Below are 49108 nucleotides of genomic sequence, written 5' to 3' on the forward strand. Positions count from 1 at the left end.
GGGAAGCTGACGTTCTACCTCTGAACTACGGCCGCGCCGGACCGCTGAGGCGGCCATCGGGCGCGGAACATAGCGGCGCGGCGCCGCCGGGCCAAGCCGCCGCGTTGACCTCGCCCGCGCCGGGCCGCACCATGGGGCCCACGGATGATCAAGGGAGGCCGCCATGGCCGACGGCGAAGTTATCGACCGCGCGCGCTTCAAGACGATGACGGAGAGCACGGCGGAGGATTGGGCGGCCATCGGCCGGGCCGCCGCGCCGCACCGGGGCGAACTCCCCGACCGGATCCTGGCCCACCTGAACCTGCTCAAGGGCGACCACGGCGGCTTCGCGGTGGACCGGCTGGAGCACTCCTTGCAGACCGCCACCCGCGCCCACAAGGACGACCGTGACGAGGAGTATGTGGTCTGCGCCCTGATTCATGACATCGGCGACGTGCTGGGCCCGGCCAATCACGCCGAGGTGGGCGCGGTGATCCTGAAGCCCTACGTCTCCGACGCCAACCACTGGATGATGGACAAGCACGGCATCTTCCAGGGCTACTATTTCTTCCACCACCTGGGCCTGGACCGCGACATGCGCGACCAGCACCGGGGCCATCCGCACTTCGAGTACTGCGCCCAGTTCTGCCACCTCTACGACCAGAACTCCTTCGATCCGGACTACCAGTCCATGCCGCTTGCGGACTTCGAGCCGATGCTGCGCCGGGTGCTGGCCGCGCCCAAGCACAGCATCTACCGCAAGGACGACGCTTAGGCGTCCGCCCGGATCGGCATCTCGAACAGGCCCGCTTTTACTCCCCCCACGCCCGGAAGTGCTTGGAGAGCTTGAGACCCTGGCGCTGGTAATGCGACCCGAGATCGCCATAGAGCCGGGTGGGACGCTCCGTGAGCGGTTCATAGACCAGCCGCGCCACCGTCTGGCCGTCCTCCAGGATGAACGGGGTCTCGTGGCTGCGGACTTCCAGCACGCCCTTGGAACCCTTGCCGTGCGCCTCGTCGGTGCCGAAGCCGGGGTCGAAGAAGCCCGCGTAATGCACCCGGAACTCACCCACCGAGGGATCGATGGGGGTCATCTCGGCGGCCTCCATCACCGGAATTTCCACCGGCTCCTTGGAGGCCAGGATGTAGAATTCGCCGGGATCGAGCAGGAGCTGGCCGTTCTGGGGCCGCAGCGGCTCCCAGAAATCGCGCGGGTCGTGGCCGTCTTCCTTGTCGAGATCGACGACACCCGCGTGGCGGCGCCCGCGGAACCCGGCGATGCCGTCGGAAAGATCGACGCCGACGTTCTTCACCGATAGCCGCTCGGGCACCCCGCGCTTCAAGCGCAACTGGTTGAGCCGGGTGCCCGTGCGAACCAGCACCGAGAAGGTCTGCGGCGCGATCTCCATGAAGGCGGGGCCGCGGTAGCCCTCGACCACGTCGTCGAAAGCCACGCCACCATCGGAAAGCAGGCGCACGAACACGTCGACCCGGCCGGTGGAGCTCTTCGGATTGGCGCGAGCCGAAACCCCGGCCGGGAGCGCCAGGCTCTCCTGCAACTCGGCGATATAGACGCAGCCCCGCTCCAGCACCGCGCCCTTGGTGAGGTCCAGTTCGTGCATGGCGACTTCGGCGATGCGGTCGCGCACGGTGCGGCCGCGGCCCGGGAGGAAGGAGGCCCGCACCCGCCAGCAGCGGCCGCCGAGCCGAAGGTCCAGGCTGGCCGGCTGCACCTGGTCATGCTCGAACGGGCTCTCGGCCATGATGGCGCCTTGCGCGATCAGGGCGTCGATGGATTGGCAGGGCAGGATGCCCGGGCGTGCGATATCGCTCATGGGCCGGCCACCCTTACCGCCGAACCCGAGTCTTGCAAGGTTTCTGGCGCCACTGACTGGAAAGCGGCGCTTGACGCTCCTTGGCCACTGCCGTTGATGCGGCAGGACGAGAGACGGCAGGAGCCCCGCCATGGCTGAAGATCCGCGCGACTGGGAAGTCGAGACCCGGGCTGTGCGCGGCGGCATGGCGCGCACCGGGCATGGGGAGATCTCCGAGGCCCTCTTTCTCACCCAGAGCTTCGCCTACGACAGCGCCCAGGCCGCCGACGCGCGGTTCGCCGGCGATGCGCCGGGATTCATCTACCAGCGCTTCGGCAACCCCACGACGCAGATCTTCGAGGACCGCCTGGCGCTCATGGAGGGCGCCGAGATGTGCCGGGCCACGGCGTCGGGCATGGCGGCGGTGCAGGTGGCGCTGTCGGGCCTGCTGCGCGCCGGCGACCACTTGGTGGCGGGGCGCGCCCTGTTCGGCTCCTGCCGCTGGATTGTCTCCGAGTGGCTGCCCCGGTTCGGGGTGGAGACAACCTACGTGGACGCCACCGACCTGGAGGCCTGGCAGGCCGCCGTGCGGCCCAACACCCGCGCCTTCCTGGTGGAAAGCCCCGCCAATCCGCTGCTGGAGGTCACCGCCATCGGCGCGGTGGCCGAGATCGCGCACGCGGCCGGCGCCAAGCTGGTGGTGGACAATGTCTTCGCCACGCCGGTCTTCCAGCAACCGCTGGCGCTAGGCTGCGACATCGTCGTCTATTCGGCGACCAAGCACATCGACGGCCAGGGCCGGGTGCTGGGTGGGGCCATCCTGGGCGCCGCGGAGCTGATGACCGAGGCTTACAAGGACATCCTGCGCCATACCGGCCCGGCGCTCTCACCGTTCAATTCCTGGGTGCTGCTGAAGGGCCTGGAGACCCTGGACCTGCGGGTACGCCGCCAGACCGAGAATGCCGGCAGGGTGGCCGACCTGATCGCCGACCATCGAAAGGTTCGCCGGACCATCTTCTGCGGCCGGCCGGACCATCCCCAGGCCGCCATGATCGCCAAACAGATGAGCGGCGGCGGCAACGTCATCGCCTTCGACCTGGGGAGCCGCGAGGCCGCCTGGAGATTTCTCGACGGCCTGCAGATCGTCGATATCTCCAACAACCTGGGCGACGCCAAGTCCATGGCCACCCATCCGTCAACCACCACCCACCGCTCCATGCCCGAAGCCGAGCGCCTGCAGATCGGCCTCACCGAAGGCTGGGTGCGGATGAGCGTGGGTCTGGAAGGTCCCGGCGACCTCAGCCGAGACGTGGCGCGAGCGCTGGACGGGGCGTAGGAGCGCTACTCGACCGCTTCCAGTTCTTCGGGCGCCACGGCGTAGACCTTGGAGCAGTATTCGCAGGTGACGTGGATTTTTCCGTCGGCCTCGAGCATGTCGGCGCGCTCTTCCTGGCCGAAAGACTTCAGCACCGTCTCGATGCGGCCCTGGTTGCAACGGCAGAAGGCCCGCAGCGGCTGGGAGCCGAACACCCGCACGCCGTCCTCGTGGAACAGCCGAAACAGCAGTTGGTCGCTGGAGAGCCGGCTGTCGATCAGCTCGTCCTCGCCCAGGGTCTCGAAGAACGCCTGGGTGCGCCTCCAGGCCTCGGCCGTGGGCCCACGAGCGTCATCCTCGGCCACGTTCTGGATAAGCATGCCGCCGGCCCGCCAGCGGAGGCCTTGGCCGTCGTCGGCCTGGCCCACCGCCAGGCGCACCCGCGTGGGCGTCTGTTCGGACTGGGCGAAGTACTGCTCGGCGCAGAGCGCCAGGGTTTCGCCCTCGATGGCGGTGACGCCCTGATAGCGCTCCATGTCGGCGCCCGGGTCCACGGTCATGATGAAAACCCCGTCGCCCAGCAGCGTGCGGGCGCCGGGACGCTGGAACCCGGCCGAGGCCTTCGCCACCGCTTCGGCGTCGAACCGGCAATAGCCACGCAGCCCGCCGGAGGTGTCGTAGTCGGCGACCACGTAGCGCACCGGGCCGGAACCCTGCGCCTGGACGATCAGCCGGCCGTCGAACTTCAGGTTTGAGCCCACCAGGGCGGCTAGGGCGCAGGCCTCGCCCAGCAGGTTGGCGACGCATTCGGGATAGTCGTGGGCGCGCAGGATCTCATCGACCGCGGGGCCCAGGCGGGCGATGCGGCCGCGCACCGGCTCGCCCTCGATCTGGAAGACGCCGACTAGGTCGTCGGGTACGGAAGTTTCGGGCATCGGCGGCATATAGGAGGCGGTTCCGGAATTACGAGCTTTGCGGGCCGCCGTCAGATCTTGCCAAAGCACCAGGCGAGGATGGATTTCTGCGCGTGGATGCGGTTTTCCGCCTCGTCCCAGATCAGGCTCCGGGGCCCGTCGATGACCGCGTCGGTGACCTCCTCGCCGCGGTGTGCAGGCAGGCAGTGCAGGAACACGGCCTCCGGATCGGCCAGGTCCATCAGGGCCTCGTCGACCTGGTAGGGTTCCAGCGCGTCGAGCCGCTCGTCATGGTCGGTGTCGCCCATGGACACCCAGGTGTCGGTGATCACGCAGTGGGCGCCGCTCACCGCCTCGCGCGGGTCGTGGCTGGTGGAGACCTGGCCCTGCTGCTCGGCGGAGCGGGCCAGGTCCACCAGGTCCGGATGGTAGATCGCCGGGCTGGCGATGTTCAGCTTGAACCCCAGCTTGGGGGCGGCGTGGATGAAGCTGGCGCAGACGTTGTTGCCGTCACCCACCCAGGCGATGGTCTTGCCCGCCACCGGCCCGCGATGCTCCTCGAAGGTCAGCAGATCGGCCAGGATCTGGCAGGGGTGTCCCTTGTCCGACAGGCCGTTGATCACCGGGATGGTTGCCGACATGGCCAGGCGCTCCACGTCCTCGTGGACGTTGGCGCGGATCATGATTGCGTCGACCATGCGCGATAGCACCCGCGCGGTATCCTCGATCGGCTCGCCGCGGCCCAGCTGCATCTCGCTGGCGTTGGAAATGATCACGTCGCCGCCCAGTTGGCGCATGGCTGCGTCGAAGGAGAAGCGCGTGCGGGTGGAATGCTTCTCGAAGATCATCGCCAGGGTGCGGCCCTCTGCCGGCCGGTCGGCGTCGGACTGGCCCTTCGGCCAGCCCAGGCGGGCGGCCTTGCGCTGGCGCGCGTCGTCGAGGATGGCGCGCAGGTCCGCGCCCTCCATCTTCCACAAGTCGAGGAAGTGCCGGGGCTGGTAGCTCATGCCGCGGCCTTGGCCCTGGCGCGGGCCGCCTCGCAGGCGCCTTCGAGCTTTTCGATGGCCTCGCGCGCTTCCGCCAGCGTCAGGGTTAGCGGCGGCAGGAGGCGCACGCAGTTGTCCCCACCGCCGGCGATCAGCAGGTGCTGGTCACGGGCGTGCTGCATGAACTCGCGGTTGGGGGTGGCCAGCTTGATGCCGATCAGCAGGCCCTTGCCGCGGACGTCAACCACCACGTCCGGGAAGCGGTCGCGCAGCCCCGACAGCTGCTGGGTGAAATAGCCGGCCACCTCGCGGACGTGGGCCATAAGTTCAGGTTTGGTGAGCTCCTCCATGGCCGCCAGGCCCACGGCCATAGCCAGGGGGTTGCCGCCATATGTGGAGCCGTGCGAGCCCACCGTCATGCCCTTGGCCGCCTCGGCGGTGGCCAGGCACGCGCCCACCGGGAAACCCCCGCCCAGGGCCTTGGCCAGGGCCATGATGTCAGGCTCGGCCCCCTCCACCCACTCGTGGGCGAACAGCTTTCCGGTGCGGGCGAGGCCGCACTGGATCTCGTCGTAGATCAACAGTGTCCCGGTTTCGTCGCAGAGCTGGCGCATGGCCTTCAGGGTGGCCTCAGGGACGGAGCGAGCGCCGCCCTCCCCCTGTACCGGTTCGATGATGATCGCCGCCGTGGTCGGCCCGACCGCCTCGCGAAGCGCGTCCATGTCGCCGAACGGCAGCTGGATGAATCCCGGCAGCTTGGGGCCGAAACCTTCCAGGTAACTGGGGTTGCCCGAGGCGTTTACGGCCGCGATCGAGCGGCCGTGGAACGAGCCGTCGAAGCCGATGATGTCGAGCCGCTCGGGATGGCCGTTCGCCCAGTGGTGCTTGCGCGCGGTCTTGATGGCGCACTCGATGGCCTCGGTCCCCGAGTTGGTGAAGAACACCACGTCGGCGAAGCTTACCTGGGTCAGCCGGTCGGCCAGCTTCTGCTGGTCTGGGATCATGAAGATGTTGGAGACGTGCCAGAGCTTCTCGGCCTGGTCCTTCACCGCCTGCACCAGCTTGGGGTTGGTGTGGCCCAGGGCGGTCACCGCGATGCCCGCCAGGCAGTCGAGATAGGCCTCGCCATCGGCCGTATAGAGACGCGCGCCCTCGCCTCGCTCGAACGCCAGCGGAGCGCGCGAATAGACGCCCATGATATGGTCGCTGGGGACGGTCGCGGCGGCGTGGCTCGCGGTCTTCTCGGTCACGGAGAAGGCCCTCCAAAACGGAAGCGTCCCCGCCGCATTGCGACGGGGACCGGAAGGCTTGGCGTTTTCGACCCCGGAGGCCGGTGTGTCAACGTTGAGCTTATCCGTCAGGTCTTGATCTTGTAGCCGGTCCTGAACATCCACAGGCAGATCCAGCCGGTCACCACGACCAGGGTGCTGGTCAGGGCCACCCCCACCGCCAGGGAGCCCTCCGCGTGGCCGGTGAAGCCGTAGCGGAAGCCGTCAATCAGATAGAAGAACGGGTTGAAGTGGCTGAACGTGCGGAACGGCTCGGGCAGCCGCTCAACCAGATAAAAGGTGCCCGACAGGAAGGTCATCGGCATGATCACGAAGTTGGTCATCACCGCCATCTGGTCGAACTTCTCAGCCCACAGCCCGACCATGATGCCCAGGAAGCCCAGGATCAGGGCCGCGCCGACGCCGTAGAACAGCACGGCGGCGATGTTGGCGAGGCCCAACTTGGCGAACGGCATCACCGCCAGCAGGGTCACCGCCCCCACCAGGATGCCCCGGGTGGCCGCGCCGAGACCGAAGGCCGCCACGTGCTCGGCAGCGGTCAGTGGTGGGGTCAGGAAGTCGCCCATCAAGCCGTTCATCTTTGCCTGCAGGAGGCTCGACGACGAGTTGGCGAAGGCGTTGTTGAGGATCTGCATCATCACCAAGCCAGGCGCCACGAAGGTCCCGTAGGGCAGGCCGTGGATCGGCCGCGAGCCCTGGGCCGCCACTACAAACACCAGCATGTAGAGCAGCGCCGTGACCACGGGGGCGGCGAGCGTCTGGGTGCCCACCTTCCAGAACCGCATGATCTCACGCAGGTAGAGGGTCTTCAGGCCCTCCCAGTTGACGCCGGCATAGTCGCGCGGGGCCGGCGGCAGGACAGTTTCTGACGGCATGTCTTTCATCGCGCCCTGATGTGCGCCTGCCGCGCGCCAGCCGCAAGAGTGCGGCGGGCTGACGCAACATCTAGTTCCTGTGGACGAACGGTGGGGCGCCTATTGTGGCTCTTAAGGAGTTGTTTACTACTGATGGTGGTTGGTGGGCGCTGAGGCTTCTCAACGCCACAAGATGTTGATCCCGACGCGCTTGGCGGCGTGTCGGGTCACCTGGGGAGGCGAGACATGGGCTGGACGGACGAGCGTGTCGAACTCTTGAAAAAGCTCTGGCAGGACGGCCTCTCGGCCAGCCAGATCGCCAAGCAGCTTGGCGGCGTCACCCGCAATGCGGTCATCGGCAAGGTGCACCGGTTGGGCCTGTCGGGCCGCGCCACCCCCTCCAAGCCCGCGCGCACGGTGTTCAAAGCGCCGCGTCCCGCCCGGCCGGTCTCCGCCGCCCCGTCGGCCCCGCGCCGTCTGGCCGAGCCGGTCTCCATGCTGCCCGCCCCGACCCCGATGCGCTATGTGGACGAGGCCCCCGGCACGGCGACCGTGCTGACCCTGGGCGCCCACATGTGCAAGTGGCCGATCGGGGACCCGTCGCTGGAGACCTTCACATTCTGCGGCCGCCGCTCGGGCGAGGGCCCCTACTGCCACGAACACAGCCAGGTGGCCTATCAGCCGGCCCAGACCAAGAAGCGTTCCGGCGCCGCGGAGCTCGCCCGGAGCCTGCGCCGCTACATCTGATCCGCGCCTCGCGCGGCCATAGATCCGTTGGGGATGGGGGCGCGTCTGCGCCGGTGGCGGAGTACCGCTATCGGGCGCGGGCGCGCCCTTTCCAATTGCCCGGCATGATCGCTACCCTCTCCCCATGATCGACACCGCGCCCGAGACCGAGACCGACGCCGCCGGCAACGCCCAGCCCTACTCCGTCTCGGAGTTGGCTTTCGCCCTGAAGCGGACGCTGGAGGACGCCTACGGTTTCGTGCGCTTGCGCGGCGAGCTCTCCAAGGTCACCAACCATTCCAACGGCCATGTCTATCTGACCCTGAAGGACGAGCGTGCCGCCATCGACGGGGTGGTCTGGAAGGGTCAGGTGCGCGGGCTCTCCGTCCGGCCGGAGCAGGGGCTGGAGGTGATCGTCACCGGCAAGATCACCGCCTATCCGCAGGGCTCTCGCTACCAGATTGTCATCGAGACCATGGAGGTGGCGGGCGTGGGCGCGCTGCTGGCCCAGCTCGAGCGGCTGAAGGCCAAGCTGGCCGACGAGGGCCTGTTCGAGGCGTCGCGCAAGCGGCCGCTTCCCGCCATGCCCGGCGTGGTGGGCGTGATCACCAGCCCGACAGGGGCGGTGATCCGCGACATCCTGCACCGCATCCGCGACCGCTGGCCCTGCCGCGTGGTGGTCTGGCCGGTGGTGGTGCAGGGCGACGCCGCCGCGGCCCAGGTCTGCGCGGCCATCGAGGGCTTCAACGCCCAGGACGGCTCTGGCCCGATCCCGCGCCCCGACGTGATCATCGTGGCCCGCGGCGGCGGGTCGGTGGAAGACCTGTGGCCGTTCAACGACGAGCAGCTGGCCCGCACGGCGGCAGCCTCCGTCATCCCGCTGATCAGCGCCGTGGGCCACGAGACCGATACCACCCTGATCGACTTCGTCTCCGACCGCCGCGCGCCAACACCCACCGCAGCGGCGGAGATGGCCACGCCGGTGCTGGCGGAGCTCAGGGCGCTGGTTTCTGACCTCTCGGCCAGGATGCACCGCTGTGGCGGTCGCGCGGTGGCCGACCGCCGGGGCCGGGTCGAGGCCGCCGAGCGGGCCCTCACCCGGGTGCGCGACCTGGTCGAGCTGGCTGCCCAGCGGTTTGGCATCGTCTCCGGTCGCCTGGCCGCGGGCCTGGCCCGGAACGCCGCCGCCCACGAGCGCGACCTGGTGCGGGTGTCTTCGCGCCTCTCACCCCTGCTCTTGCAGCGTCCGCAGGCGGTGCAGCGCCAGCGCCTCGACGGCGTCGCCGCCCGGCTGAAGCCCGCCACCACCCGCCGCCTCGACCGCCTGGGCGAGCGGCTGGAGGCGCTGGCGAAACTTCACGTCTCCGTCGATCCCGAACGGCCCCTGCGGCGCGGCTTCGCCCGGGTCAGCCGCAAGGATGGCTCCCTGGTCCGCGAGGGGGCGTCCCTGCAGAGCGGCGAGCTTGTCAGCATCAAGTTCGGGGACCGGGTGGAGCGCAAGGCGGTGGTCGACGGCGACGCTGGGGCTCAGCCGACGCCTCGGCCAACAACCCGAGCGAAGCCGAAACCGGCAGGCTCACCACAGGGCGATCTGTTCTGAAGGCTCTCGGCGCGCTACATAGGCGGCCATGAACGCCCACGACCGCGATCTGGCCGGCCCGGATATCGCCAAGCTGCACTACGGCGACGGCGACTTCGCTGTGCTGAAGCCCGGCCGTTATGTGCTCTGCGCGGTGAGCGGCGTGCGTGTACCGCTGGAGCAGTTGCGCTACTGGAGCGCGGTGCTGCAGGAAGCCTACGCCAGCCCCACCGAGGCGCTAAAGCGCTGGCAGGAAACCAACTCCTAGCGACGCTCCCGCCGGTAGTGCTCGTTGGGCCAGCGGCGGTGGACCCAGAACCACTCCTCCGGCCGCTGGCGCACCCGCTCTTCGATGAAGGCGTTGACCCGGCGCACGCCGGTCTCGATGTCGGCGGTACGGTCGCCGGTGTCCTCCAGGCGGATCGGCTCGTGGACCACCACGCGGAACCTTGCCTTGTCCTTGCGCTGGACGCTCATCGGCAGCAGCGGGACGCCGAAACGCAGGGCGAAGCTCGAGGGTCCCGGCGCGGTGTGAGCCATCAAACCGAACAGCGGCGCGGCCACCCCGCCATTGAACTTCTGATCGTTCATCAGGGCGACGGATTCGCCCCTGGTCAGGGCGCGCAGCAACTCGCGCGCGCCGTCCGAGCCCTTAGGTGCGAATAGCCGGACGCCATAGCGCCAGCGGCTGGCGCGAATGCGGTCGTCCACATGCGGATTGTTGGTCGCCCGGTAGGTGATCTGGCAGGTGATCCCCGCGTGGACGATCACCGCCGGCATGATCTCGAACGAGGAGAAGTGGCCGGAGATGAACACCACCGGGCCCCCGCCCGCTGCGATCGCCGCCAGCCGCTCGGCGCCCACTACCTCCACCCGGCTCGGGTCGCCCACGATCCGGTCGAGGATCGGGAATTCGGCAAACCAGCGGCCGACCTGGTCCCACTGGGCGGCCAGCAGGCGGGCGACCTCCGCATCGTCGGCGTCAGGAAAAGCGATCCGCAAGTTGCGCTCCACAACTCGGTGGGCGCTGGTCAACGGGCCTAGCCGCTTGAACAGCCAGGCGCCGCAGTCGGACACCGCGTCGATGGGGAAGATCCGCGCGAGCCCCGCGGCCACATCGTAGGCGAACGCCTCCAGCCTCCAGACGAGGTCTTGCGCGAGGGATGGCTTAGCCTGGGCCATGGCTTCCAATAGGCGGCGTCGGCGCCCTTTCGCAACGTGGCGGCTTAAAGCGCCGGCCGGGACGGGCTAGCCTGAGGCCATGCCAGCCCTTACCCCAGACCGCATCGCCGAGCTCGACGCCTTCCTGATCGAGCTCAACCGCGCCGCTGCCGCGGCGATCCTGCCGCTGTTTCGGGCCGACCACGGCCTGGTGGACAAGGGCGGCGCCAAGGGCTTCGACCCGGTAACCGAGGCCGACAAGGGCGCCGAGCGGGCCATCAGGGCGCTGATCACCGAGCACTATCCGGACCACGGGGTGATCGGCGAGGAGTATGGCGAGGATCGGCCGGACGCCGAATTCGTGTGGGTGCTGGATCCCGTCGATGGGACCCGAGCCTTCATCGCCGGCCTGCCCTTGTGGTGCACCCTGATCGGGCTGCGGCATGAGGCCCGCCCCGTGCTGGGCTCCATCGGCCAGTCCTACATCGGGGAGCTTTACATCGGCCATGCGGGGGGCTCGCGCCTGATGAGCCGCGGGCAGTCGCGCCCCCTGAAGGTTCGTCCCTGCGCAAAGCTGACCGATGCGATCATCGCCACCACGGACCCGGAGGCCTGCTTCCGCGGTGCGGAGCTGGGCGCCTGGACCCAGGTGCGCGCCGCCGCCCGGCTCGCCCGGCTGGGCTGCGACGCCTACGCCTACGCCATGGTAGCGGCGGGCACGATGGATCTGGTGATCGAGTCGGGGCTGCAGGCCTGGGACATCGAGGCCGCCATCCCGGTGGTCGAAGGCGCCGGCGGCCTGACCACCAACTGGCGCGGCGAGCCGGTGGGCCAGCGCGGCGGCCAGATCGTCATCGCCGGCGACCGCGCATGCCTCGACGAGGCGCTGGTGGCGCTCAAACGCTCCGCCAGGTGACCGCTCCTCCCCCGAGCGTCGGCTCAGGGGAGACAGCAAGACCCTAGGCCGGCTTCCTGGTGGCTGGCTTCTTCGCGGCGGGCTTTTTCGCGGCGACCTTTTTCGCCGGAGCCTTCTTGGCCGCTGCGGGCGCCTGGGCGGCGGCGGGCTTGGCGGCCAGAGACTTCCTGGCCGCGGGCTTTTTGGCGGGCGCAGGCTTCTTCGCCTTGGCCGGCTTCGCCGCGGCGGCCTTGGCGGCCGTCGGCGCCTTGGCGGTGGGCTTCTTCACCGCCGCAGGCTTCCTGGCTGCCGCCTTGGCCGGCTTGCGGGCCGCGGGCTTCTTGGCCGCAGCAGGCTTGGGTTTCGGCGCCACGGCCATCGGCGCAGCCGGGGGCGTCGGGGCGAGGGGCTTGGGGGCCGGCGAAGGCTTCGGCGCGACCTTGCCGGTAAGGGCGTCCAGCGCCCGCATGAAGATGTTACGCATGTGGTCCGTCTCCATCAGAATTTCGTGGTAGGCGCCGGGGACGCTTATGAAGCGTCCTTGCGGCAAGTTGCGGGTGGCGGCCTGCTGGGCCGCGTTGTCGACGAGCTTGTCCTGTTCGGCCGAGACGATGACCACCGGAATGGTCACGCCGCGCAGCCGTTCGGGCTTGGCCAGGAAGGCCGTGGCGCGCAGGGCGAAATCCAGCCAGCCCCAGGTGGGATTGCCCAGGGCCAGCTCAGGGTTGGCGGCGATCTGCGCCCGGTGGCGCGCAAAGCGGGCGGCGTCGTGGGTCAGCACATTGCCGTCGAAGGTGTCGTCGAAAGGCTTGCCGGCCTGGCCCAGGGTGTAGCGGCCGCCGCGGCCGGTGATCACGTTCAGGCCGGCCAAGGTGCGGGCCACCGGGCGGGCGACCTTGCCCGTGCGCACCCCCAGCATGGGCGCTGACAGTATCGCACCGGCGAAGCGGCTCTCGCCGTGGGCCAGGGCCAGCAGCGTGAGGCAACCGCCCATGGAATGTCCGACCGCCACCCAGGGCTTCGGCAGGCGCGCCTGGTAGGCGCTCAGAAGACAGCGGAAGTCCTCAAGAAAGGCCAGATGACCGCGGGCGTGGCCCTTCAGCCGGTCGGGCAGGTCGCGCGCCGAGAGCCCCTGGCCGCGCCAGTCGTGGGCCAGCACCACGAACCCCTGCTCAAGGCAATCGCCAATGAATTCGAAGTACTTCTCGATCGGCTCGGTGCGCCCGCCGGAGACCACCATCGAGCCCCGGGGCTTGCCCAATGGCGTGAACAGGGCGGCGCGCAGCTTGGCCCCGCCGGCGCCGCGGAACCACTCTGCCTCGCCGCCGGCCGGGACCGGGGCGGACGGGATGTCCGTAAGAGGCGCAAGCTCTGCCATAGGTCCCCTTTAGACGGCTTTAGAGAACAGGGATTGAATCTTCGGCTGCAGGCTGAAGGCCAGCCCCATGTCGGAAAGCTTCATCCGCCCCGTCATCATGGCCCGCGTCGGATCGAGTTCGCCCTTGCCCAGCGCCACCAGGTCGGCGCGGCTGATGGTGACGGTGAGGTCGGCGGGCCGGTCCTCATTGGTCACCGAGGCCCCGTCCAGATGGATAAAGCCTTCACCCTTCAGGTCGAGCTTGACGGTCTTGCCGAGGCCGGCGTCCGACGCCGCCGCACGGCGGATGCGGTCCGTCAGTTCCTCCAGCGTCGCCATGCCTGCGCGTTCTCCCGAATCCCAACCCGCAAGCTTTGCCATAGGCGCGGATGAAGTAAACCGCAGGCGGCCTGTTACGCCGGTTTGACGAACCGCAGCGTCATTCGGTCGCTCTCTCCGATGGCGTCGTATTTGGTCCGGTCGAAGGCCGGATCGACCGCCTCGCCGCGCGGCGATGACCGTCGTACCGGCGGTAGGGTCCAGACCCCGAACGGGTGGTCCTTGGTGTCCTTTGGATTGGCGTTGATCTCGCTGGTCGCCGCCAACTGGAAACCGGCCTCCTGGGCCAGCCGGATGACGTAGGCCTGCTCAACATAGCCGCTCTCGGCCATCACGTCGGGGACGCCGCCCGCATCGGCGCGGTGTTCCTCCACCCCAAGCGCGCCGCCGGGCTTCAGAGCCAGGAAGGCGTCGCGGAACGCCTTCTCGGCGACGCCTGCGGCCATCCAGTTGTGCAGGTTGCGCAGGAACAGCACCAGGTCTGCGGCGCCGGCGGGCGCCACAGGTCCGCTGGTGGGGCCGAAGGCGGTGATCTCCACCGCGCCATAGAGCTTGGGCGCTTCGGCGAGCTTGCGGCGGTGGGCTTCCACCACATCGCGGGTGGCGGCGGCCGCGGGGTCAGTGAGCTGCAGGTTAGCGGCATAGAGCTTGCCGCCGGTGGCCGCCAGGAAGGGTGCGATGATGTCGGTGTACCAGCCGGCGCCGGGCCAGAACTCGACCACCGTCTGGGCGGGCTTCAGGCCCCAGAACGCCAGGCTCCGCACGGGATGGCGGTCCGCGTCGCGGGCGCGGTCGGCGGGGAGGCGCCAGGCGCCGGCCACCGCCGACTCTAGGGTGACCGGCCCCTCGGCAGGCCCGGGTGGGGCATCGGCAGGCGACGTGCGTCCGCAGGCGGCCAGCGCCGTGGCGCCAAGGATCAAGGCGCGTCGGGAGAAGACGATCATGGGGCGCGACGAACCGATCTTGTCATGCCCCCCAGCATGGCCCTGGCGCCCGCAGTAGCGGCATCCAGGGCCACGGTCAAAGCGTCAGCTCAGCGCGGCTTGACGAAGCGCAGCGTCATGCGGTCGCTCTCGCCGATGGCCTCGTACTTGGTGCGGTCGAAGGCGGCGTTGGCTGGCTGGCCGGCCGGGGCGGAGCGACGCACCGGCGGCAGGGTCCAGACGCCGAACGGATGGTCTTTGGTGTCCTTGGGATTGGCGTTGGCTTCGGACCTGGCGGCGAGTTTGAACCCTGCCTTCTCAGCGGCCGCCACTACGGTGGCCACGCCCACATAGCCGTCGGTGACGCCGGCCACTTGCGCCCTGGGATCGGCGCGGTGTTCCTCGACGCCCAGCACGCCGCCCGGCTTCAGGACGGCGTAGAAGTCCTTCATCGACTTCTCCAGCATGCCTTCCTGGTACATGAAGTTGTGAATGTTGCGCGCGGTGATCACCAGGTCCGCGGAGGCGGGCGCCCCCAGGGGCTTGGCGACGGGGCCGAAGTTCGTATAGGCCACCGGTCCGAACCTGCCGTCAGCGTACTTCGCCTCGAAATCGGCCCGGCCTTTCTTCGCGCCGGCCGACAGCTTGGGATTGTCGAGGTCGGCGACCCCAGCCACGTAGCGACCGCCGGTGGCCTTGGCGTAGGGGCTGAGGATTTCGGTCCAGTAGCCCGCCCCCGGCGACACCTCGATCACCGTCTGCTTCGGCTTCAGGCCCCAGAAGGTGAGGGTCTCGGTGGGGTGCCGGTGCGCGTCGCGCGCCCGGTGCTCGGCGCCGCGTGTGGGGTCGGCCACGGCGGCCTTCAGCCTGGCGTCGGCGGCGAAGGCCGGCGTGGCGGCGGTCATGACAAGGGCGGCGATCGGGGCGGTGAGCGCGAGACGGAACATGCGGGCTGTCTTTCCTGGAGCGGCTTGACTTTGGCGGCGCAGCCTACGTGTCCCCGCGGCGCTGGCAAGGGCGCGTTTGGCGAACCTCCGGCGTCCGCGGGCGCCGCTTTTCCGTGACGGCGTCAGGCGACCGCGAGAGTGCTGCGGGCCTTGGCCAGGTCGCAGCCGCGCAGGTCGCAACCCTCGAGGTTGGCGCCGGTGAGGTCTGCGCCGGTTACCTTGGCGAAGCGCAGCTTGGCGCCGGTAAGGTTGGTGGGCGTGGCGCGGTCGCCGCCCAGGGGCAGGGCGCAGAGCCGCGCGTCGGCAAGGTTGGCGCGGGTCAGGTTGGCCTTGGCCAGGCGTGCGCCGCGAAGGTCGGCCTTGGCCAGGTTCGCGCCGCGCAGGTCGGCGCCTTCCAGGTTGGCGCCCTGCAGTTCCGCGCCGCTGAGATCGAGGCCCACAAGGCAGGCGCCCTTGGCGCTGACCGCTGTGAGTTTAAGACCCATGAGGCCGGCGCCCAGCGGGCGCAGGTCCTCGCCGTCCAGCACCACCGCGCGTCCCTGGCGGCCGCTGGAGCGGACCCAGGCGTCGTGCTGCTGGGCCTGTTCGAGCAGGTGTTCGGCGCGGGCGATGACGCTGCGGCTGGGCGCTTCCATGGCCTGGCCCAGCTTAGCGTCCACAGTACGCGTGGCGGACAGGGACACACCGGTCAGGACAGCCCCGTCGAGGTCAGCGCCCTCCAGGTTGGCGCCCCCCAGGTCGGCCTCGGTGAGCACCGCGCCGGCCAGGTTCGCGCCCTTGAAATTGGCGTCCAGCAGCTTAGCGCCGTGGAACGAGCAGTCGGAGAAATCGGCTGCCGCTGCGTAGAGCCCGTCCAGCCGGGAATGGTCCAGGGTCGCGCCGGCCAGGATGGCGCCGTCGACGGAGCCGCCGCGCACCTCCTCGATCACCGCCGGGAAGCCTCGCGAGGGATGCGGCAGGGCGATCTTGCCGGGCCGGAAGTCGGCGCCTGTGAGGTCGGCGCCGGCTAGGTTGGCGCCCTGCAGGCAGGCTCCCCGCAGGTCGGCCTGGCGCAGGTCCGCGCCGCGCAGGTCGGCGTAGCGCAGGTCACAGCCGGCCAGGTTGGCGCCGACCAGCTTCGCGCCCTCAAGCTTGGCGCTATCGAACACCGAGCCGGAGAAGTCAGCACCCGAAAGGTCGCGGCCGGTGAGGTCCATGCCGGCGAAATCCACGAATGGCAGCGAGGCGCGCTTGCCGCCGGCGCCCGAGGCGAAGCGGGCATGACTGTCCAGCAGCATCGCCATCTCACCGGCGCTGAGCCGGCGGCGTCCTGAGAGCGCTGTCGTCGGCATCTAGATCACTTCGTCCAGGCCGCGGGCGCCGTTCCGCGTGACGCCGCCCAGCTTGGCCTGTTTCAGCGACGCCCCCGTGAAGTTCGCCCGGCTGACGTCGGCGTCGGTGAGCACCGCTTGGCGCAGGTCCGCGCGGGCAAGATCGGCGTTCTTCAGGTTGGCCCCGGTCAGGTCGCAGGGCAGCACGCGGTCGGCGCCCAGGATCAACGGCCCCATCTGGGCGTCTCGCAGGTCGGCGCCGGAAAGCTTGGCGCCCAGCAGCCGGGCCCCGCGCAGGTCCGCCCGCCGCAGGTTGCAGTTGCGGAAGTCGGCCCCTTCCAGGTGCGCGCCCTGTAGCTGCACGCCTTCCAAGTCGAGGCCGTAGAAGGTCGCCCCCTTTGCCGAGAGCGCCGTGAGATTGTAGCCGCGGACGCTGACCAGGGCCCGCAGGTCGGCCTGTTCGAAGGCCGACGGAGCGCCTTCCGCGCCGCCGGTCTCGCACCAGCGGGCGTGGTCGCGGATCATGGTCTTGTAGGGCAGGCCCGTCGACGGCTTGCCGGTGGGCTCATCGGTGAGCACGCCGGCCATGTTGGCGTCCATCACGTTCCAGGACTGGGTCTTGGCGCCCACCAGAACGGCGTCGCGCATGTCGGCGCCGGCCAGGTCGGCGCCCGAGAGGTCCGCACCCGACAGGTTGGCGCCCTTCATGGAGGCCTGCTTGAGGTTGGCGCGGATCAGCTTGGCGTCCTTCAGCACCGCGTCGGTGAAGTCGGCGCGGATGGCCATCACACCGGAGAGCCGCGAGCGCTCCAGGTTCGCCCCCGCGAGGATCGCGCCCTGGATTTCGCCGGGCCTGGGCAGGGAGCCGGTCTCCAGGCGGCGGAATCCTAACTTGCGGTCGGCGGCGGCCATCTGCCCTTCGCGCAGGTCGGCCTCGAACAGGTCCGCGCCGGTGAGGTTGGCGTTGCGCAGGCAGGCGCCGCGGAGGTCGGCGCGGCGCAAGGAGGCGTCGGTCAGGTTGGCGTTCTGCAGGTCCGCGCCGAACAGGGTGGCGTGATCGAGCCGGGCGCCCTGCAGCCTACAGTCCACCAGGATGGCCCCGGTGAAGTCGGCGTCGCAGAGATTCATGCCGGAGAGATCGAGCCCGGAGAGATCCTTCCAGGCGAACACCGCGCGCGCGCCACCGGGCTTGGAACTCCACAGGCGGTCATGCTTGGCGCAGACGGCCTCGAGATCCGCCTGACTAAGGCGACTGGACACGAGGCTGCGGGCGGGGGTCGGGGACATGGTTTACTGGCTTGCTCGAGCGATGCGGCCGACCTTAGTCGCGGCGGATTAACGACGCCTTTCCAGAGATTTAGCGTTTTCGCGGATCGCCGGTGGCCGGATTATAGGCGGCGTAGAGCGGGGCGGCCTCACCCTCCAGCAACCCCAGGTCGAACACCGTTCCCTGAGCCCGCAGCCGCTCTGCTCCGTGGCCGCCCGCAAAAGTAGAGTGATCCGCGAGGGCCGCCACAACCCGCGCCAGACCCGCCGCGGCGAGAAGCTCTGAACAGGAGGCGCCGCCCGACGATCTCTGCGCGCAGGGTTCCAGCGTCACATAGGCCGTGGCTCCCCGGGCGGCCTCGCCGGCCTGGCGGAGCGCCAGTTCCTCCGCGTGCGGCCGCCCGCCCGCTGCGGTGACCCCCTCGCCTACCACCTGGCCGCCCCTGACGATGACGCAGCCCACCGACGGATTGTCCCCCGTCAGGCCCAGATTGGTGGCGGCCAGCGCGATGGCGCGGCGCATGAAGCTGGCGTCGTCCCCAGACATGCCGTCCCGCCTACACAGCCGGAAGCGCCGTCGCGCGGGCGGCGTCAAGGTAGCGCGCGGCGGTGGGCTTTAAGGACCCGTCCAGGTCGATCAGGAGGGGGTTCCCGGTGGGGATTTCGACGCCGATGATCGCTTCATCCGAGATATCAAACAGCAGCTTGACTATGGCGCGCAGGGAATTGCCGTGGGCCGCCACCAGCAGGGTCTCACCGGCCGCCAGCTTCGGAGCGATTTCCGCGTCCCAGTAGGGCTGTACGCGCTCCAGGGTGGTCTTCAGGCTCTCGGTGGCGGGCAGTTTCAGGCCGGCGTAGCGGCGGTCGCCCTCGAAGGCGTACTCGCTGTCCGGCGCCATCTCCGGGGGCGGGACGTCATAGGATCGGCGCCAGACCTTAACCTGCGCCTCGCCGTGCTTGGCCGCCGTCTCGGCCTTGTTGAGGCCGGTGAGGCCGCCGTAGTGGCGCTCGTTCAGCCGCCAGTCCTTGGTCTCCGGCACATAGGTCTGGCCCGCGGCGGCCAGCGCCAGCCAGGAGGTGCGGATGGCCCGCGTAAGCACCGAGGTGAAGCAGCGGTCGATGGCCACGCCAGCCTGGGCGATCAGTTCGCCGCCCTTGGTCGCCTGGGCCTCGCCCTCGGGCGTCAGGTCCACGTCCACCCAGCCGGTGAAGCGGTCTTCCAGGTTCCAGCGGCTTTGGCCATGGCGCAGCAGGATCAGCGTCGGCAAGGTGTGCTCCGTCTCGATGCGTCGCGGGTGGTGAGCGGCTAGGGCGCGGGCGCGGCGCCGTCAAGCCGCCGCGGGTTGGCCCTTAGGCGCGTGAGCCGCTATACGAGGCGCCATGCTCGACCGTCTCTACCTGCCGCTCCTGGCGCTTGCCACCGTGGCCGTCATCGCCTTCGCCGCCGTCTGGCCGCAGGGCCTGGGCGCGCGTTCGCCAGCGCCCTTCGGCTCCACCCCCCTGCAGCAGACCCCGGCGATGAAGGCGGCCATGCTGCGCGAACACAACGCCGCCCAGCGGCGGGCGGCCGAGGCGCGCGAGGCTATCCGCGCCCTGCAGTCGCGGACTTTAGCCCCCTCGCAATGACCGGATTCGACGCGATTGCGGTGGGCCGCCGGGTGCTGACGGCCGAGGCTGAGGCGCTGGTCCAGATGGCCGAGGACCTGGGCGAGCCCTTCGTGCGCGCGGTGGAGATGCTGTTCGACGCCAAGGGCCGCATCGTCTGCACCGGCATCGGCAAGTCGGGCCATGTGGGACGCAAGATCGCCGCCACCCTGGCCTCCACCGGCTCGGTGGCTATGTTCGTCCACGCCACCGAAGCCAGCCACGGCGACCTGGGCATGATCGGCGCGGGCGACGTGATCCTGGCGCTGTCGAAGACCGGCGAGACCCGCGAACTGGCCGACGTGATCGCCTACGCCACTCGTTTCTCCATCCCTCTGATCGCCATCACCGCCGTCGCCGGCAGCGCCCTGGGCCGGGCTGCGGACATCGTACTGACCATCCCGGATGCGCCCGAGGCCGCCGACGAGCTGAACGCGCCCACCACCTCGACCACCCTGCAGATTGCGCTGGGTGACGCCCTGGCCGTGGCGCTCCTGGAGCGGCGCGGATTCAAGCCGCAGGATTTCCGCGTCTTCCACCCCGGCGGCAAGCTGGGCGCGATGCTGCGCACGGTGGGCGACCTGATGCACCGGGCCGACGAGCTGCCCCTGGTGGCGGAGGACACGCCGATGCCGGCGACCCTGCTGGTGATGACCGAGAAGCGCTGGGGGGTGGTGGGCGTCACCGGCGCCGACGGCCGGCTGAAGGGCGCGATCAGCGACGGCGACCTGCGCCGCCACATCGAGGGCCTGCTGACCCACACCGCCGGCGAGGTGATGACCCCCGGCCCCAAGAAATCCGTCCCGCCGCAGATGCTGGCCTCCGAAGCCCTGGCCCTGATGAGCGATCCGCTGCCTTCGGTAACGGTGCTGTTCGTGGTCGAGGACGGCCACCCGGTGGGCATCCTGCATGTCCATGACCTGTTGCGCGCCGGGGTCATGTAATACCCCTGCCCCTGTCTCCGACCGGAGTTTCCATGCTGCCCAAGCCCCGCGCCGACCTCGTCGCCAACACCTGGGACTACGAGAACCAGCCGCTGGTGAAGGCGACCGGATTTCGGGAGTACGACGCGCGGTGGCTGTTCGGACCGGACATCAACTTGCTTGGCGTCCAGGCCCTCGGATTGGGCTTGGGGACGCTGATCCATGATATGGGCCAGAAGCGGATCGTGGTGGCTCACGACTACCGGTTTTATTCGCTCAGCATCAAGCAGGCCCTGACCCTCGGTTTGGTCGCCGCGGGTTGCGAGGTGCTGGACATCGGCCTGGCAGTCTCGCCGATGGCCTACTTCGCCCAGTTCGACCTGGACGCGCCTTGCGTGGCCATGGTCACCGCCAGCCACAACGAGAACGGTTGGACCGGCGTGAAGATGGGCGCCCAGCGCCCGCTCACCTTTGGGCCAGACGAGATGGGCCGGCTGAAGGACATCGTTCTGGGGGCCAGGTGGGCCCAGCGCCCCGGAGGCTCCCTGGCGCACATCGCAGGGGTGGCCGAGCGCTACATCGCCGACGCGGTTTCCCGCACGTCGATCAAGCGGCCGCTCAAGGTGGTCTGCGCCTGCGGCAACGGCACGGCCGCTGCCTTCGCGCCGGACGCCCTGCGCCGGATGGGCGTCGCGGTGGTGGTGGAGATGGACTGCGAACTGGACTGGACCTTCCCGAGGTACAATCCCAACCCGGAAGACGCAGTCATGCTGCACGCCATGTCCCAGGCGGTGCGCGAGTTCGGCGCCGACTTGGCGCTGGGCTTCGACGGCGACGGCGACCGCTGCGGGGTGGTCGATGACGAGGGCGAGGAGATCTTCGCCGACAAGATCGGCTTGATGCTGGCCAGGGACCTCTCCTCGCTACACAAGGACGCGACCTTCGTGGTGGATGTGAAGTCCACGGGCCTGTTCGCCACCGACGAGGTGCTTAGGGCCAACGGCGCCACCACCGTGTACTGGAAGACCGGCCACTCCTACATCAAGCGCAAGACCGCCGAGCTGGGCGCCCTGGCCGGGTTCGAGAAGAGCGGCCACTTCTTTTTCAACCCGCCGATCGGGCGCGGCTATGACGATGGGATCGTCGCGGCGGCGGCCATCCTGGCGATGCTGGACCGCAACCCCGACCGCAAGCTCTCAGACCTGAAGAAGGCCCTGCCGGTGGCCTACACCTCGCTGACCATGAGCCCGCATTGCCCCGACGAGGAGAAGTACGGTGTGGTCGATGGCGTGGTGGCCGAATACACCGCTCTCCGGGACGCCGACGGCACGATCCTGGGGCGGAAGATCGCCGACCTGATCACCGTCAACGGCGTGCGCGTGGCTCTGGAGGATGGCTCCTGGGTGCTGGTGCGGGCCTCCTCAAACAAGCCCGAGATCGTGGTGGTTGTGGAGAGCACCCGCTCAGACGACGACATGCGCGCCCTGTTTCACCAGGAGGTGAAGCCGCGCCTCGCCAGACGTCCACAGATCGGCGCCTACAACCAGGAAATCTGAGGCTGTGGCGTGGGCGGACTAGCTCCACCGGCCGCTGCGTGATCAAAGCGCGGCGAGAGTAGCAAACCCTCCGCGAGGACTTGGCGCATGCACGTGGCGATGATCGGGACAGGCTATGTGGGCCTCGTCAGCGGCGCCTGTTTTGCCGACTTCGGCCACACCGTCACCTGCATCGACAAGGACGCCGACAAGATCGCCCGCCTGCAAGCCGGCGGCGTACCGATATTCGAGCCGGGGCTCGAGACGCTGGTGGCCCAGAACGTCAAGGCCGGGCGGCTGTTCTTCTCCACCGAGGCGTCCGAGGCGGTACGTGGAGCCGATGCGGTGTTCATAGCCGTGGGCACCCCGTCCCGGCGCGGCGACGGCCACGCTGACCTTTCCTACGTCTATGCGGCGGCGGAGGAGGTGGCGGGGCTGGTGGAAGGCTTCACCCTGGTGGTCACCAAGTCCACCGTGCCCGTGGGCACCGGCGACGAGATCGAGGCGATCTTCAACCGCGTGCGGCCCGACGCCGACGTTGCGGTGGTTTCCAACCCGGAGTTCCTGCGTGAGGGCGCCGCCATCGAGGACTTCAAGCGGCCCGACCGGGTGGTGGTGGGCGTCACAGACGACCGCGCCCGCGAGGTGATGCGTGAACTCTACCGTCCGCTCTATCTGAACGAGACGCCGATCATCTTCACCGGCCGGCGGACCAGCGAGTTGATCAAGTATGCGGCCAACGCCTTCCTGGCGATGAAGATCACCTACATCAACGAGATCGCCGACCTGTGCGAAGCCGTCGGCGCCGACGTCCAGCAGGTGGCCCGCGGCATCGGTCTGGACAACCGGATCGGCGGTAAGTTCCTGAACGCCGGCCCGGGCTACGGCGGCTCGTGCTTTCCCAAGGACACCCTGGCCCTGGTGCGGACCGCCCGCGACGCCGGCGCGCCCATGGAGCTGATCGAGACCACGGTGAAGGTCAACGACGCGCGCAAGAAGGCAATGGCCGAGAAGGTAGGCCGCGCCGTGGAGGCCGAACTGGCCGGGCTGACCGTCGGAGTTCTCGGCCTGACCTTCAAACCCAACACCGACGACATGCGCGACGCCCCGTCGCTGGACATCGTGCCGGCGCTGCAGGCCCGAGGCGCCAAGGTGCAGGCCTTCGATCCGGAGGGGACCCACGAGGCGCGCCAGTTGCTCCGCGACGTGGTGTTCAAGTCTGATCCCTACGACGCCGCCGAGGGCGCTGACATCCTGGTGATCATCACCGAGTGGGACCAGTTCCGCGCGCTGGACCTCGACCGTATCAAGCTGCTGATGAACCGGCCGGTGATGGTGGACCTGCGCAACATCTACAAACCCGACGACATGCGCGCGCGCGGCTTCACCTACACAAGCGTCGGCCGAGCCTAGAGCCCTAGAGGCCGGAAACGCCAATCTTCATGAGGGCCTGGCCGATCCAGACGGCGCCGGCCCAGAAGGCCGCGGCCAGAAGGATCACGAAGGCGAGGCAGGCGATCGAGCTTGCGCCCTTTCGCACCGGCCGCGCAGCACTCAAGGCGAGGTCGCGCCGCATGTGTCCTCCCAGGTCATGTCGTTCGCGCAGTCAGGCCGCGCGATTGTGACGAGACTGACACATCGATTCAGGCTTGGGTAGGGTTACGGGCGCGAGGCGGGTCTAGGCGGCGGCTTTCTTCACCGCGCCGACGATCTCCCTGACCACCTGGCTGACCAACTTGGCGTCGTCGCCTTCGGCCATCACCCGGATCAGGGGCTCGGTTCCGGAGGCTCGCACCAGGATGCGGCCGGAGCCGTTCAGGCGCTGCTCTGCCTTGGCGATCACCTCCATCACCTGTTCGTTCTCCAGCGGTTTGCCTGCGGTGAAGCGCACGTTCTCCAGGAGCTGCGGCACGGGTTCAAACTGACGGGCCAGCGCGCTCATCGGCTTGTCCGACCCCTTCAGCACCGCCAGCACCTGCAGGGCGCTGATCAGGCCGTCGCCGGTGGTGGAGACGTCGGACATGATGATGTGGCCCGACTGCTCGCCGCCCAGGTTAAAGCCGCCCTCGCGCATCCTGACCATCACCGAGCGGTCGCCGACGGCGGTGCGCTCCAGGGTCAGGCTGCGGGCCGCAAGGAAGCGCTCGAGGCCCAGGTTGGACATCACCGTGGCCACCACGCCGCCGCCGGTCAGCCGGCTGGTCTTCGCCCAGTGGTCAGCGATCAGCGCCATGATCTGGTCGCCGTCGATGATCTGGCCCTTCTCGTCGCAGATCACCAGCCGGTCGGCGTCGCCGTCCAGGGCGATGCCGATGTCGGCGCGGTACTCGCGGACCATCTTCTGCATGGCGCCGGGATGGGTGGAGCCGCACTCTTGGTTGATGTTCAGGCCGTTGGGCGCGACGCCGATCGACATCACCTCGGCGCCCAGCTCGTACAGCGCCACCGGGGCCACCCGGTAGGCCGCGCCGTTGGCGCAGTCGATCACCACCCGCATTCCGGACAGGCTCAGGCCCTTGGGCAAGGTGGCCTTGGCGATCTCCACATAGCGCGCCTGGCTATCGTCGATCCGCTGCACGCGGCCCAGGCCTATGGGCGAGGCCAGGCCCTCCTGCAGGCCTTGGTCCATCAGGGCCTCGATCTCCAGTTCGCGCTCGTCGGAGAGCTTGTAGCCGTCGGGGCCGAACAGCTTGATGCCGTTGTCGGAGAAGGCGTTATGCGAGGCGGTGATCATCACCCCCAGGTCGGCGCGCAGCGACCGGGTCATCATGGCCACGCCGGGCGTCGGCAGCGGGCCCAGGGTGCGCACGTCCATGCCAACGCTCGTGAAGCCCGCCACCAGGGCCGGCTCCAGCATATAGCCAGAGAGCCGGGTGTCCTTGCCGATCACCACCAGGTGGCGGCGGTCGTCCTTGGACATGAACAGCTTGCCGGCCGCGAGACCCACCCGCAGGGCCACTTCCGCGGTCATCGGATGACGATTGGCCTGCCCGCGGATGCCGTCGGTGCCGAAATAGGCGCGCTTGCTCATGGGGCTCTCGAAACGATCCGAAACTCAGATTTAGTCGACGCCGGCTTCGCCAATGCTAAAGGCCGCAAGGTTGCAGGCGCGATCGCGAGTTTCGCCGTCTATCACAAAGGAAGCCATAGCCCATGTGCGGGATCATCGGCATCGTCGGTACGCGGTCGGTCCAGGCGCGGCTGATCGAAAGCCTGAAACGGCTGGAGTATCGCGGCTATGATTCTGCGGGCGTCGCCGGCGTTGTGGACGGCAAGGTCGAGCGCCGCCGGGCCAAGGGCAAGATCCGCGCGCTCGAGGATGTGCTGGCCGGAGACGCGCTGAACGCCACGGTGGGCATCGGCCACACCCGCTGGGCGACCCACGGCGCGCCGTCGGAGCGCAACGCCCATCCGCACACCGCCGGCCGCGTGACCCTGGTGCACAACGGCATCATCGAGAACTACGCCGAACTGCGCGAGGCGCTGAAGGCCAAGGGCCGCAGCTTCGAGAGCGAGACGGACACCGAGGTTATCGCCCACCTGCTCGACTGCGAACTGGACGAAGGCCTTGAGCCGCTCGTGGCGCTGAAAGCCACCCTAGACCAGCTCACCGGCGCCTACGCCCTGGGCGTGCTGGTCGAGGGCCACGACGACCTGGTGATGGGCGCGCGGCGCGGCAGCCCCCTGGTGGTGGGCTACGGTGAAGGCGAGATGTTCATCGGCTCCGACGCGCTCGCCGTCGGCCCCTTCACCAACCGCATCGCCTATCTCGAGGAGGGCGACTACGTGGCCATCGACCACGGCCAAGCGCGGATCTTCGATGAGGCCGGCCAGGCCGTTGAGCGCCGCCAGCAGGTGGTCGCCGCCGCCGCCGCTCTGGTGGAAAAGGGCAACTACCGGCACTTCATGGAGAAGGAAATCCATGACCAGCCGGACGCCTGCCAACACACTCTATCGGCCTACATCAATCCAGTGACCGGCAAGGTCTCGGCGCCGGATGGCGTCGACTTGGCAGCCATCGACCGCATCCAGATCGTGGCCTGCGGCACGGCGAGCTACGCTGGCCATATCGCCCGCTATCTGTTCGAGCGGCTGGCCGGCCTGCCCTGCGACGTAGAGGTCGCTTCGGAGTTCCGCTACCGCCAGCCGGCGATCTCGGCGCGGACCCTGGCCATCGCGGTCTCGCAGTCCGGCGAGACGGCCGACACCCTGGCGGCGCTGCGCTGGTGCAAAGCCCAGGGGCTGACCACCGCCGCCGTGGTCAACGTCCACGAATCGACCATGGCGCGGGAGGCGGACCACCTGTTCCCCACCCATGCCGGGCCGGAGATCGGAGTTGCTTCCACCAAGGCCTTCACCAGCCAGGTGGCGGCGCTGACGGCGCTGGCGGTGGCCGCCGCCGCCGCCAGGGGCCGCATCGACGCGGCCCAGGAGGCCCACTATTCAAAGCTGCTGCTGGAGGCGCCCCGGTTGATCGCCGAGGCGATCCAGGTGGAGGAAGAGGTCCGCGCCTTGGCGCCAGAACTCGCAAAGGCCCGCGACGTCCTCTATCTCGGCCGCGGCGCGATGTTCCCCCTGGCCCTGGAAGGCGCTCTGAAGCTGAAGGAAATCAGCTACATCCACGCCGAGGGCTATGCCGCCGGTGAGTTGAAGCACGGGCCCATTGCGCTGATCGACGAGGCCACGCCGGTGATCGTCATCGCTCCCACCGACCCGCTGTTCGAAAAGACCATCTCCAACATGAGCGAGGTCGCCGCCCGGGGCGGCCCGATCATCCTGATCACCGACGCCCAGGGCGCAAAGCATGCGCCGCAGGGCGCCAAGGTGATCGTCGGGCCCACCTGCGATCCGTTGCTGGCGCCCCTGGTCTATGCGCCGCCGATCCAGCTCCTGGCCTACCATGTGGCGGTGCAGAAGGGCGCGGACGTGGACCAGCCGCGCAACCTCGCCAAGTCCGTCACCGTCGAGTAGCGCCCCAAAAGCAAACGGCCGCCCCGTGAGGGGCGGCCGCGCCAAAGTCGTCCGAGTGGGACGGCTTACTTCTTTTCGGTGGTCGTCGTGGACGAGGACATCGAACCCATCGAGCCGTCCGGAGCGGGCGTCGTGACGGTGGTCGTGTCGGTGGTGGTCGTCGCCGCGTCCGCGGGCATCGCGGGCTCAGCGGCCGGCGTCGTGACGGTCACGTTGGTGTCGGCAGCCGGCATGGCGGCCGTATCGGCGGCCGGCGCGACTTCTTCGGTCTTCTGTTGGCAGGCGGAGAGGCTGAGGGCCATGACGGCCGCAGCGGCGACGCCGGTCAGAATGCGCAGTTTCATCGAATTACTTCCCCTGGAGGGTGAATCCCCCGACCGACGAACTTTACACAGTTTCGTGTGTTCCCGAAATCGTGATCCTGCATACGAAGCACATTTTGTCGCGCCCAGCATGGATTTCGCCTCCAGGCTCCTCTAGGCGAAGCGCAACTCGGAGACGTCGATGACGAAGCGTGTGCGCAAGGCGGTCCTGCCTGTGGCGGGCCTGGGGACCCGGGTGCTCCCGGGCGCCAAGACCACGCCGAAGAACCTCCTGAACGTCGTCGACCGCCCGATCCTGTCCTATGTGGTCGAGGAGGCGCGGGCGGCGGGCATCGAGCATTTTGTCTTCGTCACCGGCCGCGGCCAAGGGGCCATCGAGGACTATTTCGACGCCAACCCCGAGATCGAGAACGCCCTGGAAGCTAAGGGCAAGCTGGACATACTGGCCGAGGTCCGCCGCGACCTCATGCAGCCGGGGCAGATGAGCTTCGTGCGCCAGATGGCCCCGCTGGGCCTGGGCCATGCCGTGTGGTGCGCCCGCGACGTGATCGGAGACGAGCCTTTTGCGGTGATGCTGCCGGACATGCTGATGGCCGCCGACACCCCGGCGCTGGCCCAGGCGGTGGCCGCCTACGAGCAGGTGGGCGGCAACATCATCGTCGTCGAGCCGGTCCCCGAGGGCGAAGCTCACAAGTACGGCATCGTCGCCTTGAACGGGCGCGACGGCCGCCTGACCCGGATGACCGGCATGGTGGAGAAGCCCGCGCCGGGAACCGAGCCCTCAAATCTGTTCATCTCCGGCCGCTACATCCTGCAGCCCGAAATCTTCGGCACGCTGGAGACCCAGGCGCGCGGCGCCGGCGGTGAGATCCAGCTCACCGACGCCATGGCGAGCCTGATGGAGCGCCAGGCGTTCCACGCCCTGGAGTACGAGGGGACCACCTACGACTGCGGCGACAAGCTCGGCTTGCTGCGGGCCAACGTCGCCTTCGCCCTGCGCCGGCCTGAACTAGCCGACGACGCCCGCGCGGCGATCCGGGCGCTGCTCTAGATCTGTGACCGCCTGCCGCAGAAGCTCTTCCAAGACGACGGCGCGTGCGCTAGCCCTACCGATGGGGGCGCTGTTCGACCTGGGGAGCGGCAATGCGAGTACTGATCCTCGGCGGCGACGGCTTCTGCGGCTGGCCGACCGCACTGCACCTGTCGGCGACCGGACATGAGGTGGCGATCGTCGATAACAGTTCGCGCCGGCGCATCGACGAGGAACTGGGCGCCCACTCCCTGACCCCCATCGAGAGCCTCGACGTGCGCGTGCAGGCCTGGCGCGAGGTCAGCGGCCGCAGCATCGAGACCGCCGCGTTCACGGTGGGCAAGGACTACGACGCACTGCTGGACCTGCTGAAGGCCTGGCGTCCCGACTCTGTGGTTCACTTCGCCGAGCAGCGGGCCGCGCCCTATTCGATGAAGTCGGCCCGGCACAAGCGCTACACCGTCGACAACAACCTGAACGCCACCAACGATATCCTGGCGGCCATCGTCGATAGCGGCCTCGACATCCATCTGGCGCACCTGGGCACCATGGGGGTCTACGGCTACGGCGCCGCCGGCATGGCGATCCCCGAAGGCTATCTGACCGTGAAGGTGGAGACGCCTGACGGCTGGGCGGAGCGGGAGATCCTCTACCCCGCCAATCCAGGCTCAATCTATCACCTGACCAAGACCCAGGACGCCCTGCTCTTCCAGTTCTACGCCCGCAATGACGGCGTCCGGATCACCGACCTTCACCAGGGCATCGTCTGGGGCTCCCAGACCCGCGAGACCCGCCTCGACCCTCGGCTGGTCAACCGCTTCGACTACGACGGCGACTACGGCACGGTGCTTAACCGGTTCCTGATGCAGGCTGCGGTGGGCTATCCGCTAACCGTCCACGGGACCGGCGGTCAGACCCGGGCCTTCATCAACATCCAGGACACCGTGCGCTGCGTGGAACTGGCCCTGGCCCACCCGCCCCAGCGGGGCGAGCGGGTGAAGGTGATGAACCAGATGACCGAGTGCTGGCGGGTCCGCGACCTCGCCCAGATGGTCTCCCGGCTCACCGGCGCCGAGGTCGCCCACCTGCCCAACCCGCGCCAGGAGGCCGACGAGAACGACCTGACGGTGGAGAACCGGCGCCTATTGGGTTACGGGCTGGAGCCGGTCACCCTCGAGGACGGCTTGCTCCTGGAGATCGCTGAGATCGCCCGCAGCTACGCCCACCGCGCCGATCGCTCGAAGATCCCCTGCGTCTCCTGCTGGAACGCCGAGCGGGTCCAGGCCACTGCGCAGCAGTCTTCCGTGGCGGCGGAGTAGCAGTTGCGGCTGTTCGTCTTCGGCTACGGCTTTTCCGCCCAGGCCCTGGCGAAACGGCTGCTGGCCAAGGGCTGGGACGTCACCGCAACCTGGCGCGCCGAAGGCGGGGCCGCGCGACTGGCGGCGTTGGGCGTGCGGCCCGTGCATGCGGACGACCGCGCCGCCATCGCCGGGACGCTCAAGGCGACCCAGGCCCTGCTGGTCACCGCCCCGCCGGGGCCGGGGGGATGCCCGGGCCTGAACGCCCTGGTCCCCGCCCTGGCCATCGCAGGCGCCTTTCCGGACTGGACGGGATACCTCTCCACCACCGGCGTCTATGGCGACCGGCAGGGGGGCTGGGTCACCGAGACCAGCGCGCTCGCCGCCCAGTCCGTGGAGGGCGCGCGACGGGTCGGGGCCGAGCGCGACTGGCGCGAGGTTGGCCGCGGCATGGGCCTGACCGTCGCGACCTTCCGCCTGCCCGGCATCTATGGCCCGGGCCGCTCGGCCCTGGACCGCCTGCGGGCCGGCCAAGCCCGCCGGGTCGCCGCGCCAGGACAGGTGTTCTCCCGCATCCACGTTGACGACCTGGCGGGAGGGCTGGAGGCCTCGATTGACCGGCCGCGGGCCGGCGGAATCTACAATCTCTGCGACGACGCGCCGGCCTCCAACAGCGAGGTGGTCGCCTATGCCGCGGAGCTGCTGGGCCTGGCGCCGCCGCCGGAGGTCGCGCTGGACGACGCCGAGCTTTCGCCAGTGGCTCTGCGTTTCTATGCCGAGAGCAAGCGGGTCTCCAACGCCCGGGCCAAGGCCGAGCTGAGCTGGCGGCCGGCCTATCCCACCTACCGCGAGGGGCTCAGAGCGATCCTCGACGCCGGCGGCTAGAGTTCTTCCACCGCGGCGATCAGGCGGCCGATGTCCTGCGGCCGCGACAGGCGGTGGTCGCCGTCCTTGATCAGGCTGAAGACCACGTCCCTGCTGTTCAGGCCTTGGGCCAGTTCCAGCGCATGGCGCCAGGGCACGTCCGGATCCTCCGCGCCCTGCAGGATGCGGACGGGCGCGGTGATCGGCACGGGGCCCGGCAGGATCGACCAGCGGGCGCCGTCCTCGAGCAGGGTTCGCGAGATCGGGTAGGGATCGCCGTATTCCGATGGCCGCAGCCAGACTCCCTCGGCGGCCAGCGCCGCGCGGCCTTGCGGCGGGATGCCCGGCGCCATCAGCTTCTCCGTAAAGTCCGGCGCGGGCGCCACCAGCACCAGGCCGGCGATCCGCTCGGGCGCCGCCATGGCCGCCAGGCAGGCGATCCAGCCCCCCATGGATGAGCCCACCAGCACCAGCGGCCCCTCGGCCAGGCTCTCCAACACGGCCAGGGCGTCGTCGCGCCAGCGGGTGATCGTGCCGCGCTCGAACGCCCCCGACGACTGGCCATGCCCGAGGTAGTCGAAGCGCACATATCCGCGACCGGCGCCCGCCGCCCAGTCGGCCAGGGCCTGGGCCTTGGTTCCGGTCATGTCCGAACGAAACCCGCCCAGCCAGACCACCGTGGGGCCCGCGCCGTCGATACGGCGCCAGGCCAGCCGCTCGCCGTCCGGACGCTCCAGGAAGCCGCTCGTTTCGCTCATGGGCGCGTCATAGCGCCGGGCGATGTTTACGCGCCATCATTTCGGTCTATGCAGAGGCGGTGTCCCTACGGTCGAGCTTCACCCTGCTGCAGGTGGTCCCGGAACTAGAGACCGGCGGCGCCGAGCAGTCCGCGATCGACATCGCCCAGGCGGTGGTCCGCGCCGGCGGAACCGCCCTGGTGGCCACCCGCGGCGGGAGGATGACGGCTCGCTTGAAGGCCGACGGCGCCCGCCTGGCGCAGATGCCGGTGCAGACCAAGAACCCGCTCGTGATGCTGGGCAACGCCGCGCGGCTGGCCAGCCTGATCCGCCAGGAGAAGGTCAGCATCGTGCATGCCCGCAGCCGGGCCCCGGCCTTCGCAGCTCTCTGGGCCGCCCGCACCACTGGGACCCCTTTCGTGGCCACCTATCATGGGGTCTACAAGGCCCAGTCCGGGCTGAAGCGCTGGTACAATGCGGTGATGACCCGCGGCGACTTGGTGATCGCCAACTCCGACTACACCCGCGACCACGTGCTGGCCGAGCACGGCATCGATCCGGACAAGGTGGTGACCATCCCGCGAGGCGTCGACTTCGACCGGTTCAACCCGTCCCTGGTGACCCCCAGCCGGGTGGAGGCCCTGCGCGCCGCCTGGGGGATCGCCGACCGCCATGCGCGGACCCGTATTCTGCTCCCCGGCCGGCTCACCCGCATCAAGGGGCATCTGACCATCATCGAGGCTGCGGCGACGCTGAAAGCCCAGGGCCGGCGGGACTTCCTGATCCTGTTCGCCGGGGACGACCAGGGCCGCGCGGGCTACAGCGAGGAACTGGCCGCCGCCATAGGCAAGGCGGGACTGACCGACGAGGTCCGCATCGTCGGCCACTGCGACGACATGCCGGCCGCATACCTGCTGGCCGACCTGGCGATCCTGCCCACCACTGTGCCTGAATCCTTCGGCCGCGCGGCGGTAGAGCCGCAGGCGATGGGCCGCACAGTGATCGCCTCGGCGCACGGCGGCACGACCGAGACGGTGCTTCACGGGGTGACCGGCTGGCTGGTCCCGCCCGGCGACGCCGGCGCTTGGGCCAAGGCCATAGCGAGCGCCATCGACCAGGGCCCGGGGCGGCGGGCAGAGATGGGTCACGCCGGCCAGAAGCGGGCGCGCCAACTCTACTCCGTGGACGCTATGTGCGCGGCAACCCTGTCGGCCTACCAACGGGTCCTGGAGGCCCGCCGCTGATGCCCCGCGCCGTTCCCAAGATCCTGGTGATTAAGCTCTCCGCCCTGGGCGACTTCGTGCTGGCGCTGGCGGCCATGAAGAAGATCCGCGAAGCCCACGCCAAGGCCCACATCACCCTGCTCACCACCCCGCCCTTCGAGGCGCTCGCCAGATCCTGCCCCTACTTCAACGCCGTAGAGACCGACGGGCGGCCGGAAGGATTCCCGCAGTGGATGACGCTGCGCCGGCGGCTGAGGACGGCAGGCTACCAGCGGGTCTACGACCTGCAGACCTCGGCGCAGTCCAACCGCATCTTCCAGGCGCTGAGGCCCTCGCCGCCGGCTTGGTCAGGGGTGGCGCTGGGTTGCTCCCTGCCGCACAGGAACCGCCTGCGCGACCAGATGCACACCCTGGAGCGCCAGGCCGACCAGCTGATGTACGCCGGCATTTGGCCCGACGCCCCCACGGCCCCCGGCACGGCGCCCGGACCGGACGTCTCCTGGATCCTGAGGCTGACCGCGACCGATCGGCCGGTCTCCGGCGGTGTGAAGCCCAGGCCCTACGTGATGTTCGTCCCCGGCGGTTCCGTCCATCGGCCAGAGAAGCGCTGGCCGGTGGAGCGCTATTCGGAACTCGCCCGCATCCTCTACGCCCGCGGCTTCGACGTGGTCACCATCGGCGGGCCGCAGGAAGCGCAACTGGCCCACGCCATCCAGCGCAGCGTACCGCGCGCCCGCGACCTGACCGGCCGCACCGACTTCGCCAGCATCGCCGTGCTGGGCGCCCGGGCTGCGCTGGCGGTTGGCAACGACACCGGCCCGCTGCACCTAGCCGCCGCGGCCGGCGCACCGACCATCGTGCTGTTCTCCAAGGCTTCGGACCCCGCCCTGTCGGCGCCCCGCGGCCATGTGGCCGTCTTGCAGGCCGACGACCTGAGCCAGTTGCCTGTGGCCACCGTGGCACAGGCGGCGGCTTCTCTTGCGCTCAGTAAGGCGGGCGCAGCTTGATAGCGGGCTAGCCCTTCGTCATATACAGTACCAAGCGACCGGAACGCAGGCTGCGCGCCGGCGCTTTGCGTTGAAACAACCTCAGGAGCCTCGCCTATTCGCCGCCCCATGCAGGCGCCGCCCGTCAAAGACGGTCCGCGCATCAATGATGAAATCCGCGTCCCCAAGGTTTTGCTGATCGACCAGCACGGCGAGAAGCAGGGTGTGATGCCCACCTCCTCGGCCATGGAGGCCGCTGAAGAAGCCGGCCTCGATCTGGTTGAGATCGTCCCCAACGCGGATCCGCCCGTTTGCAAGATTCTGGACTACGGCAAGTTCAAGTTCCAGGAGCAGAAGAAGAAGAACGAGGCGCGCAAGCGGCAGAAGGTGGTGGAGATCAAGGAGATCAAGCTCCGCCCCAACATCGACATCCACGACTACGAAGTGAAGCAGCGGGCGATGAACAGGTTCTTCGAGGAGGGCGACAAAGTTAAGGTCACCCTGCGCTTCCGCGGTCGCGAACTGGCTCACCCGGAACTGGGCATGAAGCTCCTGCAGAAGGTGCGCGCCGACTTCGAGCCGATCGCTAAGTGCGAGTACGAGCCGCGCATGGAAGGTCGCCAGATGATCATGATCCTGGCTCCTCGGTGAGCCGAGCGGCCTTGGGGATTCGGGAGCAGTCGTCCTCTGGGCGGCCGCTTTCGCTTTTCCAGCCGCCGCGCAGTCAAGGAATCCGGTCGCCTGGCCCTACCCGCCCCTCTGGGCTTCAACCCGAAGCGAGTGAAGATCCTGCTCAACAGACAAGGCCACTTCGACCACGCCGCGCGCTGAGCCTTGCCGCGCGCCGCGGCGCGGCTTAACAGCGATCAGATGACCGACACAGCGCCGCGGGAGGCAACGCCGCCCCGACTGGCGGCGCCGTCGCTGATCGCCGTGATCTTCATCAACATGCTGGGCTTCGGGATCATCGTCCCGTTGTTGCCCTTCTATGCCAAGTCGTTTGACGCCCAGGCTTGGCAGATCGCGCTGATATTCTCGGCCTATTCGCTGGGCGCCTTCTTCGGCGAGCCGTTCTGGGGACGGCTCAGCGACCGCTACGGCCGCAAGCCTCTGTTGATCACCACCATCACCGGTAACTGCCTCTGCTACCTGGCGCTGGCCTTCGCGCCCAACGTGGAGGCGGCCTTCGTTATCCGCCTGCTGGGCGGCCTGGCCAGCGGCAACGGCGCGGTTGTGCAGGGCTACATCGCCGACGTCACCCCGCCACACCTGCGCACCCGGCGTATGGCGCACATGGGGGCGGCGTGGAACATCGGCCTCATCGTCGGCCCGTCCCTGGGCGGAGTGTTCGCCCATCCCGACGCCGGACCCATCGGCTTCCAGATCCCGCTGTTCATCGCCTCCGCGCTGTCGGCGGCCTCCGCACTGTGTATCGCGCTGTTCATCCGCGAGAGCCGCCGGCCCACCTTTTCCATCGCCGATCGGCCCAGCCGCTGGTCGGCGATCGGCGAGGCGGCGCGCCATCCGGTGATCTCGCGCCTGATGCTGCTGACCTTCCTGGTAGGCTTTGCCTTCACCGGCATCGAGTCCGTGTTTGGTCTGTGGGCGCAGGCCAAGTTCGCCTGGGGTCCGCGGGAGATCGGGGTCTGCTTCGCCTTCGTGGGCATCGCCGCGGCCCTGACCCAGACCTTCGTCACCGGCCGGCTGGCCGAACGGTTCGGCGAGGGGCCGATGCTGGCCGCCGGCATGGCGCTGACCATGTTCGCCTGCGCCCTGCAGCCCCTGTCCACCAACGCGGCCATGGTGATCGCGCTGATGTGCCTGACCGCCATCGGCCAGTCGGTGGCTTGGCCCAATGTCAGCGCGCTGATCTCGCGCACCGCCGACCCCGACCGGCAGGGCCAGATCCTGGGCCTCAACAACGCCATGGGGGCGCTGGCGCGGGTGGTGGGGCCGTTCTGCGCGGCTATGAGCTTCGCCCACGTCAGCATCGAGGGCCCCTTCATTCTGGGCGCTCTGATCGTCGCGCCCTCGATCTGGCTGGCCCTGTCCGCGGCGCGCCTGGCCCCGCGGCGGGTCGAGGCCTCGCCGTGACTCGCCCGGCTCCCCCTTCGCACTAGCGGCGATCTTGATCCTGCCGGCCCTATGGTTCGCGGGCCAGGTGCGCAAGCGGGTCCCGGACCCACGGTGAGCGACGGCCGCTGAGCTTGCCATCGCGCGGCGTTTCGTCTATCAGCCCCACCCTTCGGAGGCGCCTGGCTAATGGCATGCCAGGGCGTCTCATCAATACTCCAGAGGACGGGGCCGCTAACGCTCCGCAGTGAAATGCCGAAACTGAAGACCAAGTCAGGCGTGAAGAAGCGCTTCAAGCTGACTGCGACCGGCAAGATAAAGGCCGGCGTCGCGGGCAAGCGCCACCGGCTCCTGAGCCACAACGCCAAGTACATCCGTCAGAACCGCGGCACGAAGGTGATGAGCGAGGCCGACGCCAAGATCATCAAGATCTTCATGCCCTACGGCCTCAGCTAAGGAGCCCTGACAGATGGCACGCGTAAAAAGGGGCGTCACCGCCCACGCCAAGCATAAGAAGGTTCTCGAGCAGGCCAAGGGCTTCTACGGGCGCCGCAAGAACACCATTCGCACCGCCAAGGCGGCCGTGGACAAGGCCGGCCAGTACGCCTACCGCGACCGCAAGGTCCGCAAGCGCAGCTTCCGCTCGCTGTGGATCCAGCGGATCAACGCCGCGGCGCGCCTGGAAGGCTTCACCTACTCGCAGTTTATCTTCGGCCTTGACCGGGCCGGGATCGAGATCGACCGCAAAGTCCTGTCGGACATCGCGGGCAACGATCCCACCGGCTTCAAGGCCATCGCCGACAAGGTTCGCACCGCGCTGGCTTGATCGCCTTTGGAGCCAAAAGCTCCCGAAGCATCGCAAAGCCCTCCGGTGGAATCGCCGGAGGGCTTTTTGCTGCCCTCTTCACCCGATGAAGACCGCAGGCTAGGACACCGTCCTGATGACCGACCTTTCGCAACTTGAAGCCGGCCTGACGGCGCAGATCGCCGCCGCGGCCGATGTGGCCACCCTGGAGGCGATGCGGGTCGGGGCGCTGGGCAAGTCTGGCTCCATCTCCGAACTGCTGAAAACTCTGGGCGCCATGAGCCCGGACGCGCGCCGCGAGCGCGGGCCGCTGATCAATGGCCTGCGCGACCGGGTCGCCGCGGCGATCGCCATCCGGAAGACCGACCTGGAGGCCGCCGAGCTGGACGCAAGGCTCGCCGCCCAGCGCGTCGACCTGAGCCTGCCCTCGCCGCCCGAGCGCCGCGGCCGGGTGCACCCGACCATGCAGGTGCTGGACGAGATGATCGCCATCTTCGCCGAGATGGGCTTCGGCCTGGCGGAGGGCCCGGACATCGAGGACGACTTCCACAACTTCACCGCGCTCAACTTCCCGCCCAAGCATCCGGCGCGGGAGATGCACGACACCTTTTGGCTGCCGGAGGACGAGCGCGGCGAGCGCAAGCTGCTGCGCACCCATACGAGCCCCGTACAGGTGCGGCTTATGCGCGGCCTGAACGAGAAGCTGCCCTCCTGGGTGGCCAACGGCCAGGAGCCGCCGATCCGGGTGATCGTCCCCGGCCGCACCTACCGCTCGGATTCGGACGCCACCCACACGCCAATGTTCCACCAGATGGAGGGGCTGGTGATCGACCGCGCCATCCACATGGGCCACCTCAAGTGGACGCTAGAGACCTTCATCGCGCGGTACTTCGAGACGCCGGTGGTGGAGACCCGTTTCCGACCCCACCACTTCCCCTTCACCGAGCCTTCAGCGGAGATGGACGTACGCTGCGAGCGCTCCGGCGCCGAGGTGAAGATCGGCCAGGGCGACGACTGGATGGAGATTGTCGGCTGCGGGATGGTACATCCCAACGTCCTCACCAACTGCGGCCTCGACCCGGACGTCTGGCAAGGCTTCGCCTTCGGCTTCGGTATCGACCGGCTGGCGACGCTCAAGTACGGCATGCCGGACTTGCGGGACATGTTCGCCTCCGACGTCCGTTGGCTCGACCACTACGGTTTCTCAGCCTTTGCCCAGCCAAACCCGGCGACGGGCCTGTCGTGATGGGCGAGGTGCAGGACTGGAACACGCTGGAGGGTTTCGTCTTCGGCGACAGCGAGACCGCACCAGAGCAGCATGTCCGGGGCGAAGCCGCCGTTGCGGGTGAAATAGGCCCGGTGACCAGCACGCCAGTCGTCCAGGAGCGTTTCCGCCTGGTCGAGATCCTCGGCGAAGGAGCCGATCGATGAAGTTCACCCTCTCCTGGCTGAAGGCTCACCTGGAGACCGACGCCACCGTCGAACAGGTGGTCGAGGCCATGACCATGGCCGGCCTGGAGGTCGAGCATGTGGACGATCCCGCCGGGAAGCTCGCCAGGTTTTCCGTGGCCAGGATCGTCGAGGCCGTACAGCACCCCAACGCCGACCGGCTGCGGGTCTGCCAGGTGGACACGGCGGATGGCCGCAAGGAGATCGTCTGCGGGGCGTCCAACGCTCGGGCCGGCCTGACCACCATCTACGCCCCCATCGGCGCCTATGTGCCCGGCTCCGGCGTGACCTTGGAGGCTCGGCCGGTGCGCGGGGTGGTCTCCAACGGCATGCTCTGCTCGGCTGCTGAGCTGGAGACCGCCGCGGAGTCCGAGGGCATCCTGGAGCTACCCGACAGCTTGGCCGTGGGCCAAGGCGCCGCCGAGGCCCTGGGCCTGGAAGCGGTGATCGACTTCGAGGTGACCCCCAACCGTCCTGACTGGCTGGGGGTGGCCGGCATAGCCCGGGACCTGGCCGCCGCAGGCCTGGGGACCCTGAAAGACCGCCCCGCCGTGCCGCAGAAGGGCAGCTTCCCCTGCCCGGTCGAAATCCGCGTCGACGGCGACGCCTGCCCGGTGTTCGCCGGCCGGGTGATCCGCGGCTTGAAGAACGGCCCCTCGCCGGCCTGGCTTCAGCGCTGGCTGGTCTCGGTGGGCCTGCGCCCGATCAACGCGCTGGTCGATGTCACCAACCTGATGGCTTACGACCGCGCCCGGCCGCTGCATGTCTATGACCGGGCCCTGATGGTCGGCGACTTGATCGAGGCGCGCCTCGGACGTGGCCCCGGCGAGCCGACCCCGGGCGACGAAGCCTCCCCCGCGCCCCATCGCGACGAGCAGCTCATCGCGCTTGACGGCAAGACCTACGACATCGGCCCGCAGATGTGCGTCATCGCCGACGCCGGCGGCCAGCGGCCCATCGGGCTTGGCGGCGTCATGGGTGGGACCTCCACGGGCTGTTCGGAGGCCACCACCGAGGTGTTCCTCGAAAGCGCCTGGTTCGACCCGATCCGCACCGCCCAGACCGGCCGGGTCACTGGCATCGCCTCCGAAGCGCAGTACCGCTTCGCCCGGGGCGTCGACCCCCAGTCCCTGGTCCCCGGCCTGGAACTGGCGACACAGCTGATCCTGGAGATCTGCGGCGGCGAGGCCTCCGAGGTGCGCGTGGCTGGTCAGACGCCAGCCCCGCCCACGGCGATCGCCTTCGACCGGGACCATGTGCGCAAGCTGACCGGTCTCAGCGTCGGACCGAACCGCATCGACGACATCCTGACCCGGCTCGGCTTCATTGTGGCCGGGGACATGGTGACGCCACCCTCCTGGCGCCGCGACGTGGAGGGCAAGGCCGATCTGGTGGAAGAAGTGGCGCGGATCGAGGGCTACGGCGCCCTGCCTTCGGAGCCCCTGCCCCAGCTGCCCCGGCCAGTCGGCGGCGCCCTGACCGTTCGCCAGACCCGGATGCGCAACGCGCGCCGGGCCATGGCCGCGCGGGGCTATGCAGAGGCAGTGACCTGGAGCTTCATGCGCCGGGAGTGGGCCGAGCTGTTCGGCGGCGGCGACCCAAGCCTGGTGCTGAGCAATCCGATCGCCACCGACCTGTCGACTATGCGCCCCTCGATCCTGCCGAACCTGATAGAGGCCGCCGCCCGCAACGCCCGCAGGGGCTTCGCAGACGCGGCGATCTTCGAGGTCGGGCCCTATTTCCGCGGCGACCAGCCTGCAGATCAGATGACGGCGGTGGCGGCCCTGATCGCGCCGCATCCGCAGCGCCGCTGGGACGGGCAGGACCCCGACCCGATCTTCGAGCTGAAGGCCGACCTGATGGCGCTCCTGGAAGAGATGGGCGCGCCGGCTCTGCAGGTGGTCCAGGGCCAGGGCCAGGCCTGGTGGCGTCCCGGCCGCTCGGCCCGGCTGCAACTTGGCCCTAAGACCGTGGTCGCCGAGTTCGGCGAACTGCACCCGCGGATCCTCAAGGCGCTGGACGCCGAGGGGCCCATGCTGGCCTTCGAGGTCAACCTGGACGCCATCCCCGAGCCCAAGCGCAAGGCGGTGAAGACCAAGCCCGCCCTGGAGCTCTCGCCGCTGATGCCGCTGACCCGTGACTTCGCCTTCGTGGTGGCGGAAGACACGCCGGCCGGCGACCTCGTGCGCCCGATCATGGGGGCCGACAAGCAGCTGATCGCCGGAGCGCGCGTGTTCGACGTCTATCAGGGCGCGGGCGTGGCCGCGGGGATGAAGTCGCTGGGCGTCGAGGTCAGCGTCCAGCCCCGCGAGAAGACGCTGACCGACGCCGAGATCGAGGCCCTGTCGGGCCGCATCGTGGCCGCCGCGGAAAAGGCGGTGGGCGCAAAACTGAGGGGATAAGGACGGCTGGCGGCCGCGGGAGGCCGCCGGGCCCTGATCAGAACGGCAGGCGGTTGCGCTTCTTGGTGTAGGACAGGTAGCCGACGTTGGCGCCGAGCCTAAGGCCCACGCCGGCGCGGATAGGCGCCAGAGTGACGCCAGCCGCCTTCTGGTAGTTCACCCCCAGGCCACCAATCAGATAGGCCACGCCCTCGACGCCGGGGAAGCGCTGGAAGATCGTCTCCGGGTCGTCCAGGTTGTAGCAGAGGGTGAAGACGCGGCTGGCGTTGCCGCCGAAGTCCCAGCCGACCGAGGGGCCCTGCCAGAACACTTCAACCGGCTCGCGGTCCTTCATGTAGAGCAGGCCTCGCCCGTAGCGGCCGCCGAGCACGATGGCGCCGGAGCCTTCCTCACCCGCGATATAACCGGTGGGCCGTCCGTTGTTGGCGAAGATCCGCTCCACTGCGCCGCCGGCGGCTTCCGCCGTCACGCCCAGGAAGTCGGAAACCCCGTCCACGATCTCGTCGCGCGAAAAGGTCTCGGTCTTCGGCGGGACGCCGGTGGTGTTGGAGCCTGCGGCCGGCGCGCTTCGCGGCGCCGGGTCTGCGGCGGATGGCGGCGGCGCCACGGTGGCGACATCGTTGGCCGGCCGCGTCTGGGCGCGGGCCACGGCGGCCGTGCCGAGCGTGACGATACCGGCGGCGATCAGGGTGCGGCGATCCATGGGCGCGTTTCTCCTTCGGGGGTCTTGAAACCAGCTCCCGCCCAGGGCCAGTCAATGCGGCAGCCAGTTTAACGAGGGATTAACTCTGTTCGCCGTGACAGGGCGCCGCGCGTCTCGCCCCCGCCCCGGAATGTGCTAGACGCACCGCCCATGACGACCCCGCTTGAGCGCATCCGCAACTTCTCCATCGTGGCGCACATCGACCACGGCAAATCGACCCTGTCGGACCGGCTGATCCAGGAGACCGGCGCGCTGACCAAGCGCGAGATGACCGAGCAGGTCCTCGACAACATGGACATCGAGCGCGAGCGCGGGATCACCATCAAGGCCCAGACCGTCAGGCTCAACTACCGCGCCGACGACGGCCACGACTACGTCCTGAACCTGATGGACACTCCCGGTCACGTGGACTTCGCATATGAGGTCTCCCGCAGCCTGGCCGCCTGCGAGGGCTCGATCCTGGTGGTGGACGCCAGCCAGGGGGTCGAGGCCCAGACCCTGGCCAACGTCTACCAGGCCATCGACAACAACCACGAGATCGTCTCGGTCCTGAACAAGGTCGATCTGCCCGCCGCCGAGCCCGAGCGGGTGCGCCAGCAGATCGAGGATGTCATCGGCCTGGACGCCTCCGACGCCGTGCTGGCCTCGGCCAAGACCGGGCTGGGCATCCACGAGGTGCTGGAGGCGGTGGTCAACCGCCTGCCGCCGCCCAAGGGTGACCGCGACGCGCCCTTGAAGGCGCTGCTGGTGGACGCCTGGTACGACCCCTACCTGGGGGTGGTGGTGCTGGTCCGGGTGGTCGACGGCACGCTGCGGTCAGGGCAGCGGGTGCGCATGATGCAGCAGGGGTCCACCCACCTCATCGACCGTATCGGTGTCTTCACCCCCAAGCGCACTGAGGTCGAAGCGCTAGGCCCAGGCGAGATCGGCTTCATCACCGCCCAGATCAAGGAGGTGGCCCAGGCCGCCGTGGGCGACACCATCACCGATGAGCGCAAGCCCGCGGCGACCGCCCTGCCCGGCTTCCGCGAAGTGCAGTCGGTGGTGTTCTGCGGCCTTTTCCCCGTGGACGCCGCCGACTTCGAGGATCTGCGCGCCGCCATCGGGCGGCTGCGCCTGAATGACGCATCCTTCACCTACGAGATGGAGACCAGCGCGGCGCTGGGCTTCGGCTTCCGCTGCGGGTTCCTGGGGTTGCTGCACCTGGAGATCATCCAGGAGCGGCTGTCGCGCGAGTTCGACTTGGACCTGATCGCGACGGCGCCCAGCGTGATCTACAAGATCGGCATGAACGACGGCTCCGAGATCGAGTTGCACAACCCGGCCGACATGCCCGACCCGGTGAAGATCGCCTCCATCGCCGAGCCCTGGATCAAGGCGACAATCCTAACGCCGGACGAATATCTGGGCTCGGTGATCAAGCTCTGCCAGGACCGCCGCGGGGCGCAGCGCGAGCTCTCCTACGTGGGCTCGCGGGCGCTGGTGGTCTACGACCTGCCGCTCAACGAGGTGGTGTTCGACTTCTACGACCGGCTGAAGAGCGTCTCCAAGGGCTACGCGTCCTTCGACTACCAGATCGAGGACTACCGGCCGGGCGACCTGGTGAAGATGTCCATCCTCGTCAACGCCGAGCCGGTGGACGCGCTCTCCATGCTGGTGCACCGCGACCGGGCCGAGGCCCGCGGCCGCGGCATGGTGGAGAAGATGAAGGAGCTGATCAGCCCGCACATGTTCCAGATTCCCATCCAGGCGGCGATCGGCGGCCGGATCATCGCGCGCGAGACGGTCCGGGCGCTGCGCAAGGACGTCACCGCCAAGTGCTACGGTGGCGACATGAGCCGCAAGCGCAAGCTGCTGGACAAGCAGAAGGCCGGCAAGAAGCGCATGCGCCAGTTTGGCAAGGTCGAAATCCCCCAGGAAGCCTTCATCGCGGCCCTGAAGATGGATGGCGACTAGGCCGGACCAGCCACCACAGCGCGATCACATAGGCGAACACTGCCAGATAGGCCGCGGTGAACACCCACATGGGCAGCGGCCAGTAGATCAGCCCGTTGACCACCCGCATGATCAGCGGCGCCTCGGCCCCGCCGCCGCCGAGGTCGGCTTGCCACAGGGTCAGGAAGCAGGCGCGGCCCACTGCGGCCTGGGCGGCCACCACCGCCATGGAGGCCAGGTGCGCCAGGCGCAGCCAGCGCAGGCGCACGAACCGCCATCGCAGCCGGGCGCCCAGCGGGATCGCCACCAGCCCTGCCACGTTGAAGGCGATCACCGCCACGTGCGCCGCCAGCACGAGTTGAGCGAGGAGGCCTGGGTTCATGCGGTGGTTCTAGCCCGGCGTGGGCGGCCTCACGAGCGCAGAGACTTCCGTTCCAGGCGTCGAGGGCGCATACCCCCGCCATGGCTGAACAACACCATCCGGTGGTCCCGTCGATCCTGCGGGGGCTAAAGCACCGCTGTCCGCAATGCGGCCAGGGCCGGCTGTTCCGCAAGTACCTGAAGATCAACGAGACCTGCGAAACGTGCGGCCTGGCCATCGCCCGCTACCCGGCCGACGACGGGCCGGCCTACCTGACCATCATCCTGGTGGGGCACATGATCGTGGCGCCCTTGCTGTTCTTCCCGTGGGTTTGGGAAGCGCCCGCCTACATCACCCTGCCGGGCATCCTGATCCCGCTCACCGCGGTCATCCTGGCCGCCCTGCCGCGGGTCAAGGGAGGCTGGATCGGGTTGATGTACGCCCTCGGCGTGAAGGACACCGAGGCCCGCTTCCACACCGCGGACCGGGCCGAGTGAGCGTCTCACGGCTTGCGGAACCTCTACTGTAGGGCGCGCGTTCGCAGTCCCGTGGGCCGGTTAGAGCCTGGAGGAGATTTCAATGTCGCTTGGCTTAATCCTGATCATCATCCTTGTCCTGCTCCTGGTCGGCGCCCTGCCGACGTGGGGCCACAGCCGTAGCTGGGGTTATTTCCCGAGCGGCGGCCTCGGCCTGGTGCTGGTGGTGCTCATCATCCTTGTTCTGATGGGCCGGTTGTAACCGTCCACCCTTGGCTTAAGGGCCAAACCCCTTAGCATCCTCCCCTGACTAGTTCGGGGGAGGATACATGACCGCCACAGAAACCGGGGGTGAGCCCCTGGCGCCGCCTGAACTGACCACTCCGGGGCTCACGCCCCTGAAGCGGGCCAAGGCAATTCTGGGCGGATCGGCGGGAAATCTCGTCGAATGGTACGACTGGTTCGCCTATTCGGCGTTCGCGCTCTATTTTGCGCCGCACTTTTTCCCCGAGGGCGACCAGACTGCGCAGCTGCTGCAGGCCGCCGCGGTGTTCGCCGTGGGCTTCCTGGCGCGGCCCGTGGGCGCCTGGATCATGGGCCTCTACGCCGACCGGGCGGGCCGGCGCCAGGCGCTGGCGGTCAGCGTCGGCATGATGTGCTTCGGTTCCTTCGCCATCGCGCTTTTGCCCGGGTACGCGCAGATCGGCGCCCTGGCGCCCGCGGGCCTCCTGATCGCGCGCCTGGTGCAGGGCCTGTCGATCGGCGGCGAGTACGGCGCCAGCGCCACCTACATGTCCGAGATGGCCGGCCGGAAACGGCGCGGCTTCTGGGCCAGCTTCCAGTACGTCACCCTGATCATGGGCCAGCTCCTGGCGCTGTCAGTGCTGATCCTGCTGCAGGGGACCATGGACCTGGCCGACCTCGAAAGCTGGGGCTGGCGCATCCCCTTCGCCATCGGCGGCCTCCTGGCCGTGGTGGTTTTCTGGATCCGCACCGGCATGGACGAGAGCGCGTCCTATCTCGCCGCCAAGGCTGAGGGCGCGCCCCGCGCCCACACCATGATGCTGTTCGCGAAGTACCCCCGCGAGAGCGCCATGATCTTCGTGCTGACCGCCGGCGGCTCCTTGGCCTTCTACGCCTACACGACCTACATGCAGAAGTTCCTGGTCAACACCGCAGGCTTCGCCAAGGACGCGGCCACCGGCATCACCGCCATCGCCCTAATTCTCTACATGTGCGCCCAGCCGCTGTTCGGCTGGCTGTCGGACAAGGTGGGCCGCAAGAACACCATCGCCTTCGCCTTCGCGGGCGGGATGCTCGCCACCTACCCAGCCATGTCGGCGATCGGCGCCACAGCTTCGGCCGCTACGGCGCTGGGGCTGATCGTGCTGCTGCTGATTGTTCTGTCCGGCTACACCTCGGTCAGCGGCCTGGTGAAGGCCGAGCTGTTCCCCGCCCATGTGCGGGCCCTGGGCGTCGCCCTGCCCTATGCGGTGGCCAACGCCATCTTCGGAGGCACGGCGGAATACATGGCGCTGTGGTTCAAGCAGGCCGGCAACGAGAGCGGCTTCTACGTCTATGTCTCCGTGGTCATGGCCGCCGCCTTCCTGGTGGCGCTGCGGCTTCGCAACACCAACGTCACCAGCCTGATCAAGGAGGACTGAGGCGTGCCGGCGCTGGATATTGCCGCCTTCGCGCTCTTCGCTGCCTGCTGGCTGTTCTACCAGCCGCTGCTGGGGGCGATGTCGCGCCGGCACGGCGGGGCGATCAACACCGACATGACCGTGATTCGCACCGCCTGGATGCGCAACATGGCCGCCCGCAAGGACCGCTTCCTGGACGGGCAGCTCTTGGGTCACGCGCTGAACTCGGCGTCGTTCTTCGCGTCCTCCAACCTGATCCTGATCGCAGCCTCGGCCAGCGCTCTGTTCGGCGGCGAGAACACCTTCCGCAGCGTCTCGGCCCTGCAGGTGATCCAGACCTCGTCGCGGCTGCTGTTCGAGTTGCAGTTGGCCCTGGTGCTGCTGACGCTCGCCCGCGGCCTGCTCGATTTCATCTGGTCGATCCGGCAGATGAACTACTGCATCGCCGCGGTGGGGGCCGCGCCGGAGATGCTGACCGAGGGCGAGGCGCGGGATTACGGGGCGATGGCGGCCCGTCTACTGAATCCGGCGCTGTCGTCGTTCAACGCCGGGGTGCGGGGCTACTACTTCGCCTTGGCCGCGGCCGCCTGGCTGTTCGGCGCCTGGCCATTCATGGCAGCGACGCTGGGCGCTATGGCCATCCTGCTGTGGCGCCAGCGACGCTCGCCCGCGGCCGGGGCGATCGCCGACCTGCGCAAGGCGCTGGAGGACCGCTAGGCTAGGCCCGCCTCAGTGCGGGCCTTGCGGGTGAGCTTCGCCGCGATCAGGCCATAGGACGTGGCCAGCCAGTCGAGGATGTCGGCGTCGGGCGACGCATCGATATCCACCGCCACCCAGCCGCCCTTCGCCAGATAGGGCGCCTGGCGGCCCGGCCCGCCTTCGGTCAGGGCCACGAAGCCGATGTCGGTGACCTTGAAGGAGAGCGAGCCCTCTGTCGTGCAGATAGCGAACACGCGCCCGGCCACCTTGTAGACGTCAGAATCTCCCCATTGCACGACCTTGGCCGTGGCGGGCAGGGCCAGAGCGGCGGCATCGACCTCCTTGCGGGTCATTCGGCGATCCCCAGGGTGGCCGCGGGCAAAGCCAGCGCCGCCCGGTCGAAGGCCCCCGGGTTCATGATCAAGCCTGGACGCCGACGCCGATGGGGCAGGTGACCCCGGTCCCGCCGACACCGCAGTAGCCGTGCGGGTTCTTGGCCAGGTATTGCTGGTGATAATCCTCGGCGAAGAAGAAGGTCTCGGCCGGTACGATCTCGGTGGTGATCTTGCTGTAGCCTTCCTTGGCCAGCGCCTGTTGATAGGCGAGCTTGGAGCTCTCGGCCGCCTGAGCCTGGGCTTCGTTCACAGGATAGATTCCCGAGCGATACTGGGTGCCGATGTCGTTGCCCTGGCGCATCCCCTGGGTGGGATCGTGACCCTCCCAGAAGGTCTTCAGAAGCTGGGCGTAGGTCACCACCTTGGGGTCGAATACCACCAGCACCGCCTCGGTGTGGCCGGTCCGGCCCGAGCAGACCTCCTCATATGTAGGGTTGGGCGTCGCCCCCGCCACATAGCCCACGGCTGTCACATAGACGCCCGGGACCTGCCAGAACTTGCGCTCCTCGCCCCAGAAGCAGCCCATGGCGAACACCGCGGTCTCGAAGCCCTCGGGATAGGGGCCCTTCAGCAGGTGGCCGTTGACGAAGTGGACGTCCGCCGTGGGCAGCGGCTGCGGGCGGCCCGCCAGCGCGGTCTCCGGCGTCGGCAGTTCGAGGGATTTCTTGGCGAAGAACATCGCGGGCTCCGGCTCTCGTGGTGTTTGGCAGCCTGCAAGATAAGGGCTCGGCCGTGGTTTTGCATCGCCTACCAAACGTGGCTGACGGCCAACGCGTTTCATGGCACTCTTCGCCAAACGTCGTTACGGGAGGAAACGCCATGACGCCTATCCTGCGAGCCGTGCTCCTGACCGGCGCCATCGTCGGCCTTTCAGCCGGAGCCGCCCTGGCGGCGGGTTCGGGCGGCGGCGGCGGCGCTTCGATGCCCAGCGAGAGCCGGCCGCAGTACGATCCGGCCGCCGAATACGCCAAGGCGATCGCGGCGATGCAGGCCAAGAACTACAAGGCCGCCGCCCGGGCCGCCGAGCATGTGACCGAGGCCGCGCCGCGCAGTTCCGACGCCTGGCGCCTGCTGGGCGCGGCCAAGGCCGGCTCCACGGACTGGAAGGGCGCCCGGCGGGCCTATGAGCGCGCCGTCAAGATCAGCCCCGACGACCACCTCAGCCACGCGGGCCTCGGTCTGGCGTTGGCCAACCTGAAGGACGCCAAGGCCCAGGCGGAACTCGACTGGCTGAAGATGAAGACCCAGGCCTGCGGTAGCTGCTCCGACGCGGCCAACCTGAAAGCCCTGACCGACGCTGTAGAAAGCGCGCTTACGAACCCTGACGCGCCCAAGCCCAGCGCGGCCCTGGAGGGCGCCATGCTGTTCGCGGGCGCGGCCGCCGGCGACGCGGCCTATGTCCAGGCGGTGAGCCTGATCAACGAGAAGCGTTATCCGGAGGCACTGACGGCCCTGCGCGCCGCCCAGGCGGTGTTCGGGCCGCATCCGGACATCATCACCTACCAGGGCTACACGTGGCGCAAGCTGGGCGACGCGGCGCGGGCGGAGGCCTACTACCGAGAGGCCCTGGCTATCGCACCGGACCACCGCGGCGCCACCGAGTACTATGGCGAGCTGAAGGTCGAGCGCGGCGACATCAAGGGCGCGAAGCTGATGCTGGCGAGCCTGGAGCGGTCCTGCGCCTTCGGCTGCGCCGAGGCTGAGGAGCTGCGCCGTTGGATCGACCTGGGCGGCGATCCGCAGCGGCCTTAGCGGGCGGCGCCTTCGCCGGGCTGGCGGCGGCGGCCATGGCGGCCGGAGCGGGCCCACCGCTTCGGGCCATGCTGTGGGCGCCGCGGGACGTCGATACCGTGCGCGCCTTCGCCACCCAGCCCACTGAGTGCCTTCGCCCGCCCGCCGATCCGGCCACGGCCTTGAGCGTCGAGGTGGGCCGCGCGGCGTTCCGCACGCCGATTGTCCTGGGAGGCCACGCGGCGCGCTCTGGCCTTTCCTGCGAAAGCTGTCACCGCGGCGGGCGGGGTAATCCCGACTTCCAGTTCCCCGGCGTCTCCGGTGCGCCGGGCACCGCCGACGTCACCCATTCGCTGTTCAGCGCCCGGCGCGGCAACGGCCTCGACGACCCCAGGCCAATCCCCGATCTGGCCGCGCCCAAGGCGGCGTTGAAGGTGGAGCAGGCGCGCTCAGGCCGGGCGCTGGAAGATTTCGTCACCGGCCTGATCGTCGAGGAGTTCGACGGACCGCGGCCGACACCAGCGGTGCTGGACGGCCTGGCGGCCTACGTCCGCGCCCTCGACCCGGCGGCCTGCCCCACCGCCGACCGGGAGCCGGTGAGCGTCGCCACCCTCATGGCCGACTCCCGCCGCGCCCTGGCCGCCAGCCAGGCCAGCCTCGCCAAGGGCGACCCGGCCACTGCCGTGATGATGGTCGCGGCCGCCCGCGCGCGCCTGGGCCTGATCGACGAACGGTTCGCGGACCTTCCCGCCGAGCGCGCCCGCCTGCGCCGCGCCGACACCCGGCTTGCCGCCCAGCAGCAGGCCATCCGCGAGCGGCGTCCCCAGGGCGCAGCGGGGCTGGGGACCTGGCTCGCCCGCGCGCCCGCCCTGGAGGCCAGGCTCGCGGCGCGGGAACCCGCCTCGCTGTTCGACCGCAACCGTCTGCAACAATCGGCCAAGCGCCGCTTGCGGGGCTAGGCCGCCTCAGTATATTGCGCGCCTTCCGCTTTGGGGCCTCGCGCCACAAGACGGCGAGGTGAGGTGGCCGAGTGGTTGAAGGCGCACGCTTGGAAAGCGTGTTTACGGGAAACCGTAACGAGGGTTCGAATCCCTCTCTCACCGCCACGCAGTCCTTTGAATTATCTCCATAATTTGGCGACAGAGAGTTGGATTCGAACCGTTGTTACGGTTTGGGCCCAAACCGCACTGAATCGCGCCGGATTCCCTGATTTCGCGCCGAATCCGTAATTATCGGCAATTTCGTCTC

52 protein-coding genes and 1 tRNA gene are annotated in these 49108 nt (G+C 68.9%); 31 read left to right on the forward strand and 22 right to left on the reverse strand.

What is annotated here, in order from left to right; all coding sequences use genetic code 11:
* The first annotated feature begins 163 nt into the window (after positions 1-163).
* The gene (locus ACLL81_RS14785; RefSeq protein WP_411289123.1) at positions 164-754 is read left to right on the forward strand and encodes an HD domain-containing protein; all 591 of its coding nucleotides are present in this window, start codon (positions 164-166) and stop codon (positions 752-754) included.
* 37 nt (positions 755-791) lie between these two features.
* On the opposite strand, the gene ACLL81_RS14790 is transcribed toward ACLL81_RS14785, so the two are convergent.
* A complete protein-coding gene (locus ACLL81_RS14790; RefSeq protein ID WP_411289124.1) occupies positions 792-1814 on the reverse strand; it encodes a 2'-deoxycytidine 5'-triphosphate deaminase in 1023 nt (340 codons plus the stop codon).
* A 130-nt stretch (positions 1815-1944) separates the two neighbouring features.
* Between ACLL81_RS14790 and metZ the strand changes: the two genes are divergently transcribed.
* Positions 1945-3129: an O-succinylhomoserine sulfhydrylase gene (gene metZ / locus ACLL81_RS14795; RefSeq protein ID WP_411289125.1), complete on the forward strand. Its 1185-nt coding sequence runs from the start codon at positions 1945-1947 to the stop codon at positions 3127-3129.
* 5 nt (positions 3130-3134) lie between these two features.
* Here metZ and ACLL81_RS14800 read toward each other — a convergent pair whose 3' ends face one another.
* From ACLL81_RS14800 to ACLL81_RS14815, 4 genes are all read right to left on the reverse strand, one after another.
* Complete coding sequence (locus tag ACLL81_RS14800; protein WP_411289126.1) at positions 3135-4043, reverse strand: Hsp33 family molecular chaperone; 909 nt, start codon at positions 4041-4043, stop codon at positions 3135-3137.
* A 50-nt stretch (positions 4044-4093) separates the two neighbouring features.
* Positions 4094-5029, reverse strand: coding sequence for an ornithine carbamoyltransferase (argF, locus tag ACLL81_RS14805; RefSeq protein ID WP_411289127.1), 936 nt, complete (start codon positions 5027-5029; stop codon positions 4094-4096).
* A complete protein-coding gene (locus ACLL81_RS14810) occupies positions 5026-6204 on the reverse strand; it encodes an aspartate aminotransferase family protein (protein ID WP_411289174.1) in 1179 nt (392 codons plus the stop codon). The genes argF and ACLL81_RS14810 overlap by 4 nt, the downstream gene beginning before the upstream one ends.
* Positions 6205-6365: 161 nt before the next feature.
* Positions 6366-7181, reverse strand: a complete 816-nt coding sequence (locus ACLL81_RS14815; RefSeq protein ID WP_411289128.1) for an ABC transporter permease — start codon at positions 7179-7181, stop codon at positions 6366-6368.
* Between the two features lie 216 nt (positions 7182-7397).
* On the opposite strand from ACLL81_RS14815, the gene ACLL81_RS14820 reads away from it, so the two are divergent.
* The 3 genes from ACLL81_RS14820 to ACLL81_RS14830 all read left to right on the forward strand — a co-directional run bounded on the left by ACLL81_RS14820 (position 7398) and on the right by ACLL81_RS14830 (position 9724).
* The gene (locus ACLL81_RS14820; protein ID WP_411289129.1) at positions 7398-7898 is read left to right on the forward strand and encodes a GcrA family cell cycle regulator; all 501 of its coding nucleotides are present in this window, start codon (positions 7398-7400) and stop codon (positions 7896-7898) included.
* A gap of 124 nt (positions 7899-8022) precedes the next feature.
* Positions 8023-9477, forward strand: coding sequence for an exodeoxyribonuclease VII large subunit (gene xseA / locus ACLL81_RS14825; protein ID WP_411289130.1), 1455 nt, complete (start codon positions 8023-8025; stop codon positions 9475-9477).
* 28 nt (positions 9478-9505) lie between these two features.
* Positions 9506-9724: a DUF2093 domain-containing protein gene (locus tag ACLL81_RS14830; RefSeq protein ID WP_411289131.1), complete on the forward strand. Its 219-nt coding sequence runs from the start codon at positions 9506-9508 to the stop codon at positions 9722-9724.
* Here ACLL81_RS14830 and ACLL81_RS14835 read toward each other — a convergent pair.
* Positions 9721-10638, reverse strand: a complete 918-nt coding sequence (locus ACLL81_RS14835; RefSeq protein WP_411289132.1) for a lysophospholipid acyltransferase family protein — start codon at positions 10636-10638, stop codon at positions 9721-9723. The two genes, ACLL81_RS14830 and ACLL81_RS14835, sit on opposite strands and share 4 nt — an antisense overlap.
* Before the next feature lie 79 nt (positions 10639-10717).
* Here ACLL81_RS14835 and hisN point away from each other — a divergent pair, with 79 nt between their 5' ends.
* Complete coding sequence (hisN, locus tag ACLL81_RS14840) at positions 10718-11533, forward strand: histidinol-phosphatase (protein WP_411289133.1); 816 nt, start codon at positions 10718-10720, stop codon at positions 11531-11533.
* Positions 11534-11576: 43 nt separating this feature from the next.
* Here the strand turns inward: hisN and ACLL81_RS14845 are convergent, their stop codons facing one another.
* The 8 genes from ACLL81_RS14845 to gpmA all read right to left on the reverse strand — a co-directional run bounded on the left by ACLL81_RS14845 (position 11577) and on the right by gpmA (position 18922).
* Positions 11577-12890, reverse strand: coding sequence for an alpha/beta fold hydrolase (locus ACLL81_RS14845; protein ID WP_411289134.1), 1314 nt, complete (start codon positions 12888-12890; stop codon positions 11577-11579).
* Between the two features lie 9 nt (positions 12891-12899).
* Positions 12900-13208 carry an SCP2 sterol-binding domain-containing protein gene (locus ACLL81_RS14850; protein ID WP_411289135.1) on the reverse strand — a complete coding sequence of 103 codons (309 nt, stop codon included), beginning with the start codon at positions 13206-13208 and terminating at the stop codon, positions 12900-12902.
* A gap of 74 nt (positions 13209-13282) precedes the next feature.
* On the reverse strand, positions 13283-14152 hold the full coding sequence (locus tag ACLL81_RS14855; protein WP_411289136.1) for a class I SAM-dependent methyltransferase: 870 nt from the start codon (positions 14150-14152) through the stop codon (positions 13283-13285).
* An 89-nt stretch (positions 14153-14241) separates the two neighbouring features.
* On the reverse strand, positions 14242-15078 hold the full coding sequence (locus ACLL81_RS14860) for a class I SAM-dependent methyltransferase (protein ID WP_411289137.1): 837 nt from the start codon (positions 15076-15078) through the stop codon (positions 14242-14244).
* Positions 15079-15200: 122 nt separating this feature from the next.
* Positions 15201-16409 carry a pentapeptide repeat-containing protein gene (locus ACLL81_RS14865; protein WP_411289138.1) on the reverse strand — a complete coding sequence of 403 codons (1209 nt, stop codon included), beginning with the start codon at positions 16407-16409 and terminating at the stop codon, positions 15201-15203.
* The gene (locus tag ACLL81_RS14870; protein ID WP_411289139.1) at positions 16410-17675 is read right to left on the reverse strand and encodes a pentapeptide repeat-containing protein; all 1266 of its coding nucleotides are present in this window, start codon (positions 17673-17675) and stop codon (positions 16410-16412) included.
* 70 nt (positions 17676-17745) lie between these two features.
* Positions 17746-18201, reverse strand: coding sequence for a bifunctional diaminohydroxyphosphoribosylaminopyrimidine deaminase/5-amino-6-(5-phosphoribosylamino)uracil reductase RibD (locus ACLL81_RS14875; protein ID WP_411289140.1), 456 nt, complete (start codon positions 18199-18201; stop codon positions 17746-17748).
* Between the two features lie 10 nt (positions 18202-18211).
* Positions 18212-18922 carry a 2,3-diphosphoglycerate-dependent phosphoglycerate mutase gene (gene gpmA, locus ACLL81_RS14880; protein WP_411289141.1) on the reverse strand — a complete coding sequence of 237 codons (711 nt, stop codon included), beginning with the start codon at positions 18920-18922 and terminating at the stop codon, positions 18212-18214.
* Between the two features lie 112 nt (positions 18923-19034).
* Here gpmA and ACLL81_RS14885 point away from each other — a divergent pair, with 112 nt between their 5' ends.
* The 4 genes from ACLL81_RS14885 (at position 19035) to ACLL81_RS14900 (ending at position 23169) form a co-directional block, all read left to right on the forward strand.
* The gene (locus ACLL81_RS14885) at positions 19035-19280 is read left to right on the forward strand and encodes a hypothetical protein (RefSeq protein WP_411289142.1); all 246 of its coding nucleotides are present in this window, start codon (positions 19035-19037) and stop codon (positions 19278-19280) included.
* Positions 19277-20242, forward strand: coding sequence for an SIS domain-containing protein (locus ACLL81_RS14890; RefSeq protein ID WP_411289143.1), 966 nt, complete (start codon positions 19277-19279; stop codon positions 20240-20242). The genes ACLL81_RS14885 and ACLL81_RS14890 overlap by 4 nt, the downstream gene beginning before the upstream one ends.
* A gap of 32 nt (positions 20243-20274) precedes the next feature.
* Positions 20275-21777 carry a phosphomannomutase/phosphoglucomutase gene (locus ACLL81_RS14895; RefSeq protein ID WP_411289144.1) on the forward strand — a complete coding sequence of 501 codons (1503 nt, stop codon included), beginning with the start codon at positions 20275-20277 and terminating at the stop codon, positions 21775-21777.
* 87 nt (positions 21778-21864) lie between these two features.
* Positions 21865-23169: a UDP-glucose dehydrogenase family protein gene (locus ACLL81_RS14900; RefSeq protein WP_411289145.1), complete on the forward strand. Its 1305-nt coding sequence runs from the start codon at positions 21865-21867 to the stop codon at positions 23167-23169.
* A gap of 4 nt (positions 23170-23173) precedes the next feature.
* On the opposite strand, the gene ACLL81_RS14905 is transcribed toward ACLL81_RS14900, so the two are convergent.
* Positions 23174-23332: a hypothetical protein gene (locus ACLL81_RS14905; protein ID WP_411289146.1), complete on the reverse strand. Its 159-nt coding sequence runs from the start codon at positions 23330-23332 to the stop codon at positions 23174-23176.
* 102 nt (positions 23333-23434) lie between these two features.
* Positions 23435-24787: a phosphoglucosamine mutase gene (gene glmM / locus ACLL81_RS14910; RefSeq protein ID WP_411289147.1), complete on the reverse strand. Its 1353-nt coding sequence runs from the start codon at positions 24785-24787 to the stop codon at positions 23435-23437.
* Between the two features lie 122 nt (positions 24788-24909).
* Here glmM and glmS point away from each other — a divergent pair, with 122 nt between their 5' ends.
* Positions 24910-26727: a glutamine--fructose-6-phosphate transaminase (isomerizing) gene (gene glmS, locus ACLL81_RS14915; protein WP_411289148.1), complete on the forward strand. Its 1818-nt coding sequence runs from the start codon at positions 24910-24912 to the stop codon at positions 26725-26727.
* Between the two features lie 65 nt (positions 26728-26792).
* Here glmS and ACLL81_RS14920 read toward each other — a convergent pair whose 3' ends face one another.
* Positions 26793-27071: a hypothetical protein gene (locus ACLL81_RS14920; protein ID WP_411289149.1), complete on the reverse strand. Its 279-nt coding sequence runs from the start codon at positions 27069-27071 to the stop codon at positions 26793-26795.
* Between the two features lie 160 nt (positions 27072-27231).
* On the opposite strand from ACLL81_RS14920, the gene ACLL81_RS14925 reads away from it, so the two are divergent.
* The 3 genes from ACLL81_RS14925 (at position 27232) to ACLL81_RS14935 (ending at position 30263) form a co-directional block, all read left to right on the forward strand.
* Positions 27232-28101 carry a UTP--glucose-1-phosphate uridylyltransferase gene (locus tag ACLL81_RS14925; RefSeq protein WP_411289150.1) on the forward strand — a complete coding sequence of 290 codons (870 nt, stop codon included), beginning with the start codon at positions 27232-27234 and terminating at the stop codon, positions 28099-28101.
* Between the two features lie 92 nt (positions 28102-28193).
* Positions 28194-29399 carry an NAD-dependent epimerase/dehydratase family protein gene (locus tag ACLL81_RS14930; RefSeq protein WP_411289151.1) on the forward strand — a complete coding sequence of 402 codons (1206 nt, stop codon included), beginning with the start codon at positions 28194-28196 and terminating at the stop codon, positions 29397-29399.
* Between the two features lie 3 nt (positions 29400-29402).
* A complete protein-coding gene (locus tag ACLL81_RS14935) occupies positions 29403-30263 on the forward strand; it encodes an SDR family oxidoreductase (protein ID WP_411289152.1) in 861 nt (286 codons plus the stop codon).
* Here ACLL81_RS14935 and ACLL81_RS14940 read toward each other — a convergent pair.
* The gene (locus tag ACLL81_RS14940; protein WP_411289153.1) at positions 30260-31000 is read right to left on the reverse strand and encodes an alpha/beta fold hydrolase; all 741 of its coding nucleotides are present in this window, start codon (positions 30998-31000) and stop codon (positions 30260-30262) included. The two genes, ACLL81_RS14935 and ACLL81_RS14940, sit on opposite strands and share 4 nt — an antisense overlap.
* A gap of 59 nt (positions 31001-31059) precedes the next feature.
* Here ACLL81_RS14940 and ACLL81_RS14945 point away from each other — a divergent pair, with 59 nt between their 5' ends.
* From ACLL81_RS14945 to pheT, 9 genes are all read left to right on the forward strand, one after another.
* Complete coding sequence (locus ACLL81_RS14945; RefSeq protein ID WP_411289154.1) at positions 31060-32223, forward strand: glycosyltransferase family 4 protein; 1164 nt, start codon at positions 31060-31062, stop codon at positions 32221-32223.
* The gene (locus ACLL81_RS14950; RefSeq protein WP_411289155.1) at positions 32223-33209 is read left to right on the forward strand and encodes a glycosyltransferase family 9 protein; all 987 of its coding nucleotides are present in this window, start codon (positions 32223-32225) and stop codon (positions 33207-33209) included. Before ACLL81_RS14945 ends, ACLL81_RS14950 begins: the two co-directional genes overlap by 1 nt.
* A 108-nt stretch (positions 33210-33317) precedes the next feature.
* Positions 33318-33839: a translation initiation factor IF-3 gene (gene infC / locus ACLL81_RS14955; protein ID WP_411289156.1), complete on the forward strand. Its 522-nt coding sequence runs from the start codon at positions 33318-33320 to the stop codon at positions 33837-33839.
* A gap of 219 nt (positions 33840-34058) precedes the next feature.
* Positions 34059-35282 carry an MFS transporter gene (locus tag ACLL81_RS14960; RefSeq protein WP_411289157.1) on the forward strand — a complete coding sequence of 408 codons (1224 nt, stop codon included), beginning with the start codon at positions 34059-34061 and terminating at the stop codon, positions 35280-35282.
* 231 nt (positions 35283-35513) lie between these two features.
* A complete protein-coding gene (rpmI, locus tag ACLL81_RS14965) occupies positions 35514-35717 on the forward strand; it encodes a 50S ribosomal protein L35 (RefSeq protein ID WP_411289158.1) in 204 nt (67 codons plus the stop codon).
* A gap of 13 nt (positions 35718-35730) precedes the next feature.
* Positions 35731-36087, forward strand: a complete 357-nt coding sequence (rplT, locus tag ACLL81_RS14970) for a 50S ribosomal protein L20 (RefSeq protein ID WP_411289159.1) — start codon at positions 35731-35733, stop codon at positions 36085-36087.
* A 115-nt stretch (positions 36088-36202) separates the two neighbouring features.
* Positions 36203-37312: a phenylalanine--tRNA ligase subunit alpha gene (gene pheS, locus ACLL81_RS14975; RefSeq protein WP_411289160.1), complete on the forward strand. Its 1110-nt coding sequence runs from the start codon at positions 36203-36205 to the stop codon at positions 37310-37312.
* On the forward strand, positions 37312-37497 hold the full coding sequence (locus ACLL81_RS14980; protein WP_411289161.1) for a hypothetical protein: 186 nt from the start codon (positions 37312-37314) through the stop codon (positions 37495-37497). The genes pheS and ACLL81_RS14980 overlap by 1 nt, the downstream gene beginning before the upstream one ends.
* On the forward strand, positions 37494-39917 hold the full coding sequence (gene pheT / locus ACLL81_RS14985; RefSeq protein WP_411289162.1) for a phenylalanine--tRNA ligase subunit beta: 2424 nt from the start codon (positions 37494-37496) through the stop codon (positions 39915-39917). The genes ACLL81_RS14980 and pheT overlap by 4 nt, the downstream gene beginning before the upstream one ends.
* Positions 39918-39954: 37 nt before the next feature.
* On the opposite strand, the gene ACLL81_RS14990 is transcribed toward pheT, so the two are convergent.
* Positions 39955-40620, reverse strand: coding sequence for a DUF1134 domain-containing protein (locus ACLL81_RS14990; RefSeq protein ID WP_411289163.1), 666 nt, complete (start codon positions 40618-40620; stop codon positions 39955-39957).
* Between the two features lie 150 nt (positions 40621-40770).
* On the opposite strand from ACLL81_RS14990, the gene lepA reads away from it, so the two are divergent.
* Positions 40771-42576, forward strand: coding sequence for a translation elongation factor 4 (lepA, locus tag ACLL81_RS14995; RefSeq protein ID WP_411289164.1), 1806 nt, complete (start codon positions 40771-40773; stop codon positions 42574-42576).
* Here the strand turns inward: lepA and ACLL81_RS15000 are convergent.
* On the reverse strand, positions 42545-42937 hold the full coding sequence (locus ACLL81_RS15000) for a DUF2784 domain-containing protein (protein ID WP_411289165.1): 393 nt from the start codon (positions 42935-42937) through the stop codon (positions 42545-42547). The two genes, lepA and ACLL81_RS15000, sit on opposite strands and share 32 nt — an antisense overlap.
* An 80-nt stretch (positions 42938-43017) precedes the next feature.
* Between ACLL81_RS15000 and ACLL81_RS15005 the strand changes: the two genes are divergently transcribed.
* The 4 genes from ACLL81_RS15005 (at position 43018) to ACLL81_RS15020 (ending at position 45752) form a co-directional block, all read left to right on the forward strand.
* Positions 43018-43413, forward strand: a complete 396-nt coding sequence (locus ACLL81_RS15005) for a DUF983 domain-containing protein (RefSeq protein ID WP_411289166.1) — start codon at positions 43018-43020, stop codon at positions 43411-43413.
* Positions 43414-43495: 82 nt separating this feature from the next.
* Positions 43496-43654: a DUF3309 family protein gene (locus ACLL81_RS15010; protein WP_411289167.1), complete on the forward strand. Its 159-nt coding sequence runs from the start codon at positions 43496-43498 to the stop codon at positions 43652-43654.
* 67 nt (positions 43655-43721) lie between these two features.
* The gene (locus ACLL81_RS15015) at positions 43722-45056 is read left to right on the forward strand and encodes an MFS transporter (RefSeq protein WP_411289168.1); all 1335 of its coding nucleotides are present in this window, start codon (positions 43722-43724) and stop codon (positions 45054-45056) included.
* Between the two features lie 3 nt (positions 45057-45059).
* Positions 45060-45752, forward strand: coding sequence for a DUF599 domain-containing protein (locus tag ACLL81_RS15020; protein WP_411289169.1), 693 nt, complete (start codon positions 45060-45062; stop codon positions 45750-45752).
* On the opposite strand, the gene ACLL81_RS15025 is transcribed toward ACLL81_RS15020, so the two are convergent.
* Together ACLL81_RS15025 and msrA are read right to left on the reverse strand one after the other, a co-directional pair.
* Entirely contained in the window at positions 45749-46087 is a 339-nt protein-coding gene (locus ACLL81_RS15025; protein ID WP_411289170.1) for an MmcQ/YjbR family DNA-binding protein, read from the reverse strand. The two genes, ACLL81_RS15020 and ACLL81_RS15025, sit on opposite strands and share 4 nt — an antisense overlap.
* Before the next feature lie 67 nt (positions 46088-46154).
* Positions 46155-46808: a peptide-methionine (S)-S-oxide reductase MsrA gene (gene msrA / locus ACLL81_RS15030; RefSeq protein ID WP_411289171.1), complete on the reverse strand. Its 654-nt coding sequence runs from the start codon at positions 46806-46808 to the stop codon at positions 46155-46157.
* Positions 46809-46948: 140 nt separating this feature from the next.
* On the opposite strand from msrA, the gene ACLL81_RS15035 reads away from it, so the two are divergent.
* The 3 genes from ACLL81_RS15035 to ACLL81_RS15045 all read left to right on the forward strand — a co-directional run bounded on the left by ACLL81_RS15035 (position 46949) and on the right by ACLL81_RS15045 (position 48966).
* Positions 46949-47881 (forward strand): tetratricopeptide repeat protein, encoded by a 933-nt coding sequence (locus ACLL81_RS15035; protein WP_411289172.1) that lies wholly within the window; start codon positions 46949-46951, stop codon positions 47879-47881.
* A complete protein-coding gene (locus tag ACLL81_RS15040; protein WP_411289173.1) occupies positions 47845-48819 on the forward strand; it encodes a hypothetical protein in 975 nt (324 codons plus the stop codon). The genes ACLL81_RS15035 and ACLL81_RS15040 overlap by 37 nt, the downstream gene beginning before the upstream one ends.
* Before the next feature lie 57 nt (positions 48820-48876).
* Positions 48877-48966, forward strand: a tRNA-Ser gene (locus tag ACLL81_RS15045).
* Positions 48967-49108: the final 142 nt, after the last annotated feature.

The sequence above is a fragment of the Phenylobacterium sp. genome, from assembly GCF_046590535.1.
Classification (GTDB): domain Bacteria; phylum Pseudomonadota; class Alphaproteobacteria; order Caulobacterales; family Caulobacteraceae; genus Phenylobacterium.

What these genes read in the sequence shown, in the direction of transcription:
- glmS (WP_411289148.1), top strand. Translation starts at nt 24,910, where the DNA reads ATGTGCGGGATCATCGGCATCGTCGGTACGCGGTCGGTCCAGGCGCGG.
- ACLL81_RS14815 (WP_411289128.1), bottom strand. Translation starts at nt 7,181, where the DNA reads ATGAAAGACATGCCGTCAGAAACTGTCCTGCCGCCGGCCCCGCGCGAC.
- ACLL81_RS14980 (WP_411289161.1), top strand. Translation starts at nt 37,312, where the DNA reads ATGGGCGAGGTGCAGGACTGGAACACGCTGGAGGGTTTCGTCTTCGGC.
- rpmI (WP_411289158.1), top strand. Translation starts at nt 35,514, where the DNA reads ATGCCGAAACTGAAGACCAAGTCAGGCGTGAAGAAGCGCTTCAAGCTG.
- ACLL81_RS14875 (WP_411289140.1), bottom strand. Translation starts at nt 18,201, where the DNA reads ATGTCTGGGGACGACGCCAGCTTCATGCGCCGCGCCATCGCGCTGGCC.
- msrA (WP_411289171.1), bottom strand. Translation starts at nt 46,808, where the DNA reads ATGTTCTTCGCCAAGAAATCCCTCGAACTGCCGACGCCGGAGACCGCG.
- ACLL81_RS15025 (WP_411289170.1), bottom strand. Translation starts at nt 46,087, where the DNA reads ATGACCCGCAAGGAGGTCGATGCCGCCGCTCTGGCCCTGCCCGCCACG.
- ACLL81_RS14960 (WP_411289157.1), top strand. Translation starts at nt 34,059, where the DNA reads ATGACCGACACAGCGCCGCGGGAGGCAACGCCGCCCCGACTGGCGGCG.
- ACLL81_RS14920 (WP_411289149.1), bottom strand. Translation starts at nt 27,071, where the DNA reads ATGAAACTGCGCATTCTGACCGGCGTCGCCGCTGCGGCCGTCATGGCC.
- ACLL81_RS14790 (WP_411289124.1), bottom strand. Translation starts at nt 1,814, where the DNA reads ATGAGCGATATCGCACGCCCGGGCATCCTGCCCTGCCAATCCATCGAC.
- ACLL81_RS15010 (WP_411289167.1), top strand. Translation starts at nt 43,496, where the DNA reads ATGTCGCTTGGCTTAATCCTGATCATCATCCTTGTCCTGCTCCTGGTC.
- pheS (WP_411289160.1), top strand. Translation starts at nt 36,203, where the DNA reads ATGACCGACCTTTCGCAACTTGAAGCCGGCCTGACGGCGCAGATCGCC.
- ACLL81_RS14835 (WP_411289132.1), bottom strand. Translation starts at nt 10,638, where the DNA reads ATGGCCCAGGCTAAGCCATCCCTCGCGCAAGACCTCGTCTGGAGGCTG.
- ACLL81_RS14950 (WP_411289155.1), top strand. Translation starts at nt 32,223, where the DNA reads ATGCCCCGCGCCGTTCCCAAGATCCTGGTGATTAAGCTCTCCGCCCTG.
- infC (WP_411289156.1), top strand. Translation starts at nt 33,318, where the DNA reads ATGCAGGCGCCGCCCGTCAAAGACGGTCCGCGCATCAATGATGAAATC.
- ACLL81_RS15000 (WP_411289165.1), bottom strand. Translation starts at nt 42,937, where the DNA reads ATGAACCCAGGCCTCCTCGCTCAACTCGTGCTGGCGGCGCACGTGGCG.
- ACLL81_RS15035 (WP_411289172.1), top strand. Translation starts at nt 46,949, where the DNA reads ATGACGCCTATCCTGCGAGCCGTGCTCCTGACCGGCGCCATCGTCGGC.
- ACLL81_RS15015 (WP_411289168.1), top strand. Translation starts at nt 43,722, where the DNA reads ATGACCGCCACAGAAACCGGGGGTGAGCCCCTGGCGCCGCCTGAACTG.
- xseA (WP_411289130.1), top strand. Translation starts at nt 8,023, where the DNA reads ATGATCGACACCGCGCCCGAGACCGAGACCGACGCCGCCGGCAACGCC.
- glmM (WP_411289147.1), bottom strand. Translation starts at nt 24,787, where the DNA reads ATGAGCAAGCGCGCCTATTTCGGCACCGACGGCATCCGCGGGCAGGCC.
- ACLL81_RS14785 (WP_411289123.1), top strand. Translation starts at nt 164, where the DNA reads ATGGCCGACGGCGAAGTTATCGACCGCGCGCGCTTCAAGACGATGACG.
- ACLL81_RS14900 (WP_411289145.1), top strand. Translation starts at nt 21,865, where the DNA reads ATGCACGTGGCGATGATCGGGACAGGCTATGTGGGCCTCGTCAGCGGC.
- lepA (WP_411289164.1), top strand. Translation starts at nt 40,771, where the DNA reads ATGACGACCCCGCTTGAGCGCATCCGCAACTTCTCCATCGTGGCGCAC.
- ACLL81_RS14855 (WP_411289136.1), bottom strand. Translation starts at nt 14,152, where the DNA reads ATGATCGTCTTCTCCCGACGCGCCTTGATCCTTGGCGCCACGGCGCTG.
- ACLL81_RS14860 (WP_411289137.1), bottom strand. Translation starts at nt 15,078, where the DNA reads ATGTTCCGTCTCGCGCTCACCGCCCCGATCGCCGCCCTTGTCATGACC.
- ACLL81_RS14800 (WP_411289126.1), bottom strand. Translation starts at nt 4,043, where the DNA reads ATGCCCGAAACTTCCGTACCCGACGACCTAGTCGGCGTCTTCCAGATC.
- hisN (WP_411289133.1), top strand. Translation starts at nt 10,718, where the DNA reads ATGCCAGCCCTTACCCCAGACCGCATCGCCGAGCTCGACGCCTTCCTG.
- rplT (WP_411289159.1), top strand. Translation starts at nt 35,731, where the DNA reads ATGGCACGCGTAAAAAGGGGCGTCACCGCCCACGCCAAGCATAAGAAG.
- ACLL81_RS14810 (WP_411289174.1), bottom strand. Translation starts at nt 6,204, where the DNA reads ATGGGCGTCTATTCGCGCGCTCCGCTGGCGTTCGAGCGAGGCGAGGGC.
- ACLL81_RS14845 (WP_411289134.1), bottom strand. Translation starts at nt 12,890, where the DNA reads ATGGCAGAGCTTGCGCCTCTTACGGACATCCCGTCCGCCCCGGTCCCG.
- ACLL81_RS14925 (WP_411289150.1), top strand. Translation starts at nt 27,232, where the DNA reads ATGACGAAGCGTGTGCGCAAGGCGGTCCTGCCTGTGGCGGGCCTGGGG.
- ACLL81_RS14940 (WP_411289153.1), bottom strand. Translation starts at nt 31,000, where the DNA reads ATGAGCGAAACGAGCGGCTTCCTGGAGCGTCCGGACGGCGAGCGGCTG.
- ACLL81_RS14990 (WP_411289163.1), bottom strand. Translation starts at nt 40,620, where the DNA reads ATGGATCGCCGCACCCTGATCGCCGCCGGTATCGTCACGCTCGGCACG.
- metZ (WP_411289125.1), top strand. Translation starts at nt 1,945, where the DNA reads ATGGCTGAAGATCCGCGCGACTGGGAAGTCGAGACCCGGGCTGTGCGC.
- argF (WP_411289127.1), bottom strand. Translation starts at nt 5,029, where the DNA reads ATGAGCTACCAGCCCCGGCACTTCCTCGACTTGTGGAAGATGGAGGGC.
- ACLL81_RS14930 (WP_411289151.1), top strand. Translation starts at nt 28,194, where the DNA reads ATGCGAGTACTGATCCTCGGCGGCGACGGCTTCTGCGGCTGGCCGACC.
- pheT (WP_411289162.1), top strand. Translation starts at nt 37,494, where the DNA reads ATGAAGTTCACCCTCTCCTGGCTGAAGGCTCACCTGGAGACCGACGCC.
- ACLL81_RS14850 (WP_411289135.1), bottom strand. Translation starts at nt 13,208, where the DNA reads ATGGCGACGCTGGAGGAACTGACGGACCGCATCCGCCGTGCGGCGGCG.
- ACLL81_RS14865 (WP_411289138.1), bottom strand. Translation starts at nt 16,409, where the DNA reads ATGCCGACGACAGCGCTCTCAGGACGCCGCCGGCTCAGCGCCGGTGAG.
- ACLL81_RS14890 (WP_411289143.1), top strand. Translation starts at nt 19,277, where the DNA reads ATGACCGGATTCGACGCGATTGCGGTGGGCCGCCGGGTGCTGACGGCC.
- ACLL81_RS14870 (WP_411289139.1), bottom strand. Translation starts at nt 17,675, where the DNA reads ATGTCCCCGACCCCCGCCCGCAGCCTCGTGTCCAGTCGCCTTAGTCAG.
- ACLL81_RS14905 (WP_411289146.1), bottom strand. Translation starts at nt 23,332, where the DNA reads ATGCGGCGCGACCTCGCCTTGAGTGCTGCGCGGCCGGTGCGAAAGGGC.
- ACLL81_RS14830 (WP_411289131.1), top strand. Translation starts at nt 9,506, where the DNA reads ATGAACGCCCACGACCGCGATCTGGCCGGCCCGGATATCGCCAAGCTG.
- ACLL81_RS15005 (WP_411289166.1), top strand. Translation starts at nt 43,018, where the DNA reads ATGGCTGAACAACACCATCCGGTGGTCCCGTCGATCCTGCGGGGGCTA.
- ACLL81_RS14885 (WP_411289142.1), top strand. Translation starts at nt 19,035, where the DNA reads ATGCTCGACCGTCTCTACCTGCCGCTCCTGGCGCTTGCCACCGTGGCC.
- ACLL81_RS14895 (WP_411289144.1), top strand. Translation starts at nt 20,275, where the DNA reads ATGCTGCCCAAGCCCCGCGCCGACCTCGTCGCCAACACCTGGGACTAC.
- ACLL81_RS14820 (WP_411289129.1), top strand. Translation starts at nt 7,398, where the DNA reads ATGGGCTGGACGGACGAGCGTGTCGAACTCTTGAAAAAGCTCTGGCAG.